53 protein-coding genes (1 of these 53 only partly in view) are annotated in these 56,524 nt (G+C 62.9%); 33 read left to right on the top strand and 20 right to left on the bottom strand.

Annotation, left to right across the window (positions count from 1 at the left end; all coding sequences use genetic code 11):
- Nucleotides 1-1,529, top strand: partial view of an ABC transporter permease gene (locus tag RPE78_RS01595; protein WP_406721048.1) — the 3' portion only. It extends 34 nt beyond the left edge of the window; only the last 1,529 of its 1,563 coding nucleotides appear in the window; its start codon lies beyond the left edge, outside the window; its stop codon occupies nt 1,527-1,529.
- 5 nt (nt 1,530-1,534) lie between these two features.
- Complete coding sequence (locus tag RPE78_RS01590) at nt 1,535-2,389, top strand: ABC transporter permease (RefSeq protein ID WP_339107774.1); 855 nt, start codon at nt 1,535-1,537, stop codon at nt 2,387-2,389.
- 56 nt (nt 2,390-2,445) lie between these two features.
- Here the strand turns inward: RPE78_RS01590 and RPE78_RS01585 are convergent, their stop codons facing one another.
- Nucleotides 2,446-2,856 (bottom strand): NADPH-dependent FMN reductase, encoded by a 411-nt coding sequence (locus RPE78_RS01585; protein WP_406721676.1) that lies wholly within the window; start codon nt 2,854-2,856, stop codon nt 2,446-2,448.
- Nucleotides 2,857-2,958: 102 nt separating this feature from the next.
- Here RPE78_RS01585 and map point away from each other — a divergent pair, with 102 nt between their 5' ends.
- The gene (gene map, locus RPE78_RS01580) at nt 2,959-3,708 is read left to right on the top strand and encodes a type I methionyl aminopeptidase (RefSeq protein ID WP_406721047.1); all 750 of its coding nucleotides are present in this window, start codon (nt 2,959-2,961) and stop codon (nt 3,706-3,708) included.
- A gap of 8 nt (nt 3,709-3,716) precedes the next feature.
- On the opposite strand, the gene RPE78_RS01575 is transcribed toward map, so the two are convergent.
- From RPE78_RS01575 to RPE78_RS01540, 8 genes are all read right to left on the bottom strand, one after another.
- The gene (locus RPE78_RS01575) at nt 3,717-4,664 is read right to left on the bottom strand and encodes an AEC family transporter (protein ID WP_406721046.1); all 948 of its coding nucleotides are present in this window, start codon (nt 4,662-4,664) and stop codon (nt 3,717-3,719) included.
- On the bottom strand, nt 4,661-5,470 hold the full coding sequence (locus RPE78_RS01570) for an MBL fold metallo-hydrolase (protein WP_406721045.1): 810 nt from the start codon (nt 5,468-5,470) through the stop codon (nt 4,661-4,663). The genes RPE78_RS01575 and RPE78_RS01570 overlap by 4 nt, the downstream gene beginning before the upstream one ends.
- On the bottom strand, nt 5,467-6,279 hold the full coding sequence (locus tag RPE78_RS01565; protein WP_406721044.1) for a TatD family hydrolase: 813 nt from the start codon (nt 6,277-6,279) through the stop codon (nt 5,467-5,469). The genes RPE78_RS01570 and RPE78_RS01565 overlap by 4 nt, the downstream gene beginning before the upstream one ends.
- A gap of 22 nt (nt 6,280-6,301) precedes the next feature.
- Nucleotides 6,302-7,429 (bottom strand): DNA polymerase III subunit delta', encoded by a 1,128-nt coding sequence (locus RPE78_RS01560; RefSeq protein ID WP_406721043.1) that lies wholly within the window; start codon nt 7,427-7,429, stop codon nt 6,302-6,304.
- On the bottom strand, nt 7,429-8,058 hold the full coding sequence (gene tmk, locus RPE78_RS01555; RefSeq protein ID WP_339107768.1) for a dTMP kinase: 630 nt from the start codon (nt 8,056-8,058) through the stop codon (nt 7,429-7,431). The genes RPE78_RS01560 and tmk overlap by 1 nt, the downstream gene beginning before the upstream one ends.
- 9 nt (nt 8,059-8,067) lie before the next feature.
- The gene (locus tag RPE78_RS01550; protein ID WP_339109527.1) at nt 8,068-9,246 is read right to left on the bottom strand and encodes a D-alanyl-D-alanine carboxypeptidase family protein; all 1,179 of its coding nucleotides are present in this window, start codon (nt 9,244-9,246) and stop codon (nt 8,068-8,070) included.
- Nucleotides 9,247-9,258: 12 nt separating this feature from the next.
- The gene (locus tag RPE78_RS01545) at nt 9,259-10,161 is read right to left on the bottom strand and encodes an SPOR domain-containing protein (RefSeq protein ID WP_406721042.1); all 903 of its coding nucleotides are present in this window, start codon (nt 10,159-10,161) and stop codon (nt 9,259-9,261) included.
- Nucleotides 10,162-10,454: 293 nt separating this feature from the next.
- Entirely contained in the window at nt 10,455-12,521 is a 2,067-nt protein-coding gene (locus RPE78_RS01540) for a PAS domain S-box protein (protein ID WP_406721041.1), read from the bottom strand.
- Between the two features lie 153 nt (nt 12,522-12,674).
- Here RPE78_RS01540 and RPE78_RS01535 point away from each other — a divergent pair, with 153 nt between their 5' ends.
- Genes RPE78_RS01535 through RPE78_RS01525 form a run of 3 tightly spaced genes read left to right on the top strand, consistent with a single transcriptional unit; the run spans nt 12,675 to nt 15,796 of the window.
- Entirely contained in the window at nt 12,675-13,676 is a 1,002-nt protein-coding gene (locus RPE78_RS01535; protein ID WP_406721040.1) for a ligase-associated DNA damage response exonuclease, read from the top strand.
- A complete protein-coding gene (locus RPE78_RS01530; protein WP_406721039.1) occupies nt 13,676-15,256 on the top strand; it encodes a cisplatin damage response ATP-dependent DNA ligase in 1,581 nt (526 codons plus the stop codon). The genes RPE78_RS01535 and RPE78_RS01530 overlap by 1 nt, the downstream gene beginning before the upstream one ends.
- A gap of 39 nt (nt 15,257-15,295) precedes the next feature.
- Nucleotides 15,296-15,796: a DinB family protein gene (locus RPE78_RS01525; protein ID WP_339107763.1), complete on the top strand. Its 501-nt coding sequence runs from the start codon at nt 15,296-15,298 to the stop codon at nt 15,794-15,796.
- 34 nt (nt 15,797-15,830) lie between these two features.
- On the opposite strand, the gene pdeM is transcribed toward RPE78_RS01525, so the two are convergent.
- The 4 genes from pdeM to RPE78_RS01505 form a co-directional block, all read right to left on the bottom strand.
- Nucleotides 15,831-16,622, bottom strand: coding sequence for a ligase-associated DNA damage response endonuclease PdeM (gene pdeM, locus RPE78_RS01520; RefSeq protein ID WP_406721038.1), 792 nt, complete (start codon nt 16,620-16,622; stop codon nt 15,831-15,833).
- An 8-nt stretch (nt 16,623-16,630) separates the two neighbouring features.
- Nucleotides 16,631-19,045, bottom strand: a complete 2,415-nt coding sequence (locus RPE78_RS01515; RefSeq protein ID WP_406721037.1) for a ligase-associated DNA damage response DEXH box helicase — start codon at nt 19,043-19,045, stop codon at nt 16,631-16,633.
- Nucleotides 19,046-19,148: 103 nt separating this feature from the next.
- Nucleotides 19,149-21,731 carry an HWE histidine kinase domain-containing protein gene (locus RPE78_RS01510; RefSeq protein ID WP_406721035.1) on the bottom strand — a complete coding sequence of 861 codons (2,583 nt, stop codon included), beginning with the start codon at nt 21,729-21,731 and terminating at the stop codon, nt 19,149-19,151.
- Nucleotides 21,728-22,390, bottom strand: coding sequence for a hypothetical protein (locus RPE78_RS01505; protein ID WP_406721034.1), 663 nt, complete (start codon nt 22,388-22,390; stop codon nt 21,728-21,730). The genes RPE78_RS01510 and RPE78_RS01505 overlap by 4 nt, the downstream gene beginning before the upstream one ends.
- A gap of 367 nt (nt 22,391-22,757) precedes the next feature.
- Here RPE78_RS01505 and RPE78_RS01500 point away from each other — a divergent pair, with 367 nt between their 5' ends.
- A complete protein-coding gene (locus RPE78_RS01500; RefSeq protein ID WP_406721033.1) occupies nt 22,758-23,774 on the top strand; it encodes a putative zinc-binding metallopeptidase in 1,017 nt (338 codons plus the stop codon).
- Nucleotides 23,775-23,785: 11 nt separating this feature from the next.
- Here the strand turns inward: RPE78_RS01500 and RPE78_RS01495 are convergent, their stop codons facing one another.
- Complete coding sequence (locus tag RPE78_RS01495) at nt 23,786-24,529, bottom strand: hypothetical protein (protein WP_406721032.1); 744 nt, start codon at nt 24,527-24,529, stop codon at nt 23,786-23,788.
- 6 nt (nt 24,530-24,535) lie between these two features.
- On the bottom strand, nt 24,536-25,861 hold the full coding sequence (locus RPE78_RS01490; protein WP_406721031.1) for a hypothetical protein: 1,326 nt from the start codon (nt 25,859-25,861) through the stop codon (nt 24,536-24,538).
- Between the two features lie 260 nt (nt 25,862-26,121).
- Between RPE78_RS01490 and msrB the strand changes: the two genes are divergently transcribed.
- From msrB to RPE78_RS01465, 5 genes are all read left to right on the top strand, one after another.
- Nucleotides 26,122-26,571 (top strand): peptide-methionine (R)-S-oxide reductase MsrB, encoded by a 450-nt coding sequence (gene msrB / locus RPE78_RS01485; protein WP_339107756.1) that lies wholly within the window; start codon nt 26,122-26,124, stop codon nt 26,569-26,571.
- A gap of 313 nt (nt 26,572-26,884) precedes the next feature.
- Complete coding sequence (locus RPE78_RS01480) at nt 26,885-27,928, top strand: aldo/keto reductase (protein WP_406721030.1); 1,044 nt, start codon at nt 26,885-26,887, stop codon at nt 27,926-27,928.
- Nucleotides 27,906-28,274 carry a hypothetical protein gene (locus RPE78_RS01475; protein WP_339107754.1) on the top strand — a complete coding sequence of 123 codons (369 nt, stop codon included), beginning with the start codon at nt 27,906-27,908 and terminating at the stop codon, nt 28,272-28,274. Before RPE78_RS01480 ends, RPE78_RS01475 begins: the two co-directional genes overlap by 23 nt.
- Nucleotides 28,262-28,786 (top strand): lipocalin, encoded by a 525-nt coding sequence (locus RPE78_RS01470; protein WP_406721029.1) that lies wholly within the window; start codon nt 28,262-28,264, stop codon nt 28,784-28,786. Before RPE78_RS01475 ends, RPE78_RS01470 begins: the two co-directional genes overlap by 13 nt.
- Nucleotides 28,787-28,854: 68 nt before the next feature.
- Nucleotides 28,855-29,745, top strand: coding sequence for a DMT family transporter (locus RPE78_RS01465; protein WP_406721028.1), 891 nt, complete (start codon nt 28,855-28,857; stop codon nt 29,743-29,745).
- Here the strand turns inward: RPE78_RS01465 and RPE78_RS01460 are convergent.
- Nucleotides 29,742-30,365: an NUDIX hydrolase gene (locus tag RPE78_RS01460; protein WP_339107751.1), complete on the bottom strand. Its 624-nt coding sequence runs from the start codon at nt 30,363-30,365 to the stop codon at nt 29,742-29,744. The two genes, RPE78_RS01465 and RPE78_RS01460, sit on opposite strands and share 4 nt — an antisense overlap.
- Before the next feature lie 215 nt (nt 30,366-30,580).
- On the opposite strand from RPE78_RS01460, the gene RPE78_RS01455 reads away from it, so the two are divergent.
- The 4 genes from RPE78_RS01455 (at nt 30,581) to RPE78_RS01440 (ending at nt 32,918) form a co-directional block, all read left to right on the top strand.
- Nucleotides 30,581-31,321: an EF-hand domain-containing protein gene (locus RPE78_RS01455; protein ID WP_339107750.1), complete on the top strand. Its 741-nt coding sequence runs from the start codon at nt 30,581-30,583 to the stop codon at nt 31,319-31,321.
- A 117-nt stretch (nt 31,322-31,438) separates the two neighbouring features.
- A complete protein-coding gene (locus RPE78_RS01450) occupies nt 31,439-32,017 on the top strand; it encodes an RNA polymerase sigma factor (protein WP_339107749.1) in 579 nt (192 codons plus the stop codon).
- 19 nt (nt 32,018-32,036) lie between these two features.
- A complete protein-coding gene (locus RPE78_RS01445; RefSeq protein WP_406721027.1) occupies nt 32,037-32,441 on the top strand; it encodes a hypothetical protein in 405 nt (134 codons plus the stop codon).
- A complete protein-coding gene (locus tag RPE78_RS01440) occupies nt 32,442-32,918 on the top strand; it encodes a periplasmic heavy metal sensor (RefSeq protein ID WP_406721026.1) in 477 nt (158 codons plus the stop codon).
- 130 nt (nt 32,919-33,048) lie between these two features.
- On the opposite strand, the gene RPE78_RS01435 is transcribed toward RPE78_RS01440, so the two are convergent.
- Nucleotides 33,049-34,446 carry a diguanylate cyclase domain-containing protein gene (locus tag RPE78_RS01435; protein WP_406721025.1) on the bottom strand — a complete coding sequence of 466 codons (1,398 nt, stop codon included), beginning with the start codon at nt 34,444-34,446 and terminating at the stop codon, nt 33,049-33,051.
- Between the two features lie 93 nt (nt 34,447-34,539).
- Here RPE78_RS01435 and RPE78_RS01430 point away from each other — a divergent pair, with 93 nt between their 5' ends.
- The 6 genes from RPE78_RS01430 (at nt 34,540) to dacB (ending at nt 39,533) form a co-directional block, all read left to right on the top strand.
- Nucleotides 34,540-34,818 carry a DUF3572 domain-containing protein gene (locus RPE78_RS01430; RefSeq protein WP_339107745.1) on the top strand — a complete coding sequence of 93 codons (279 nt, stop codon included), beginning with the start codon at nt 34,540-34,542 and terminating at the stop codon, nt 34,816-34,818.
- Nucleotides 34,819-34,827: 9 nt separating this feature from the next.
- Nucleotides 34,828-35,523, top strand: a complete 696-nt coding sequence (locus RPE78_RS01425) for an HAD family hydrolase (protein ID WP_406721024.1) — start codon at nt 34,828-34,830, stop codon at nt 35,521-35,523.
- 60 nt (nt 35,524-35,583) lie between these two features.
- Nucleotides 35,584-36,225 (top strand): heme NO-binding domain-containing protein, encoded by a 642-nt coding sequence (locus tag RPE78_RS01420; RefSeq protein ID WP_339107743.1) that lies wholly within the window; start codon nt 35,584-35,586, stop codon nt 36,223-36,225.
- Nucleotides 36,225-37,253 (top strand): GGDEF domain-containing protein, encoded by a 1,029-nt coding sequence (locus tag RPE78_RS01415; protein ID WP_406721023.1) that lies wholly within the window; start codon nt 36,225-36,227, stop codon nt 37,251-37,253. The genes RPE78_RS01420 and RPE78_RS01415 overlap by 1 nt, the downstream gene beginning before the upstream one ends.
- A gap of 172 nt (nt 37,254-37,425) precedes the next feature.
- Entirely contained in the window at nt 37,426-38,043 is a 618-nt protein-coding gene (locus RPE78_RS01410; protein ID WP_339107741.1) for a nicotinate-nucleotide adenylyltransferase, read from the top strand.
- A gap of 59 nt (nt 38,044-38,102) precedes the next feature.
- Complete coding sequence (gene dacB / locus RPE78_RS01405) at nt 38,103-39,533, top strand: D-alanyl-D-alanine carboxypeptidase/D-alanyl-D-alanine-endopeptidase (protein ID WP_406721022.1); 1,431 nt, start codon at nt 38,103-38,105, stop codon at nt 39,531-39,533.
- An 18-nt stretch (nt 39,534-39,551) separates the two neighbouring features.
- Here dacB and RPE78_RS01400 read toward each other — a convergent pair whose 3' ends face one another.
- On the bottom strand, nt 39,552-39,980 hold the full coding sequence (locus tag RPE78_RS01400; protein WP_339107739.1) for a tellurite resistance TerB family protein: 429 nt from the start codon (nt 39,978-39,980) through the stop codon (nt 39,552-39,554).
- Nucleotides 39,981-40,101: 121 nt separating this feature from the next.
- Here RPE78_RS01400 and RPE78_RS01395 point away from each other — a divergent pair, with 121 nt between their 5' ends.
- From RPE78_RS01395 to RPE78_RS01385, 3 genes are all read left to right on the top strand, one after another.
- Nucleotides 40,102-41,748 (top strand): lysine--tRNA ligase, encoded by a 1,647-nt coding sequence (locus RPE78_RS01395; protein WP_406721021.1) that lies wholly within the window; start codon nt 40,102-40,104, stop codon nt 41,746-41,748.
- A gap of 207 nt (nt 41,749-41,955) precedes the next feature.
- Nucleotides 41,956-42,495 carry a hypothetical protein gene (locus RPE78_RS01390; protein ID WP_406721020.1) on the top strand — a complete coding sequence of 180 codons (540 nt, stop codon included), beginning with the start codon at nt 41,956-41,958 and terminating at the stop codon, nt 42,493-42,495.
- A gap of 169 nt (nt 42,496-42,664) precedes the next feature.
- Nucleotides 42,665-44,953 (top strand): glycosyl hydrolase family 28-related protein, encoded by a 2,289-nt coding sequence (locus RPE78_RS01385; protein WP_406721019.1) that lies wholly within the window; start codon nt 42,665-42,667, stop codon nt 44,951-44,953.
- Nucleotides 44,954-45,007: 54 nt separating this feature from the next.
- Here RPE78_RS01385 and RPE78_RS01380 read toward each other — a convergent pair whose 3' ends face one another.
- Nucleotides 45,008-45,550 (bottom strand): HugZ family protein, encoded by a 543-nt coding sequence (locus tag RPE78_RS01380; protein ID WP_406721018.1) that lies wholly within the window; start codon nt 45,548-45,550, stop codon nt 45,008-45,010.
- 478 nt (nt 45,551-46,028) lie between these two features.
- On the opposite strand from RPE78_RS01380, the gene acs reads away from it, so the two are divergent.
- From acs to RPE78_RS01340, 8 genes are all read left to right on the top strand, one after another.
- Nucleotides 46,029-47,963, top strand: a complete 1,935-nt coding sequence (gene acs, locus RPE78_RS01375) for an acetate--CoA ligase (protein WP_339109525.1) — start codon at nt 46,029-46,031, stop codon at nt 47,961-47,963.
- Between the two features lie 4 nt (nt 47,964-47,967).
- Nucleotides 47,968-48,663 (top strand): adenylate kinase, encoded by a 696-nt coding sequence (locus RPE78_RS01370; RefSeq protein WP_339107734.1) that lies wholly within the window; start codon nt 47,968-47,970, stop codon nt 48,661-48,663.
- Between the two features lie 125 nt (nt 48,664-48,788).
- Nucleotides 48,789-49,046 carry a DUF4212 domain-containing protein gene (locus RPE78_RS01365; RefSeq protein WP_406721017.1) on the top strand — a complete coding sequence of 86 codons (258 nt, stop codon included), beginning with the start codon at nt 48,789-48,791 and terminating at the stop codon, nt 49,044-49,046.
- An 18-nt stretch (nt 49,047-49,064) separates the two neighbouring features.
- The gene (locus RPE78_RS01360) at nt 49,065-50,792 is read left to right on the top strand and encodes a sodium:solute symporter family protein (RefSeq protein ID WP_339107732.1); all 1,728 of its coding nucleotides are present in this window, start codon (nt 49,065-49,067) and stop codon (nt 50,790-50,792) included.
- Between the two features lie 121 nt (nt 50,793-50,913).
- A complete protein-coding gene (locus tag RPE78_RS01355; protein ID WP_339107731.1) occupies nt 50,914-52,746 on the top strand; it encodes a DUF294 nucleotidyltransferase-like domain-containing protein in 1,833 nt (610 codons plus the stop codon).
- A 46-nt stretch (nt 52,747-52,792) separates the two neighbouring features.
- Entirely contained in the window at nt 52,793-53,326 is a 534-nt protein-coding gene (locus tag RPE78_RS01350) for a hypothetical protein (RefSeq protein WP_339107730.1), read from the top strand.
- Nucleotides 53,319-53,705 carry a response regulator gene (locus RPE78_RS01345; protein WP_339107729.1) on the top strand — a complete coding sequence of 129 codons (387 nt, stop codon included), beginning with the start codon at nt 53,319-53,321 and terminating at the stop codon, nt 53,703-53,705. The genes RPE78_RS01350 and RPE78_RS01345 overlap by 8 nt, the downstream gene beginning before the upstream one ends.
- Nucleotides 53,705-55,753, top strand: coding sequence for an exonuclease domain-containing protein (locus tag RPE78_RS01340; RefSeq protein WP_406721016.1), 2,049 nt, complete (start codon nt 53,705-53,707; stop codon nt 55,751-55,753). Before RPE78_RS01345 ends, RPE78_RS01340 begins: the two co-directional genes overlap by 1 nt.
- Before the next feature lie 144 nt (nt 55,754-55,897).
- On the opposite strand, the gene RPE78_RS01335 is transcribed toward RPE78_RS01340, so the two are convergent.
- Entirely contained in the window at nt 55,898-56,524 is a 627-nt protein-coding gene (locus RPE78_RS01335; RefSeq protein WP_339107727.1) for a DnaJ domain-containing protein, read from the bottom strand.

Below are 56,524 nucleotides of genomic sequence, written 5' to 3'. Positions count from 1 at the left end.
CCGGCGAAGGCAGCCGCGAACTCAAGCGCAGTCTTGCGCGCGCGCTGCGGGCACAGAAGATGCGGGCGCTGGCAATGATCGCCCCGCTGCTGATTTTCATTCTCGTGACGTTTATCGCGCCGATTGCGGATATGCTGTTCCGTTCGGTCGAGAACGAGATCGTGTCCGACACGCTGCCACTGACGGTGAAGGCGCTTGACGATTGGGATTACAGCAGCGGCCAAGCCCCGTCCGAAAAGGTCTTTGCCGCTTTCTATTACGATATGTATGTCGCCTCCGAGCTGAAAGAACATACCCGTCTTGGCTCGCGGCTGAATTACGAGACCACGGGGATCTCTTCGCTGTTCCGCAAGTCGGGCCGCCGTGTGGACCGGTTCGATACGGATATCTACACCAAGCAGTTCACGGCGCTGGATCCGGCATGGGCGGCCCCCGCCACATGGGAGACGCTGGCCGGGGCTCTTGAAGAGACCCCCGATGCGCTGCCCGAAACCGCAGGCGCGCTGAAAGATTACGAACATATGCTGAAGGCGGATGGCAAGACGCTGGCCAAAACCAAGCCGGTCGATATGCTGTTCACCGCGCTTTACCGCGATCTGGCCGCCGGTGCGCCGGGGCCGGAGGGCACGCTTGCGCCGATCTTCGCGCAGGCCAAGGCGGCGGTGGGCAGCTTCGAGACCGTCTCGATCCGCGACCAGTTTTCGGCCATCGACAAGGGCTGGCTCGACCCCGAAGTATGGGGCACCATCAAGGCCTATGCGCCGAAATTCACTCCCGGCTATTTCCTGACCGCCATTGACTACAAACTGACCCCGCATGGCATCGAGAAACAGCCCGAAGACCAGCAGGTCTATCTGAAGCTGTTCTGGCGCACGCTGGTGATGTCGCTGGCGATTACGGTCAGCTGCATCCTGCTGGGCTATCCGGTGGCCTATCTGTTGGCCAATCTGCCGATGCGTACTTCTAACCTGCTGATGATCCTTGTGCTTCTGCCTTTCTGGACCTCGCTTCTGGTGCGGACCTCGGCGTGGAAAGTGCTGCTGCAGAACCAAGGTGTGATCAACGACCTGCTGGTCTGGGCGCATATCATCGGGGAAGACGGGCGGCTGGCGCTGATCAATAACCAGACCGGCACGATCATCGCGATGACCCATATCCTGCTGCCCTTCATGATCTTGCCACTGTATTCCGTGATGCAGACCATCCCGCCAACCTATGTGCGTGCGGCCAAATCCTTGGGCGCGACCGACTGGACGGCCTTCTGGCGGGTCTACTTCCCGCAATCGGTGCCGGGCATCGGGGCAGGATCCATTCTCGTGTTCATCCTTGCCATCGGCTACTACATCACGCCGGAACTGGTGGGGGGCACCTCGGGGATCTTCATCTCGAACCGCATCGCCTATCACATCTCCAGCTCGCTGAACTGGGGTCTCGCCGCCGCCCTTGGCAGCATCCTTCTGGCCGCCGTCATGCTGCTCTATTGGGCCTATGACAAAATCGTCGGCATCGATAACGTGAAACTGGGATAAGAGACATGAGCGCACTTCCCCCCTATGCCTCCACCGGCCAGCGGATCTGGTTCTATACGTTCCGTGTTCTGTGTGGCCTGATCTTCTTCTTCCTGATCGCACCGATCATCACGATCATTCCGCTTTCCTTCAACGCCGAGAACTTCTTTACCTTCACGCCGGGTATGCTGGCACTGGACCCCGATGCCTATTCGCTCAAGCATTATGTGGATTTCTTCACCAATCCCGACTGGCAGCAGGCGCTGAAAAACTCGGTCACGATCGCACCGGTGGCGACGCTGATCTCGGTGTCTTTGGGGACGCTGGCGGCCATCGGCCTCAGCCAGAGCCATGTGCCCTTCAAGCGTGCGATCATGGCGATCCTGATCTCGCCGATGATCGTGCCGCTGATCATCTCGGCGGCGGGGATGTATTTCTTCTACTCCCGCGTCGGCTTGCAGGGCACCTATATCGGTGTGGTGCTGGCCCATGCCGCTCTGGGCATCCCCTTCGTCATCATCACCGTGACGGCCACGCTGGTGGGCTTTGACCGCTCGCTGACCCGGGCTGCGGCGAATATGGGCGCAGGGCCGGTGCGCACCTTCTTCAAGGTGCAGATGCCGCTGATCCTGCCGGGCGTGATCTCGGGCGCGCTTTTCGCCTTTATCACCTCCTTCGATGAGGTGGTGGTGGTGCTGTTTGTGGGTTCGGCCTCGCAAAAGACCCTGCCGTGGCAGATGTTCATCGGCCTGCGCGAACAGATCTCGCCCACCATTCTGGCGGTGGCCACGATCCTTGTGGTGTTCTCTATCGCGCTGCTGGCAGCGGTAGAGCTGCTGCGCCGCCGGAATGAACGCCTGCGCGGTGTCACCCCGCGCTAAACGGGCAAGATGAAAGCTTAAATGAACCAGAAGGCCCGCGCGCTACGCGGGCCTTTTCATGTTTCAATAGCTGCGGAAAACCGGTTCAAGTCGTTTTCCATATCATGGCGCTGCTTATCTTGTGACAGGCGGGTTTCAATCTCCGGTTGCGGGATGTGCAGCAACTCAAGCTTCAAGAACACCTCGGGCAGAAATCCGGAACTGACCGTTGCCAGCACCAGCCGGAGCTGCGCCAGCATATCATCGCCACGATGGGAGGCATGCATTAAGGCGATATGCTTGTGAATAAGTTCCTCGCGCGAGACCAGCCAGTCGATGGCATTATTCAAGCCACCCGGAATAGAGCGCACATATTCGGGGCTCGCGATAATCAGCCCGTCGCTTTTTCTGATCATCCCGGCCAGAGTCACAATCGGTTCAGGGGGATCGCTCTCCTGATCTGGCGAAAACACCGGAAGATCCCCCAGCCGGTCACAGATAACGCCTGTCTGCGGTAGATTCTACGGCAAGGGTTTATTGTCCATCAGGTGGCGGTTTGATAAGCCAAGGCACGTTAGACGGAGCCCGATATGATTGTGACCAGTGAAGCCGAGCTAGACGGGCTGAAAGAGATCGGCCGGATCTGCGCCAATGTGCTGCAGGGGATGGCCCGCGCGGTCGAGCCGGGGATGACGACGCTGGAGCTGGATGACATCGGGCGTGCCATGCTGGAGGCGGCAGGCGCGGTCTCGGCCCCCGAGGCGGTCTACCAGTTTCCCGGCGCCACCTGCATTTCGGTCAATGAGGAAGTGGCGCATGGCATTCCGTCGGGTCGGGTGATCCGCGCGGGCGATCTGGTCAATATCGATGTTTCGGCCAGCAAAAATGGCTATTTCGCCGATAATGGTGCAAGTTTCGGGGTGGGGCAGATGCGCCCCGTGCTGGACCAGCTGTGCCGCGACGGGAAGAAGGCCATGCAGATCGGCGTGAAACAGGTCGCGGCGGGCAAGCCCCTGAACGGCATCGGCATGGCGATCGAGCGCTTTGCCAAGCCGCGCGGCTATACGCTGATCCGCAATCTGGCCAGCCACGGGGTGGGCAATTCGCTGCATGAATACCCGGAGGAAATCCCGACATGGACCGAGAAACGCGACAAGCGCGTGATCGAGAAGGGGCTGGTGCTGACGGTCGAGCCCTTCCTGTCGATGGGCGGCGAATGGGCCGATACCGAGGAAGACGGCTGGACGCTTTATGCCGAGCCCTCGGCCCCCACCGTGCAATATGAACATACCGTGGTGGCGACCGAGAAGGGCGTGATCATCGTCACGATTCCCGACTGAAGTCCCGATTAAGGCAGGAAAGCGATCCACGTCCATATGGTCAGGGTCGAAAGTGCCGTGCCCACCAGCACCGCCGAAGCCGCCACCCGTTTGCCCACGCCATAGATATTGGCGAAGAGATAGGCATTGACCCCCGGCGCCATCGCCGCTGTCATCGTGACCGAACGCAGCTGGTCCATGTTCAGGCCAAAGCCGAACCGCGCCAGCACATAGGCAAGTCCCGGATGCACAAGCAAGGACAGCACGCAGACCATCGTGATCGCGCGGCTGTCCCCTTCGGGGCGATAGCGCACCAGCACGCCGCCCAGCCCGAAAAGCGCCGCCGGAATCGCCGCCCCCGCCATCATATCCATCGCGGCCCAGATCGGATGCGGCAGCGGCTGGCCGGTGACGAACTGCCCCAGCTTGATCAGCAGCCCGCAAAGGATGCCGATCACCAGAGGCGTTCGCAGCACGCCTTTCAGCGCATTGATCCCCACCCGCGCAAGGCTGATGCCCTGACCTGCCGAGCGCGTGGCCTCCATCGCCAGAATGCCTACCGTATAGAGGAAGGGCGAATGGATCGAGATGATCGCGAAATTGCCCGCCAGCGCCTCGGTGCCATAGGCGCGCTCGGTGATCGGGATGCCCAGCAGCAGCGAGTTGGAGAACAGGCAGCAGAAACCGATGGCGATCGCCTCGTCGGGATGGCGGCCCATCAGGCGCGCGCCCAGAATGCCGATCCCAAAGGCCAGCAGAGCGCCCGCGTAAAAGCTGACCATCAACCTCCAGTCGAAGCTTGCGCCCAGATCCAGTTTCGCAATCGACCGCGCCAGCAGCACCGGCACCGCGAAATTCTGCGCAAAGCGCATCAGCCCGTCAACCGCTGTCTCCGAAAACAGGCCTTTCCAAGTGGCAAGATAGCCAAGACCGACGATCAGGAAGACAGGCAGGATGACGTCGATCAATGTGCTCATGCGTCGGGCAGCTCCAGCACCATGCCATCATAGGCGGGGACCACATGATCGGGGGTCTCGCGCATCACCGCGTCATAATCGAGGTCGATATGCATATTGGTGATTACGCCGTGGCGGTTGCCCGCGCGCTCCATCCATTCCAGCGCAAGCGCCAGATGGGCATGGGTCGGATGCGGCTTGCGGCGCAGCCCGTCCAGCACCCAGATATCGAGGTTTTGCAGATAGGGCCAAGCCAGAGGCGGAATATCCGACACATCGGGAAGATAGGCCAGACCGCCCTGCGGCCCGCCGATACGGAAGCCCAAAGCCTGGATATTGCCGTGATCCACCTCGAAAGGGGTGAACGGCAACTGCCCGCCCGCCCCATCAATCACAAACGGCCCGTCGATCTCGGTCAGCTCGCAGATCGGTTTGTAATTGCTGTCCTCGGGTTGGACAAAAGCATAGTCGAAGGCCTTGACCAGACGGCCAGCGGTCTCGGGGTCGGCAAAGACCGGCAGACGCTGGCCCATGTTGAACACGATCTGGCGCAGGTCATCGAGCCCGTGGATATGGTCGGCATGCGAATGTGTATAGACCACCGCATCCAATTCGCCCACGCCCGCATCCAGTAACTGTGCGCGCATATCGGGGCCGGTGTCGATCAGCACGCGGGTGGTGCCTGCCGCGCCCAGACGTTCGACCAGCATCGAACAGCGGCGGCGGGCGTTCTTGGGGTTTGCGGGGTCACATTCCCCCCAATGCCCGCCAAGCCGCGGCACGCCGCCCGAGGAACCACAGCCAAGGATCGTGAAGCGCAGGGTCATTTGGCCCTCCAGCTGGCGGCCTTGGCAAAGAGCGTGTCGAAGTTTTTCTGCGTCTGCGCTGCAAACTCGGCGTAGTCCATGCCGAAGACCTCGGCACCCACACGGGCGGTATGGGCGGTGTAGGCCGGTTCGTTGCGCTTGCCGCGATGGGGTTTGGGCGCAAGATAGGGGCTGTCGGTTTCCACCAGAATGCGGTCCACGGGGGCGGTGGCGAAAATATCGCGGATCTCCTGGCTTTTCGGGAAGGTCGCAATGCCCGACATCGACAGGTAGATCCCCATCTCCAGCGCGGCTTTGGCCAGTTCCGGCCCCGAGGAAAAACAATGCAGCACGCAAGGATAGGCTTTGCGGGCCATGCCCTCGCCAAGGATCCTCGCCATATCCTCATCGGCATTGCGGGCATGGATGATCAGCGGCAACTGGGTTTCCTGCGCCGCCTCGATATGGATCTTCAGGCTGACCTTCTGCACCTCGGCGCTATCGGCGGAATAGTGGTAATCCAGACCCGTCTCGCCAAGCCCCACGAATTTCGGGTGCTGGGCCAGCGCCACCAGTTCCTCGACCGAGGCCATCGGCTCTTCGGCGGCGCTCATCGGGTGGGTGCCTGCCGCATAGAAGACCTGATCATAGCGCTCGGCAATCGCGCGGACCTGCGGTTCATTTTTCAGCCGCGTGCAGATGGTCACCATCCGGCTGACGCCCGCCTCGACCGCGCGGGCAATGACCTGATCGCGGTCCTCGTCGAAACTGTCGAAATCCAGATGGCAGTGGCTGTCGGTAATTTGCGGAATATCGGTCTCGCGGGCCACTTTGCCTCTCTTTCCGGACGGCTCAGGCGGCCGCCGCTGTTAATTTAAGAACCATATCGACCACCAGCGCGGCAGGGTCAAGGTTCACCGCCCGCCCATGACGCGCGCGGGTGCCAAGTTCTTGGTGCAATGCTGCCCATTTCATCGCTGCCAGCTGGTCGGGCGACAATCGCGCCATCAGCTTGGCCTCGCCCTGCGCCCCTTCGGGATGGGGCGGGCCCATCACGCCCGCACGCGCCAGCCGCGCCATGAACAGATCCAAGAGCCCCAGCGCCAAATCAAACCGCTCGGCATTCTGGCGGCCGGTGAAACTTTCGGCCAAGGCCAGCGCCTTGGGGCGGTCGAGGCGGGGCAGGGTGGCCATAAGATCCACGATCTGGGCATAGGTCTCGAGCCCGCCCAGATTGATCAGCCGGATCGCCTCGCCCACCGACCCTGCCGACAGCGCCGAAAGCGCCATCATATCCACATCGGGGTCCATTGCCTCGGCCTGATCCAGCGCCTGTGCCATCGCCTCGGGGTCGAGCGCATGCAGACGTAGCTCGCGGCAGCGCGAGCGGATGGTCGGCAAAAGCCCCGCAGGCTGATGCGAGATCATCAGGAAGGTCACCCGCTCGGGCGGCTCTTCCAGAAGCTTCAGCAGCGCATTGGCGGCCTGCGTGTTCATTTCGTCGGCGCAATCGACGATCACCACACGGGGGCCGCCATCACTGGCCGACAGATGCAGAAAGCTGCGCATCTCGCGCACGCGGTCCACGCGGATATCCTGAGATAGCGCCGATCCGGTGGCATTCGGCCCGCGCTTGAGCTCGAACACACCGGGTTCGGACCCTGCCATGATCCGCCGCACCGCCGCATGGTCGGGGTCGGTATTCAGGGTCTCGGGCGGCTCGGGGACGAACATGCCGCCTGCCTCGGGCTGCGACATCAGGAATTTGGCGATGCGCCATGCAAACGTCGCCTTGCCGATGCCGCGCGGGCCGGTCAGCAGCCAGCCGTGATGCAGGCGCCCTGCACGGAAGGCCTCAAGAAACTCGGCCTCGGCCTTCGACTGGCCAAAGACCGCCTCGGCCATACGCGGATGGGGCGCACCCTCGATGCAGGAGGGATCGGGCAGGCCCGGCTCGGTTTTGGCGGCTCTCGGGGCCATCAGGGGGCCTTCTTCAGGTCGGCGGCCATGTCCTGCGTGTAGCGCAGCACATCGGCGGCCACCTCTTCGGGGGAGCGCCCGCCATTGATCGTGCGGAACCGGTCGGGGAAAAGGTGGCTCAGATCCACAAATCCCGCGCGCATCTTCTTTTGCAGGTCCAGCCCGAAATCCTCGAACCGTTCCTCGTGGCCCTGCCGTCCCTTGGCACGCGCGAGCCCCACTGCGGGGTCGATATCGATCAGGAAGGTCAGATCGGGTTCGCGTCCGATCATCATATCGTGCAGGCGGTCTACCAAAGCGCGGATATCGCCGCGCGAAAGGCCCTGATACATGCGGGTGCTGTCGGCGAAACGGTCGCAGATCACCACTTTGCCGGCGGTCAGTGCGGGCGTGATCACCCGCTCCATATGGTCGCGCCGCGCGGCGGTGAACAAAAGAAGTTCGGTATGGGGCGACCAGCGGTCCGGCTCGCCCTGCAAGACGAGCGCGCGGATTTCCTCGGCCCCGGTCGACCCGCCGGGTTCACGGGTCAGAACGACATCGAGGCCCTCCTTGCGGAGAGCCTCTGCCAGAAGACGGGCTTGGGTCGATTTGCCCGACCCGTCAATCCCCTCGAAACTGATGAACATCAGAATCCCTTAGCTGTTAGCGGCCTCAAGGGCCTTCGCGGTTAGCCGCGACAATGCCGTTTTTATCCGGATCATGAAACCCCCTTCGGCCACATCTTCGCCCGCGACCAGATCGACCATCTTCGGCTTGTCGATCCCCGGAATGGTCAGGGCCAGTTCTCCCAGCTTGGTTCCGGCCTTGACCGGCGCTTCGATGGGGGTGGTGTAATGCGCCTCGGCCTTGATCGCATCCTGCGCGGTGGCGGGCACCAGCAGTTCGAGATCTTCGGCAGGCACCAGCGAGACATCTTTCTGCGCGCCCAGCCAGACCGGCACGCGGGCCACCTGCGTGCCCTTGGTGACAACGGTTTTCATAACGAATTGGCGAAAGGCCCAGTTGGCAACCGCCTCGGCCTCCTGACGGCGGGCGGTTTCGCTATCCATACCGGCCAGCACGAAAACGATGCGGCGGTTGCCCAGATGGGCCGATCCCACGATACCATAGCCCGCTTCCTGGGTATGGCCGGTTTTCATGCCATCTGCGGTCCAGTCAGCGGCCTTGATCTCCAGCAGCGGGTTGCGGTTTTGCGCATTCGCGGGCGCGCGGTCCTTGTAATTGAATTCGGTCATCCCGAAGAACTTATAATATTCGGGGAATTCGGTGATGATGCGGGTCGCGAGGATGCCCAGATCATGGGTGGACATGCGCTGGCCGGGGTCGGGCCAGCCCGAGGCATTGGCAAACATCGAGTTCTTCATGCCCAGTTGGTGGGCGCGTTCGGTCATCTGCTCGGCAAAGGCGGATTCCGAGCCTGCCAGCCCTTCGGCCACGGTCACACAGGCATCATTGCCGGAATTGATGATGATCCCGTGGATCAGCTCTTCCACCGTCGGACGGTCCATCGTGTTGAGGAACATCGTCGAGCCGCCCATCGATTGCGCATGGTCGGAGACGGAGAAGGTCGTGTCCATCGTCACCCGCCCGTCGCGCAGCGCCTCGAACAGCAGATCCAGCGTCATCAGCTTCGACATCGAGGCGGGCGGCAGCGGAATATCGGCATTTTTTGCCATCAGGACGGTTTTGGTCGAGACATCATAGACCCACGCCGCCGAGGCCGAGGTGTCGAATGCTTTTGCCTTGGGCGCCGTGAACGGCAGGACAGTCACCACCGTGAGGCAAAGTGCGGCGAACCGGTGCGCGAAACGCATCATATTTCTTCCTTATTTCGAGACGGCAAAGGCGTCGGTAAAGCCCAGCCCCTTGATTTTCGTCAGCAACGTGTTGCGGTCGGATTGGGACGCGGCGGGACCAGCCACAACGCGCCAGAATTTCTTGCCCTGCCAGTTTTCCTCGATGGTCTGGGCCACAACGCCGGATTTACCAAGCTTGGCGGTTGCGCTTTCGGCATTGGCCTTGACCGAGAAGATCCCGATCTGCACCAGCAGACCGCCGGGTTTGGCGGCGGAGGGCTGGACGGCTGCGGCCTGCGCGGCGGGCGGTTTGGAGGCCGCTTCGGGGGCAGGCTTGGCCGCCGGTTTCGCGGCAGGCTTGCCCGAGCCCTGCGGGGCGGGGGGCGCCTTTGCGGGCGTCTGTGCGGGCAGGGCGCCGGTGGTGATGGTTTCGGGCGTCATCGCGTCGGAGGCGGCCACGACCTCGGCTTCGGGGGCAGGGTCCGCCCCTTCGGGCGCGGCTTCCTGACGGCGCAGCGCCACCACCGAAAGCTTGGCAGGCGCACCGGCCAGCATGCCAAGCGCATCTGCCGCATCCGAGGACACCTGCAATTTGGGGCCGGGATTCTCGCGTTCGCGGCGGAACAGCGCGCCAATCACGAATTTGCCGTTTTCGGTGTTGCGGATGATCACGCGCTCGGGGTCCTTGACGGTCGGATGGGCGACCCAGACACCGCCCAGCGACGGCCGGCCATCCCAAAGCCCCTGCTCCTCGACGGAAAAGACCTGAGGGGCCTCGACATCACGCTCGACCAGCCGTGCCGAGGTCTGCTCGGTCACGGTACCGTCTTCGGTCTTGCTTTTGCCGAAGGGCAGGCCCGTGGTCTGGCAGGCCGCAAGCGACAGGCCCGCGCCAAGCATGAGGATCACCGGAGATAGACGTCGTCTGTGCATTCTGCCCTTCCCATTGACGGGTCGCGATGGGAATATCCCTATCTGCCCTGAGCGCGCCCCGCGGGGCGGCGATTACATTGCCTCGGATGCCAGCCTCTTTCGGGCCGGTCGTGTCGCGCAACTGTAACTGGCAAATCGTCGCAAGGAAAGCACCTCTGGTGCCGTGAAAGGGGCCTGACAAGGTGTCTGGCCTCAGAAATGCGTGAGGGCGCGAAACCTTGCCGGTGCGCGCCCTGTGTGGCGGAGGTTTCCGCCTATGTGTCAGCCGGTGCGCTTACCGGTGTTCTGTGGCGCTAACCGGCCAGCCGCTCCTGCGGGACCTGCTGTGCCACAGGCGCGTCCAGAATGAACTTGCTGCTTTCTCTGGCCAGAGCCTCGGCCATATTCTGCAAGACGCGGGTGGTGGCCGACGCTTCCTCGAACATTGCGGCGTTCTGCTGGGTGACCTGATCAAGCTGGTTCACGGCCGTCTGGATCTCGTTCAGGCCGATCGATTGCTCGGCTGCCGAATTGGCGATATCGCGCACGGCTTGATCCAGCAACATGACCGCATCCTGAATTTCCTGCAAGGACACGCCCGACTGGTTGACGAGCGACACGCCCGAGGTCACCTGTTTCTCGGAGGTCGAGATCAGCTCGGCGATTTCCTGTGCCGCCCCCGATGACCGCTGGGCAAGCGCGCGGACCTCCGAGGCCACCACCGCAAAGCCGCGCCCTGTCTCGCCCGCCCGTGCCGCCTCGACACCGGCGTTCAGTGCCAGAAGATTGGTCTGGAAGGCGATGTCGTCAATCACCGAGGTGATGCGCGAAATGGCCTGACTGCTTTGGGCAATCGCATTCATCGCGACGATCGTATCCTGCACGATCTGCCGCCCGTTCTCGGCCCGCACACGCGCACCGCCCACCGACTTCTCGGCCTGACGCGCCCCATCGGCCGAACTTTTGACCGACGCCGCAAGCTGGTTGATGGCCGCCGCCGATTCCTCCAGCGAGGCCGCCTGTGCCTCGGTGCGCTGGCCCAGCTTGTCGCCGGCCTGAGTAAGGCTCAGTGTCTCGACATTCAGCGTCATCGCGCTTTCGACGATGCTGCTGATCAGGGACGAAATCTGCTCGAGCGAGTTGTTCATATCGTCACGCAGCTTTTCCAGCTCTGGCGGCACCTCGACATGCAGCCGCTGGCTCAGATCGCCGCGGTTCATTGCCTCGGCGATACGCTGGAAATCGGCAATCGCGTTTTTGCGCAGGGTCACGTCCGTGGCGAATTTGACCACTTTGACAACCTTGCCCTCGTCATCGAAAATCGGGTTATAGGTGGCCTGAATCCAGATTTCCTTGCCCGATTTGCAGATCCGGCGATATTCCGCGCGCTGGAACTTGCCCGCCCCCAGATCCTGCCAGAACTGCGCATAGGCGGGGCTGGTCCGTTCCGCCTCGGCCACGAAAATCCGGTGATGCTGGCCCGTGATCTCGTCAAGACGGTAGCCCAGAGCCTCTAGGAACAGGTCATTGGCGCGCAGCACCTTGCCCTCGGGGGTGAATTCGATCACCGCCTGAGACCGGCCCAAAGCCGCGATCTGCCCCTCGGCATCCGTCGTGCGGGCCTTGTCGGCGGTAATGTCCGTGGCGATCTTGACCACGCGCAGCACCCTGCCGCGATGATCGGTGACCGGATTGTAGCTGGCATTCAGCCAGATATCTCGCCCCGATTTGGTGCGGCGTTTGAACTCGCCCGACTGGAACTTGCCCGCTCGCAGCTCTTCCCAGAACTGCATATAGGCCGGACTGTCCGCCTTACCCACCGGCATGAAGCTTGCATGATGCAGGCCCACCAGCTCGGGGGCCGTATAGCCCATCGCCTTGCAGAAGGCGGCATTGGCAAAAATCACCTCGCCCTCGGGGGTGAATTCGATCACCGCATTCGACTTGTCCAGCGCATCCAGCTTGCCCGTCATCGCCAAGCGGGCCATTTCCTGCTTGGTGACATCGCTGGCCGTTTCGATGATACCGCTGACACGGCCTTCAGGGCCATAGAACGGCGTATAGCTGGCGCTGATATAAACGCACCCGCCCTCGCGTGTCTTGCGTGCGAAGACCTGCGTCTGCGCTTTGCCATTGCGCAGCGCCTCCCAGAAGGCAGAATATTCAGGCAGGTCTGCCTGTCCGTCGGGCATGAAAATACGATGATGCTGGCCGATCAGCGCCTCGGGCGTATAGCCCATCAGATCGCAGAAAATCTGGTTGGCCTGACGGATCGTGCCGTCGGGCGCAAAGCAGATGACCGCTTGCGACTGCAGGACAGCCCATTCGATGGGAAAGCTGTCAGAGGGTGCGGCGGCGCGGCGTTTTTTGAAGGTTAACACGGGAGGTGCTCCGTAATCATTACGGAACTCAAACTAGGTTGAATTACTTAATAATCTGCTTCGTAAGATAAGCATGTGATTGATATACATAGGAAATATAGACAGGATTTACGATCTTAACATGCAGAAAAATTGCAGGTTTACCTAGAGGAAATGGCTAAGTCCCTTATTTCTAAAACAGAATTCGGGATCTACTGCGCGGCGGGCGATTTCTATATCGACCCGCACCGTCCGGTGCCGCGTGCGGTGATCACTCACGGCCATGCCGATCACGCGCGAGCGGGCCACGGGGCGGTTCTCGCTACAGGTGAAACGCTTGATATCATGAGGATTCGCTATGGCGAAACCTTCGCGGGGGCGACGCAGAAGCTGACAGATCCGATTCGCCTTGGCGGGGTGGATCTGCGGCTTGTGCCGGCCGGTCATGTGCTGGGCTCGGCGCAGGTGGTGATCGAGAAAGGCGGGCGGCGCGAGGTGGTGTCGGGGGATTATTCCCGCGTGGCCAATCCGGCCTGTGCGCCCTTCGAGCCTGTGCCCTGCGACCTCTTCGTGACCGAGGCCACCTTTGCCCTGCCGGTCTTCCGTCACCCCGACCCGCTGAACGAGATCAACCGGCTTCTGGCCTCGGTGCGCCGGTTTCCCGAGCGGGCCCATATCGTCGGGGCCTATGCATTGGGCAAGGCGCAGCGGGTCATCATGTTGCTGCGGCAGGCAGGCTATAGCGAGCCGGTCTATATTCATGGTGCGCTTCAGGCGCTTTGTGACTACCATCTGTCACAAGGCATTGCCTTGGGGGATCTGCGCCCCGCGACAATAGAGACCGCGCAGGCGCGGGCGCTGCACGGGGCGATCATCATCGCGCCGCCCTCGGCTTTCGGTTCGGCCTGGGTGCAGCGTTTTGCCGATCCGGTGATCGCTTTTGCCAGTGGCTGGATGCAGATCCGCGCCCATGCGCGCAGGCGGGGGGTGGAATTGCCGCTGGTCATCTCCGATCATGTCGACTGGCCCGATGTGACCCGCACCATCCGGCAGGTCGACCCGCAGGAACTCTGGATCACGCATGGGCGCGAGGAGGCGCTGATGCGGTGGGCGGTGCTGGAGGGGCGGCATGCGCGCCCGCTGCATCTGCTGGGCTATGACGAGGAACCCGAGTGATGCGCGCCTTTGCCGAGCTTCTGGAACGTCTGGCCTTTACCGGTGGCCGCAATGCGAAACTGGCCTATCTGGCCGCATATTTCCATGCCACGCCGGACCCCGATCGGGGCTATGCGCTGGCCGCGCTGACCGGTGATCTGTCTTTGGGCCGTGTGCAGCCCGCGCTTTTGCGCGAGATGGTGGCGGAGCGCGTGGATGCCGAGCTGTTTGCGCTGTCTTACGATTTTGTCGGGGATCTGGCCGAGACAATCGCCCTGATCTGGCCCGACCCTGCCTCTTGCGAGGATCTGTCTCTGGCCGAGGTGGTCGGCACGTTGACGCCGCTGTCCAGGCCCCAGGCCGCGCGGCAGATCGCGCAATGGCTGGACCATCTGGCCGCCCCCGCACGGCTGGCCCTGCTGAAACTGGCCACGGGCGGGCTGCGCGTTGGCGTTTCGGCACGGCTGGCGCGGCTGGCACTGGCGCAGATGGGCGCGCAGGACGGGGGGCCATCTGTCGAGGAGATCGAGGAACTCTGGCATGGGCTGACCCCGCCCTATACCGCGCTGTTTGGCTGGATCGAGGGTGGGCCGCGTCCCGCCCATGCCGCGCTTGCGCCGTTCCGTCCGGTGATGCTGTCGACGCCCGTCACCGAGGAGGAGCTGTCGAAATTCGCGCCCGAAGACTATGTGGCCGAATGGAAATGGGACGGGATCCGCGTGCAGGCCGTGTCCGAAGGCGGCACCCGCAGGCTGTATTCGCGCACGGGCGACGATATCTCGGGCAGCTTTCCCGATCTGGTCGGGGCGATGGCTTTCGAGGGCGCACTGGATGGCGAGCTGCTGATCCGGCGCGGCGATCAGGTGGCCCCCTTTGCCGATCTCCAGAAACGTCTGGGGCGTAAGACGCCCGGCCAGAAGATGATGGCCGAGGCCCCCGCCGCGCTGCGTGCCTATGACATCCTGACATGGCAGGGCGAAGACCTGCGACCGCTTCCCTTCACCGCCCGTCGCGCACGGCTGGAGCAGGCCGTGGCAGGGCTTGGTCCGCGGCTGGATGTGTCGCCGCTTGTGCCTTTCGCGGACTGGCAGGCGCTGGCGGCATTGCGGGCCAACCCGCCCGAGGCGGTGATCGAGGGGGTCATGCTCAAGCGTCCGGACAGCGCCTATCTGGCCGGCCGCCCGCGCGGGCCGTGGTTCAAATGGAAGCGCGAGGCGCGGCTGGTGGATGCGGTGCTGCTTTACGCACAGCGCGGGCATGGCAAGCGGTCGGGGTTCTACTCGGATTTCACCTTCGCGCTTTGGGATGGCGAGGCGCCGGAGGCGCCGCTGGTGCCTGTCGGCAAAGCCTATTCCGGCTTCACCGATGAAGACCTCCGCCGTCTCGACCGTTTCGTGCGCACCCATACGCGTGAACGCTTCGGCCCCGTGCGCTCGCTTGTGCCGGAGCTGGTGGTCGAGGTGGCCTTCGAGGGGCTCAACCGCTCTGCGCGCCATAAATCCGGTGTGGCGATGCGGTTTCCGCGCATCAACCGCATCCGCTGGGACAAGCCCGCCCATGAGGCTGACCGCCTGCAATCGCTGCTGGATCAACTGCCCTGATGCCGATACCCTTCGGTCCGGTAGCAAAGGGGGAATGCAATGTCCGAGAAAACCAGTGCCCTGCGTATGGCGCGCTATAACAGCTGGCAGAACAACGCGATGATTTCGGCGGCCAACCAGTTGCCCATGCGCGAAAGACAGCGCGATTTCGGCACTTTCTTCAAATCGATCGAGGCGACATTCTCGCATCTCTATTGGGCCGACCAGACATGGCTGGCGCGCTTCGGGGTGGGGGCGCCCTTGGGGCTGGGCCTTCCCGAAAGCACCGGCCTGATCCACGATTGGGACCTCTTCCAGAGCGACCGTCAGGCACTTGACCAGCAGATTTTCGACTGGGTCGAGGGGCTGGACGAGACGTGGTTCTCTGGCACGCTGTCATGGTATTCCGGCGCATTGGGGCGCGATATGGTCAGACCGCATGCGCAGGTGCTGGCGCATATCTTCAACCATCAGACCCATCACCGTGGCCAGATCCATGCCATGTTGTCGATGGCAGGTGTCAATTCGGGCGTGACCGATCTGGCCTTCATGCCGGAGTAGGGCCTGTAGATAGAACGCGCCAAAGGGGCGCGCGTTAGGGCTGGCCTTCTGTCCGCTCGGCATCTGGCGCGGGGTCGGGGTCGGGCAGATGGGCGGTGGTGTCTGCCGCCGCCGCCGCAGGCACCTCATCCGCAGGTTCCGTATCCGCAGGCAGCGCAGGGATCGGCACCCGCAGGATTTTGCGCCCCATCGCATAGGCAATGCCGCCGCCGGTCAGGCGGGCCAGTTCGGGGTGGTCCATCTCCAACCCGCCGGTAAAGGTGCCGAAAGCGGGCAGGACCATGTGGGTTTCGCCCACCAGAAGTGCACGGGCGGCACGCCCCGCGATACGGGTCTTGGGGTGGAAATGCCCCGAGATATCCGGCCCCCGTCCGGCCTTGTGCCGGAAGGTCAGGTTGCCGAAGCGCAACTCGGGCATGATATCTCCGGGCAGGTCATGCTGGCCCGGATCATGGTTGCCGGTGATCCAGATCCAGTCAGAGACCTTGGCAATCGCCGCCAGCCGCGCCTTGACCGAACGCGCCAGAGACCGCCCCGCCTCATCATCGTCAAACGCATCCCCCAGCGAGACCACGCAGGCGGGTTTGGTGAAAAACAGCGTGGCATCAAGGCGGGCCAGAGTGTCGAGATCCCCGAAAGGGGGCAGCAGCGCGCCGCCCCGCCGCGCCACGCGCTCGGCCTTGCCGAAATGCAGATCCCCCAAAATCAGGGTGCGCCGTTCGGGCCAGTAAAGCGCCCCTGTGGACAGCACCATGAAACTATGGCCCGCAAAGCGCACGGGCGCCGTGACCAGCTTCTCGTCGAAATCGGGGAGTATGCTCGACATCCCGTCCGTCATGTCAGACCTGCCTCTTTCATCAACCGTTCGGCTTCCTGTTCCATCAGACGCATTTCGCCCGAACCGCCACGGATCGCAACCCGTCCGGCCTCCAGCAGAAGTGGCGCGGCCAGGGGGGACACATGCGCCAGCGGGTGATAGGCGATCCGCTCATGGGCCTGCAACATGTCCTCGATCCGGCCAAAATCCACAAGCCCCCGCTGCGCTTCGTCTTGGGTCATCCTTAACATGAGATGCTGCGGGTCGTGCCGACGCAGGGTGTCATACAGGATATCCGAGCTGAAAACCGCCTGTTTGCCAGAGCGCCGTCCGCCGGGCAGGGTGCGCTGGATCAGGCCCGCAATGGTGGCCACCGTGCGGAAGGCGCGCTTCATCACCGCATTCTGCCCCAGCCAGTCGGCAAAGCCCATGCGCAGTCCCGCAGGTTCCAGCAGGCTGGCGGGATGGTGCACCGGATCGACCGACCAGATCAGAACCGCATAATCGGTGGCGGTAAAGCCCAAAGGCCCCAGACCCAGATCCTCCATCCGTTTGGTGACCAGAAGGCCCAGCGTCTGATGGGCATTGCGCCCCGCAAAGCCGTAGATGCAGGTATAGTGGCGGTCCTTGCGGGGGAAGGTCTCGACCAGCAGGACGCGCGGCTGCGGCAGGCCGGAAAGGCGGCCCTGCCGGTCCAGCCAGTCGCGACAATGGGGGGGCAGGGCCTGCCAGCGGGCAGGGTCCGCGATCAGCGCCTCGACGCGGTGGGAAAGCTGGGTCGAGGTGGCCAGCTTGGTGCCGGAATAGACCGCGATCTTCGGGTCGCGCCCGCGGGCGGGGCTGACCTCGACCACCAGATCATGCAGCCCCTCATAGCGCACCACCTGACCGCCAATCAGGAAGGTATCTCCGGGCGAGAGGGTGGCGGCAAAGGCTTCCTCGACCTCGCCTAAAGGCGCGCCGCCCCGCCGCGCTTTCATCCGCACCTTCAGGGTCTCGCTATCGACGATGGTGCCGATATTCATCCGCAGATCCCGCGCCGCACGGGGGTCGCGCAGCTGCCACACCCCCTGCCGCTGCATCAGGCGCTGCCAGCGGTCATAGGCCCGCAGCGCGTAACCGCCCGTGGCGCAGTAGTCCAGACAGGCGTCGAAATCCTCTTGCGAGAGACCGGTATAGGGGCCCGCCCGCTGGATTTCGGTATAAAGCGCCTCGGCCGAAAACGGGCCTGCGCAGGCGGTCAGCAGGATATGCTGGCACAGCACATCCAGAGGGCCGGGGCCGCGCGGGTCGCCATCCAGATCATGCGCGCGCACGGCCTCGAGGGCTGCGGCACATTCGATCTCCTCAAAGCGGTTGGCGGCGACGATACGCGCGCGCGAGGGTGTGTCATAGCGGTGATTGGCCCGCCCGATCCGTTGCACCAGACGTTTGACATTCTTGGGCGCACCCACCTGAATGACCAGATCGACATCGCCCCAATCCAGCCCCAGATCCAGCGAGCCGGTGCAGACCACGGCGCGCAGGCGGCCTGCCACCATCGCCGCCTCGACCTTCTGGCGGGCCTCACGCGCCAGCGAGCCGTGATGCAGCCCGATCGGCTCGTTGGTGTCATTGACCTCCCAGAGCGCCTGAAAGAACAGCTCGGCCTGCGCGCGGGTGTTCAGAAACACCAGCGTCAGGCGGGCCTCGCGAATGGCGGCCATCACATCGCGCACCGCATAGCGCCCGCCGCCGCCCGACCACGGTGGCGGATCGGTGGTGGCCAGCATGGCAATATCGGGGGGCGGTCCGGGATCGGCCTGCAGGATATGCGCCCCGCCCATAAAGCGGGCCAGCCCCTCGGGGTCTTCCACCGTGGCCGACAAGCCGGTGACGGTCAGCGCGGGCGAAAGGACGCGCAGCCGCGCCAGCCCCAGCATAAGCTGGTCCCCACGGCGGCTTTCGGCCAAGGCGTGGATCTCGTCGAGGATCACCCGTTTCACACCGGCGAAAATTTTGGGGGCTTCGGGATAGGACAGCAGCAGCGCCAGCGATTCCGGTGTGGTCAACAGGATGTCGGGCGGGTCCACGCGCTGCCGCCTGCGGGTGGTGGCCTTGGTGTCGCCCGTGCGGTCCTCGATGCGGATCTGCAACCCCAATCCGGTCACAGGGGCGGTCAGCGCCCGCGCGATATCGGCACTCAGCGCCTTGAGCGGGGAGACATAAAGCGTATGAAGCCCGCCTTCGGTGCCCTTTAGCAGATCGGCAAGGCTGGGCAGAAAGCCCGCAAGCGTCTTGCCACCGCCCGTGGGCGCGATCAGCAGCGTGTCGCCTGGCTGGCGCAACATTTCCAACTGGTGGGGATGGGGCACCCAGCCCTGATCTGTAAACCAGCGTTGCAGCTTGGGGGGCAGGGCCGGTTCTGGCGGAGGGGGGATCTGGGCTGTCATGCCTAGCAGATAGGGTGGTCCGGCGCCCGCGCAATAGGGCGCCGAAGGGTTCTGTCACCGCCCCGCCGTTACATGCACGGGAGCGGCGGAGGCAAGGGCAGGGTCAGTTCCGCAAAAAGCCCATCTTGGTCAGCACATCCGACAGATCCCCTGTGGTATAGGGTTTGCGCATCAGCTCGGCCTCGGGATAGGCGTCAATGCCGGCTTCGTTAGCATCATAGCCGGAAGCCAGCACGATAGGGACCCCCTGCGCGGCGAGATGTTCGGCCACCGGCAACGAGGTTTCCTCGCCCAGATTGACATCCAGCACGGCAAGCTTCGGCACGAACCCGTCCTTCAGGATCGACAACGCCTCGGCTACGGAGGCCGCTGTGCGCACCTCGTCCGCGCCCATGTCCTCCAGCATCCCTGCCAGATCCAGCGCAACGATCATCGTATCTTCCAGCACAAGAGCCGGACCACCAACCCAAGGTTCGCCACTGGCAGGAGAGGTTTCGTCTTGCATATTGATCTCTGGATTTCCATCAAACGGGCGATGAGTGATAACAATATTGGCCGGTAATGAGAAGCGCGCCTCGACGCCAGCCGAGTTGTAACGCACCTCGGCGGCGCCTTTCAGCTCATGCGGGATGGTCTTCTCGATCACGGTCGAGCCGAAGCCGCGGCGCGTCGGTGCACGCACCACCGGTCCGCCCCGCTCGTGCCAGTCGATCGTCCATGTGCCATCGGGCTCTTCGGTAATGCCGATCTCGACCCGTCCGCTGGGCGCATGCAGGGCCCCGTATTTCACCGAATTGGTCACCAGTTCGTGGAAGACCAGCGCCAAGGGCGTGAACGCCTCTGCCGTGATGACGATATTCTGGCCCCTGAAATCCAGACGGCTCTTGTTGCCCAGCCCGAAGGCATTGGCCTCGACCTCGATCAGCTCGGCCAGCGGGATCGGCGCGAACTGGTCGCGGGTCAGCTGGTCATGGGCGCGCGCCAGCGCGTTGATGCGCCCGTCCAGTGCCACGGTGAATTCGCTCAATGTCTCGGCGCCGCTGCTGGACTGTTTCATGATCGAGCGGATGAGATTGAGGATATTGCGCACACGGTGGTTCAGCTCGGAAATCAGCAATGCCTGCCGTTCCTGCGCCTGTTTTCGCTCTTTCTCGGCCTGATCGGTCAGCTTGAGCACCACTTCCAGCAAGGTGCCGCGCAGGGCCTCGGCGGCCCGTAACTCGCCCGCCGCCCAAGGCGCACAGTGGCCATGCACCTCCTCGCGCCACGCCTCGAAAGATTTGCGCGGGCTCAGGCGGTCGCCATTGGGACCATGCTCGACCGGTTTCTCGGGGTTGCCCGCCCATGTCACCGATTTCGCGATCTCGCGGCGGAACAGCACCAGATAGTCGCGCGGACGGCGCGAGATCGGCAGCGCCAGCAGGCCGGCGCAGTCTTCCTGATAGGACGCGGCCTCGGGAAAGCCTTTGGACAGATGGTCGGTCGCATAGACCCGCGATCCCGAAGCGGTGTTGAGATAGCGTGCAAGGCGGTAGAACTGTTCTTCGGTCGGGGTGGTGCCCTGTGTCAGCAGCTTGCCGTCACTGTAAAGCGTGATCCCGTCGAACTGGATCAGATCCTCGATCTGGCGGGCGATATCGCTGAAATTCTCGGCCCACTCGCTGGTGGCCGAAACCAGCGCCATGATCCGGTTATGGGTCTCTTGCGCGCGCAGGGCCGATTCATTTTCGATCATCGTCTCGGCGCGGGCCAGCTCGTAGGCGAAAAGCTGGCCGAAAAGTTCGACCGAGGTGCGCTTTTCGTAATCCATGATCAGCGGTTCGGGATGGTGGCAGGCAATCAGCCCCCACAATTCCCCCTGATTGAGGATGGACACCGACATCGAGGCCTGAACGCCCATATTGCGCAGATATTCCAGATGGATCGGCGAAACCGAGCGCGATACGGAAAGCGACAGGTCCAGTGGCTCCCCCATCGGGTTTTGCGCCGGTAAGATCTCGGAGCCCGCATCATCGACATTGCCGATCAGCCGCAGAAGCGAGCGTTTATAAAGGGCGCGCGCCTGTTTGGGGATGTCGGACCCCGGAAAGCGCAGCCCCAGATAGCCACTCATGCCGGGGGCAAGCGCCTCGGCGATTACCTTGCCGGAGCCATCGGGCGAGAACTGGTAGACCATCACCCGCGCAAACCCCGTCAGGCGACGCAGGCTTTCGGCGGCAGAACTCGCCATCTGCGGCACATCGCGCATCGTCGACAGCTTCTGGATCAGCGGCTGCACCACGGCCAGATCACTGGCATGGTTGTGGCTTTTCTTGATTTCGAATTCCAGAATGAACCCATGCTTATAGGCATGGGCCGCTACGTCAAAAAGCACACCGCGCCGCCCGATTTCCAAGCCGAAAAGACGCACCGTTTGCTGGTCGAGGCTGAGCCGCGTCAGATGGGCACGGATCAGTTGCTTGGTCTGCACCGGCAGCAGATCGGCCAGCGGCAGCCCCAGCAGGTCTTCGGCAGCAAGGCCCAGCATGCGCGCGGCATTGGCCGAATGATGCTGCACGATCCAGTCATGGCTCAGCGCAATCAGGCAGGCCCAGCTTTGGACGCGCCCGAGCTGGTGGATCGGTTCGCGGTCGCAATTTGTAAGATCCGTTTGGGTCAAGGCGGAATAGTCCGGCATCTGGGTCATAAAGGTGCTTTCTCTGCCCGATGGGGATGCATCGGTGCAGCAGGGGACGAGAGATGCTGAGACAGGGCAAGGGCGAACCATTCGAAGCACTGTTCGGCATCTGCGATAATACTCTCGGTTTGAGGATTTTCTACCGAAATTTGAGACGTTTGATGAACGTAGTTTTGCCAAAGACGGGGGTCGAAAACATGCTCCAGATACTGGCTTGGCACCGCGTCGCGGCCCTGTTGCACAAGGGCCTCGCGACGGCGGCGGGCCAGCACCTGTGTGCCCAGCCGCGACCCGAACAGCACATAGTCTCGGGCCAGCGGATGCAGGCGCAGCGGGGCCGTGTTCTGGCTTTGAGGCGCGTCGCCACAAAGGGCATGACCCGTGAAAGGCGCCAGATCGGCCTCCAGCGCCGCCAGCAGCCTGCGGATCAGCGCCGAGCCTGCCATTTGCTCCGGTGCATGATCCGTATCGGTTGCGGCCTGCATCCGGCCTAGAGCCTGACGATGCGCGCGCAGGAAGACTGCATAATCGGCATCGATCCCGAGATCGAGCGCCGAGAACGCGCGGTCCAAGGCATCATGGGCAGGTGTCAGACGCTGCCGCAGGGCATCACGCAGGGTTTGTGCACCGGAACTGGCCGTCTCTGGCGCGGCGGGGGAATGGGTCAATGGCAACATGCTTTCGCAGTAAGAGTGAACTTGTTACGCGCGGGTATAGCGAAACTTATAAAGAATGAGAGGGCACAAATCATGCGCCTCGTCCCCCTTGGCACAGGTGCCGCATCCCAACTATGTCAAAAGACATAACTCAAAGATTTTTCCCTCGTTGTTCGTGGCCTATCGGCTGAAGATTTCGGTTCATGCATACCAATCGGGCTAACCTGTCATGGCCGTGAAGGTTCCCTCGGTGCAGAAATAAAGTTCTCGCGCGGCCAAGGTTGTCTTGGCGCTGGCTTGCGCCATTTGTGGGGAGAATATCACAGGCCCGCCCGCACAGGTTTCGCGTAGGTTTCGGGCGGTTGCGGAGGGTCTGCCCATGATGCGTTATCACTGCCCGTCCTGTCGCGCCGAAGTCTATTTCGGCAATGACACCTGTCTGTCCTGCGGGACGGAACTCGTGTTCGAGCCCGGACGCGGCTTTCTGGATTTGCGGGCGGAAGGCCTGCCGGCTTGTGAAAACCGTGCGCGTATCGGCTGTAACTGGGTGGCCGATGCGCAGGAGGGCGCGCAGGGAGGGCTGTGCCTGTCCTGTCGGCATACGACGGTGATCCCCGATCTTTCAGTGGAGGGCAATCTGCAGCGCTGGGCCGAGTTCGAAGCGGCCAAGCGCAATCTGATGCGGATGGCTGTCCTGCTGGATCTGCCCCTGACCGACAGCGCGGGGCCGCGCCCGCGTTTTCTGTTCAAAGCGCCGGATGCGGGCGAAGCGGTGGTGATGGGGCATGCCGATGGCGATATCACGCTCAATATCGCCGAGGCCGATGATGAGTATCGCGCCGCGACCCGTGCGGAAATGGGCGAGCCCTATCGCACCCTGATCGGGCATTTGCGCCACGAATCGGGGCATGCGTTCTGGGAGGTGCTGGTGAAGCCCTTTCCCGACCGTCTGGCGGCGTGCCGTGCGTTGTTCGGTGATGAGCGCGAAGATTACGGGCAGGCGCTGGAGCGCCATTACGCGCATCCCGCGCCCGCAGGGTGGGAGCAGGCCTTCGTGTCCGAATATGCCACCGCCCATCCCTATGAGGATTTCGCCGAAAGCTGGGCAAACCTGCTGCATATCCTCGACGGGCTGGAAACCGCGCTGTGTTACGGGCTGATGCCTGCAGGGCACGAACTGGCCGCGCCCGAGGCCCCGCGCGATATCCTGTTCTGGCTGCTGGGGATCGCGATGGAGGATCTGGTCTCGGCCTGGATCGCGCTGTCACTGGCGCTGAACGCGCTGAATGACAGTCTGGGCCATCCCAGCTTCTATCCCTTCATCCTCACCCCGAAGGTCTCTGAAAAGCTGGATTGGGTGCGGCAGGTCATCCGGCAGGGATGTCTGGCGGAATAGGGGGCGGCGGATCAGGGGGGCGCAAGGAAGCCATACTGCTGCAACTCGGCTTTCGAGAGCAGATAGATCCGGTCGGGGGCGGTTCGCATGGCAGGCTCCATCACCGCAGGGTCGATGCCCATCCTGATCAGATAGGCCATCACCGCCGCTTGCCCGCGCTGCACAGATTCCACCGCCATGAAGGCGGGTAGGATGGCGCTGGTGCCGAAGCTGTGCTGATGCACGCCAAGCTTGCCATTGGGCGCAACCTGCCGCGTGCGGCCTCCGGCAAAGAGATAGGGGCAGGCGGACAGGCAGATCGCCCCGTCCTTGACCGAGGTCGCAATGCCGCTGTCGCGCAGAACCTCGCCGATCTCCAGCGCATCCGAGACCGAACCGCCAGTTGAATCCAGACTGACCATGCGGATGGTCTGCCCCGTTTCGGCGCGGCGGCGCAGTTCCTCGGTGATGCGGGCCGCATCGCCGACGGCGATCTGGCCGGTCAGGGTCAGATCCGCCCCTTCGCCGCCAAGCTCCAGCCGCTCGGGCATCGGGCCTTGCGGGGCGGGCACGCCCGGAGCGGTGCCGGGCCTGCGATCGGGCGTATAGGGGCGGGTCGAGGGGCCGGAGGGCAGGGGCGCGGTCAGCGGGTCCTTGCCGCCCCAGCTACCGATCAGGTCAATCCCCATCAGCGCCACGCCAATGGCCACCTGCGCGCCGATCAGCGCAACGATGACGCGCCGGATCTGGTTGGGCGGTTGGGATATGTCGCGCATCGCCGCTTACTCCACCGGACGGAGGGAGGCGGCAGGCGCGGGCGTTCCGTGCCGCATCTCGGACGGGGGGACCGTGGGGGGCGGCGTCAGGTCAGGCCCGATATTCAGATCCCGCGCAGCCGCCAGCGCCGCGCGCAGCTCGGCCACGGTCATATGTTCTTCGGGGGCATGGGCGCCCTGCGCCTGACGGATTGCCGACTGCACCACCATCAGGATGAAGACCAGAACGGCAGGCAGGAGGTCGATGGCGATCGCCCCCGCCCAGGACGGGACGAAATTGCCCGCATAGCGGATCACCGCATCGGCGGCCGAAAGCGCGGTATATTCGATTTCGGCGGGGTCGGGCAGGGCCTGCACCTCGGCGGCGGCGCTTTCCAGCGTGCTGGCGCGGTCGGCCAGAAGGGTCATGACCGAGGCAATCGTGCTTTCTTGCGAGCTGCGTCCCGCATCGGTGCTGGCATCAAGGTCGGGCAGCACCACCGAATCCCGCAGGTCTGCCGCCGCCCGCATCACCAAAGGCGCGACATTCAACTGGCGCAGCTCGGCAATAATCGCCGACAGCCGCACCGCCTCTTCGGAAAACCGCACCGAGCGGCCCTCGACCGCGCCCGGCTCGACCGAAAGCGCCCGCATCCGCGACAGGATCGCATTGCCATTGGCAAAGGCTTCCTCCACCGCCTTGTCCTGTGCGGCAATCTGCGCCCCAAGGCCCTGTAGCTCGTTGGATTTCTGGGTCAGGACGCGGAAGACCGCACCACGCCCTGCAAGCCCCGACAGATCGCCCGTGGCTTCCTGCTGGGACAGCCCGTCGAATGTGTCGCGCACGCGGGCCACATCGCGGGCCAGCGCCTGACCGGCAATGGTCTTGGCATGGGTGCGTTCCAGCGCGGTCTGATACTCCTGTACGGTATGGGCCAGATGCTGTTCTACCGCCGCCGCCCCCGCCAGCGCTGCGGCATTCAGCCAGCTCGACATGGCGACAATCGCCAGCGATCCCAGCGCCATGCTCAGCAGCAACCCCAGCCGCGAGGCCGCCGTGCGCATCGCGGGCAAAAGCCGCATCATATAGGACCAGAACACGAAGATCCCCACCGAGACCGCCAGCGAATAGCTGAGCGCGGCAAAGGTGGTCCATGCCCCGCTATCATCCAAGAGCGAGCGCACGCCCAGATAGGTATAGATCCCCGACGCCGCCGCTAGCACGCCAAGCGCCGCGCCGGTAAAACTGTCGAGCCAGCGCAGATGGCGCGACAGCTCGTGGGCGTAACGATGGGCCTCGCTTTCGGGGGGGATGGAGGTCTGCGAAACGGGCGGAAGAGGCGTATCGGCCAAGGGCGGCTCCTTTAAAGGGGCAGGGCTGGGAAGAACGTCTGGTGGTGGTGGGGGCGGTGCATCACCGGCACGGCCCCGTTATAAATCGCGATGGGAGGCGCGTATTTCAAGGGCGCGCGCCTGCCAGCCCCCGCCTCAGCAAAGGGGGAAGACGGGCCGCCGGATTTCGCGCCGTTGGGGCTTTCGCGGCTTTGGGGCCGTTTTGCCCCTTTGCTTTTGCCGCGCGCTCCATATCTTGAGAGCCAGCAAAGGAGATATCCATGAGCACCGAAAAGACCTATGCCAAGTCGCGCGACGCGATCGAACGCCTGACGCCCGAGCAGTTCCGCGTGACCCAGCAATCGGGCACCGAACGCCCCGGCACGGGCGCGTATCTGCACGAGAAGCGCCGCGGCCTCTATGTGGATGTGGTCTCGGGCGAGCCGCTTTTCGCATCCTCGTCCAAGTATGAATCGGGGTGCGGCTGGCCCAGCTTTACCCGCCCGCTCCTTGCGGACCACATCACCGAGATCCATGATACCAGCCACGGCATGATCCGTACCGAGGTTCGCTCGACCTATGGGGACAGCCATCTGGGCCATGTCTTTCCCGACGGCCCGCGCGAGCAGGGGGGCTTGCGCTATTGCATCAACTCGGCCTCGCTGCGGTTTGTCCCGCTCGAGGAGATGGAGGCCGAAGGCTATGGCGATCTGATTGCCCGCATCGACTGACAGCAAGGGGGGGCGGAGCGCTGGCGCGTCGCCCCGTTTTGTGGCCCGTTTTGTGTCCTGCTTCGTGGCCTGCCTGTCCCGCGCGGTGTCTCCGGTTCTGTTCCGGTTTGGCTCGGGGGCAGAAAGATATGTGGATCTGCGCACAAAAGGTCCGGCCTCGGGGCCTTTCGAATGGCGGGGCGCTGTGGCAGGCTCGCCCCCGATAGGCCCGACTGATGCGCGCGTCCCGCCGGACAGGGCGCGTCTTTGTGGCTTATGTCCATCCCGCGCGTCGGACCCGCAGTTGACCCCGCACTCTGAGAGGAATGAGTATATGCGTAAAGTAAAGCTTGGCCGGACCGATATCGAGGTGAGCGAGATCTGCCTCGGGTCGATGACATGGGGCTCGCAGGACAGCGAGGAAAACGGTCATGCCCAGCTCGATTATGCTTTGGAGCGCGGCGTGGATTTCATTGACACCGCCGAGATGTATCCGGTCAATCCTGTGTCGAAGGACACGGTGGGCCGCACCGAAGAGATCATCGGGAACTGGCTGGCCCGAACCGGCAAGCGGCAGGATGTCATTCTGGCGACCAAGATCACCGGCGAGGGCGGTGCCGCACGCGAGGGGGCGGCGATCACCGGACCGGCCATCCGCGCCTGTGTCGAGGACAGCCTGCGCCGCCTGCAAAGCGATTATATCGACCTCTACCAGTTCCACTGGCCCAATCGCGGCAGCTACCATTTCCGCAAGACATGGAGCTTTGCACCCGACCGGCAGCCCGCGAAATCGGAGATCCGCGCCAATATGGTCGAGTGTCTCGAAACGCTGGGGGCGTTGGTCAGGGAGGGCAAGCTGCGCGCGTTCGGTCTGTCCAATGAAAGCGCATGGGGCACGGCGCAGTTTCTGGAACTGGCCGAGGCGGGGCACGGCCCGCGCGTGGCCTCGATCCAGAACGAATATTCGCTGATGTGCCGCTATTACGATCTCGATCTGGCCGAACTGGGTGTGCAGGAGGATGTCACGCTTCTGGCCTATTCGCCGCTCGCCGCCGGTATCCTGTCGGGGCAGTATTCGGGCGGGGCTGTGCCTGCGGGGTCGCGGATGGCGGCCAATGGCAATCTGGGCGGACGGGCCAATCCGCGCGCCTTCGAGATTGCCGATCTGTATGTGAGGATTGCCCGCGATCACGGGCTGGACCCGATCACGATGGCCATCGCCTTCACGCTGGATCGCCCCTTCCCCTGCCTGCCGATCATTGGCGGGCGCTCGGTGGCGCAGATCGGGGCGTCGATCGATGCGGCGGGGCTGGTGCTGTCGGCTGACGTCAAAGAGGCGATCGCCAAGGTGCATCATGATCACCCGATGCCCTTTTAAGGTCATCCTGCTGGGGGCTGCGCTGATGGGCGTGGCCTCCTGTCGGCCCGGTTTCCTCCCATTCGGCACGCCCGGGGCGGCACAGACCCTGCCGCCCGTGGGCAAGGCGCGCGACAGCCTGTTGCAGCAGTCCTGCACAAAGCGCGGGGGCACGTGGAATCAGCGGGCGGATGGTGCAATCTGCGTGACGCGGCCGAAAGATGCGGGTAAGTCCTGTCGCAAGGCGTCCGATTGCGAGGGTGAATGTCTTGCCCGGTCGAACACCTGTGCGCCGGTGCGCCCCCTGATGGGCTGCAACGACATCCGCACCGAAAACGGTATGAGTGTGACCCAATGCCTTGGCTGAGCCGGAACCTGGCCCTTGCAACCGCGATTGCTGCTGTGACTTTGGCCAGCTGTGGCCGCGCACCGCAGCAAAAGCTGGTGCGTGATCCGAAATCGGGGATTTCCTCCGCGGCACTTTTCGACCCCGAACGCTTTGCCGGCGAGTGGCTGGTGGTGGCCTCCAGCACGCCGCGCTGCGCGGGGGGCAAGCAGAACTGGGCCCTCTCCGGCAAGACCGGCTATAGCCTCTCGGGCACCGATTGCAGCGATGGCACGGCACCGCGCATGCTTGGCGGGACGGCGGTTGTAACCGGACCGGGCGGGCGGATCTCGACCTCGGACAGCTTTGGCCGCGAACCGGTCTGGGTGCTGTGGGTCGATCAGGATTACCGCATCGTCGCATTGGGCACCCCGTCGGGCCGCTGGGGCCAGATCATGGTGCGCCCCTCGGTCGGGCCGCGCTCGGACCTGTTGACGGCGGCGCGCGAAGTCATGGCCTTTAACGGCTATTACCTGAACCTTATCACCAACTGATCCCGCCTGCGGGATCGTCACCATTGATCCTGCGCGAGCTTCTCGCGCGGGACGGAAAGCGTTGTATAATGTGGATTCTCCTGACCCTTTGCGCCGCAGCCCTGCAGACAGGGCGTTTCGTGCTGCAAAAGAAGCTGGCCGGGTCGGGTCTGTCGGCCGCAGGGGCCACGTTTTCGCGCTTTGTGTTCGGGGCACCGCTGGCGATTGCGGGCGCATTGATCCTGCTGCCCGAGATGGGCCGTCCTGCGGATCTGTTCGGCCAGATGGGGGCGGGGTTCTGGGCCTATGTGGTGATCGGCGGCGCGGCGCAGGCCTCGGCGACGCTGCTTCTGGTGCGGTTGTTTGCCTTGCGTAATTTCGCGGTGGGGATTGCCTTTACCAAAACCGAAGTGGTGCAGGTCGCGCTGATGTCGCTTGTCTTTCTGGGGGACCGGATTGCCGTGCTGGGCTGGGTCGGGATCGTGCTGGGGCTTGTGGGGGTGTTGTGCCTTTCGCGCCCGCCCGAAGGGGGCATCGCGGGCAGAGCGGCGGTATACGGGATTGTGGCAGGCGGGCTGTTCGGGCTGTCGGCCATCGCCTATCGCGGGGCGACGCTGGAGCTCATGCCCTTGCCCTTCATGGGGCGTGCCTTTGTCACGCTGGCCTGTGTGACATCGGTGCAGACATTGGGGATGGGGCTGTGCCTGCGCCTGTTCCAACCCGGTGAACTGACGCGCGTGCTGCGGGCATGGTCGCGCACGATCTGGGTCGGTATTCTTGGCGCGGCAGGCTCTGCGGGCTGGTTCATGGCCTTCGCCCTCCAGAATGCCGCCTATGTGCGGGCATTGGGGCAGGTGGAGATGGTCTTTACCCTCTGCGCGTCGGTGCTGATTTTCCACGAGCGGCTGCACCGCCGCGAGGCGGTGGGCATCGCGCTGGTGCTGGCCTCGGTGATTGTGGTGGTGCTGGCCGCCGCCTAGCAGATCCGCGAAAAGACAGGACGCGGGCCGCGATTGTCAAAAAACGGGACCCCCTCAGCGGGGGCCATATCTTGCAGTCTATGGGCCGCAGCCAGCAAGGCACCCGCCTCGGCCAGCACCAGTTCGGTGACAAAGGGCAGATCCAGCGCGCGCGCCTCGTGCAGGGGAACCCATGTCAGATGGCGCAATTCCCCATCATTGGGCAGAGGGGCGTCGGGATTGGCAAGGTCGCGGGCATCGGCCATCAGGAAACGCGCATCGAATCGTCTGGGGCGCTGGCGCGGCGTGATGGCCCGGAAGATGAAGTGCAATCCGGCGCCCTGACGCAGCGTTAGTCCTGTTTCCTCCTGCAATTCGCGCAATCCGCAACTGATCAGCGCATCGGCCAGCGCCCCGAGTCGCCGATGGCAGCGCGGCGAGAGGCCCGAATTCTGCGGGCTTGAGGTGTCCTGCGGGTCCAGCCCGCCGCCCGGAAATACGAATTTATTCGGCATGAACTGGGCCTTCGCCCCGCGCTGCCCCATCAGAACGGCGGGCCCCTGCGTGGTTTGGCGCCATAAAATAAGGCTGCAGGCATCGCGGATCGGTGGCGGGGTCTGGGGGGGGAGCGGCGCGGACATGGGGTCTCCGTTTTTCGTGATGCGGATGTGATCGGGGCTTAAGTTTGCTTCAGGCTCACTTCAGGGTCGGGCGACAAAAAGAACAGGTCGAAGGCGCACACGCCCCTTCGGAGGAATTGGAAACGCAATGATACCGCGCCGATCTGGCAACGGAAAGACAGGCGGCGCACGTAGCAAATAGGACAGGTCCTGAACGGATCGGTGAGGAGTTCGAGATGAAAACGACGATCAAGAAATCCATCGGAGCAGTTCTTCTGGCCACGACCGGCCTCGCCATGGTGGCAGGCGGCGTTTCGGCCCAGCAAGCCCAGCCCGCCCCCGCGCAGTCAGAGGCCCCGATGCCTCCGCGCGATGGGAAAGCTGGCGCTGCAATGGATTTCTCGCGCTTTGATACCGATAAAGACGGTGTTGTAACCCTGAAAGAACTGCAGGCCCCGCGGGCGGAAAAAGCCGCCAAGCTTGATGCGAACGGGGATGGCTATATCACCGAAGAAGAGATGGTTGCCGCAGAGATGGCGGATGCTCAGGCCCGCATCGAGAAGCGCGTGAAGGCCTATTTCGAGATGATGGACAGCAATGGCGACGGCAAGCTGAGCGCAGCCGAGCTGGCCGCCAAGCCCGATCCGGAGATCCGGTTCTTCATGATGGCCGATACCAATGGCGACGGCAAACTTGATGCCGACGAGCTGGCAGCGGCCAAGCAGAAGATGGCGGCGGGCCATGACCGTTTTGACGGCAAGGGTGGTCCGCGTGGCGAGCGTGGCATGCGCGGGGATCAGGGCGCAAAAGGCGATCATGGTGCCCGTGGGGACCAAGGGGGCCGTGGGGATCACGGTGCGCGCGGTGACGGGCATGGCCCGAAAGGGGATCGTGGTCCGCGCGGTGACGCGAATGGCCGCCCGCCCATGCCGCCCGCAGATGCGCCCGAGGCTCCCGCAGCCGATAATGCAAACTGAGTTTGGTCTTCCATAAGTGATTGGCCGGTCCGTTTTTTCGGGCCGGCTTCGTTATGTGTCTGGCGCTCTGTCTTGCGGAAATTCCGGTATCTGCTAGGGGGAGAACAGGCGAAAGGAATGGCAGTCGAAATGGGGGCAGAAACATCCGACGAGGCATTGCTTCTGGCCTATGGTCAGGGCGACCGTGCTGCAGCGCAGGCGCTGACAGTGCGCCTTGCGCCATTGAGCTATCGTCTGGCCTGCCGCATGCTGCGCGATGAGGCCGAAGCCGAGGATGTGGCGCAGGAAGCCATGTTGCGGCTGTGGAAAATTGCCCCGCAATGGCGTGTGGGGGAAGCCAAAGTTTCCACATGGCTGTATCGTGTGACCTCGAATCTGGCGACGGACCGTTTGCGCAAACGGCGCGCCACATCTTTGGACGAAGCGGGCGATCCCGCCGATGAAACTTTGTCTGTTGATGAACAAATGCTGGAAAATCAGCGCGCTGAGGCGTTACAATGGGCACTGGACCAGTTGCCGATCCGCCAGAAACAGGCGGTGATTTTACGCCATCTTGAAGGTTTATCCAATCCGGAGATCGCGGAAGCGATGGAAACCGGCGTGGAGGCCGTAGAAAGTCTGACAGCACGGGGGAAACGTGCATTGGCCGCCCTGTTACGCCAACGTAAGGATAGTCTTGGCTATGACAGGGATTAAGGCCGTGAAGGAGGGTGTGATGATGGTTGACGAACATAAGCTTGAGCCATTCTGGCAAGCCGCGCGGGACCAGCAGCCCGAGCCGTCGCCCGAATTTCTGGCGCGCGTGCTGGCGGATGGTCTACAGATGCAGGCACAGCACTTGCGTCCCGGCGCTCCGGGGGCGGCGGATGTGGCCTGGACCGGCGGTCTATTCGGTCTGATATCCGTGCTGCGCGATGCCGCACGCAACTGGTTGCCGATGGGCGGCATGGTGGCGGCAACCTGCATGGGCGTCATTATTGGTTTGTCGAGCGGCAATCCTTTGTCCTATGTTGGGCTGAAGACGATTTCCACCGCCGAGGCAACAACTGTTGAGCTGTTGCCGACCGGTGATCTGTTCTCCGTTGCCGCGCAGGTCGCAAGCGAGTCTGGAGATTATTAAATGAACGAGACAAGGCGCAAAGGGGATCGTAAGACCCGCTGGGCACTTATGATTTCCGTCACGCTCAATCTCTTGGTGGCAGGCGTTATTATTGGCGGTGCCTTCGGTCCCGCCAATCGCGGCCCCCAGCCGCCGCAGGTCGGGCTGGGGCCTTTTGACCGTGGGTTGACCGATGCGGACCGCCAGACCCTGACCAGGATGGCCAAGGCCGAAGGGTTCGAGTTCAACAATTATCCCGGTGCTATAGATGTCTGGCTGGAGAGGATTCTGACGGCGATCGAGCAGACCCCCTATGACGAGGTCGCCGTGCGCGATGCGCTGAATGCGCACCGGATGCATATCGTGTCCCGTATCCAGACCGGCGAGGATATTATGGTGAAGTGGCTCGGGACACTCACCCCCGAGGACCGCAAGACCTTTGTCGAGCGGATTCGCACCCATGAAGAAGAAGGGGGGGGCCCGCCACCGCAGCATTAGCCTGCCGCGTGAGCGGTTGCAGGACGCGCTGTTCGAACGCCCCGCTGGAAAAACCGGCGGGGCGTTTTGTTGTTCCTATCGCTGTTGCGGGGGCTTCGGGCCTTGGGGGCAGAGGCGGGGGCGGGGGCGTTCAGGCGGCCGAGGGGCAGGGAAAGACCTGCACCTGATTGCGCCCGTTATGTTTGGACAGCAGCATCGCGTGATCTGCCGCCTCGAACAGATGATCGATGGACCGGAGGCGCTCGTCGCCCAGCACCAGCCCGATCGAGATCGTCACGTTCAGATCCGGCCCGTTGGCGCGGTGGAAGGGGCGTTCGTTGATCACCCGACAAAGCAGGTCCGCCGCCAGTCGCGCCTCTTCGGGCGGGCAGTCGGGCAGAGCGATCAGGAACTCCTCGCCGCCGATGCGGGCAAGGAGGTCATTGCCGTCCAGCACGGTGCTCAGACGATGGGCAACCTCGGTCAGCACGCTGTCTCCGACGGCATGGCCATAGGTGTCGTTGATGTCCTTGAAACGGTCCAGATCCAGCAGCATCACGGCAAAATCCTTGCCGGTGCGGCGGGCATGATCGGCGATCCGCTCCAGCTGCGGCATGGCATAACGGCGGTTATACAGCCCCGTCAGCGGGTCGATCGTGGCAAGGCGCAGCCCTTCGGTCAGGTTCTTCCGGCTTTGGTCAAGGCGGCGTTTGCGGGCCAGATGGCGGCGCAGGCGTAAGGCGATATCCTCGGTGGTTTCGCGGGCGGTCATATCGGCGGGCAGCACATCATCGGCCCCCAGATCCAGAGCCATCACCGCCGTTTCGCGGGCCTCGGCCTCGGCGGCAATGCAGATCACCGCCGCTTTCGATCCGGCACGGGCACGCAGCTCGGCCATCAGGCGCAACCCCTCGTCGCGGCGCGACAGATCCGCAGCCAGAATAAGCGCGTCGAAAGCGCTTTGGGCTTCGGTGGCCACGCTCAGCGCCTCGGAGCGTTCGAGAATGGTCAGGTAATTGGCGGGGAGATGCCGCGCCAAGGCCTGTTTCCATGCGGCGGCCTGCACGCGGGTCGGGGCGATCAGCCCGATCCGTGCTGGTGCGGCGAAGGTGGCCGGCCCTTCGGCAAAGCCCAGATCGCGGAAGGTGCTTTCGCGCAGGCGCATTTCGGCATCGGTGGAACGGGTCCGCAGCAGGCTGCGCAGACGCGCCAGCAGCAGCACCTCGTCATAGGGTTTGGGCAGGCAGACATCGGCCCCCGCCCGCAATGCGGCCAGACGGTTGGCGATATCTTCCGGCTGATGCAGGAAAATCACGGGAATTTCGCTGGTCAGCGGGTCGGTTTTCAGATGGTGCGCAAGCTCCACCCCGCTCATATCCGGTTGCGCCTGATCGATCAGGATCAGCTCGGGGCGCTCGCGGATGGCAAGGTTCAGTGCCATCTGCCCGTTACTGGCCAAGACGACATCGTAGCGTGCTCCGGCAAGCTTTGCCTTGAGCATGATGCGATTGGTCGCGATCTGGTCTGCAATCAGGATCTTGCCTGCCATGACGCCTTGTTCTCCCTCGGCGTTAATTCACTTGTGCATATTGCTTGGTATTAGGTTAATAAAATGTTTCGACTTGTCGGAAAGGAAATTCAAATGCGGCAAGAAACTGCCGAAGAGATCGCGCTTGGTGCATTGGGCTGGCTGGCCGGTCGGGAAAACCTGCTGGAGGCCTTTCTCAACGTCAGCGGCGCCGAGGCCAGCCAGATCCGTTCCATCGCGCGCGAGACCGGTTTCCAGACGGCGCTGCTGGATTTTATCCTGACGCAGGACGCATGGGTGATCGACTGTGCGCAGGATCTGGGCTATCGCCCCGACGAACTTGTTGCCGCGCGGGCCGTTCTGGGCGGCGGCGACCAGATGCATTGGACCTGAGGAGCTTTCATGCAGATTGCGGCGCTGCTGTTTGACAAAGACGGAACCCTGTTCGATTTCCATGCGACATGGAGCGCATGGGCCCGCGATCTGCTGCAGCTTCTGTCGGACGGCGATCCGGCCTTGGCAACGGTGCTGGCGGAGGCCATAGACTATGACCTTCGGGCGGGGCGGTTCCGGCCCAGCTCGGTGGCGATTGCGGGAACAATGGACGAGATCGTTGCCGCGCTGGCCGCGCATCTGCCGCAATGGTCCCGCGCGGATCTGGCGCAGGAGATGCACCGCATGGCGCAGGGCGCACCGCAGGTGGCCGCAGCACCGCTGGCGGATTTGCTGCCGCGCTTGCGTGCGCGGGGGCTGAAACTGGGGGTGATGACCAATGATGCCGAGGCGTCGGCGCGGGTCCATCTGCACCGCGAGGCAGCGCTGGATTATTTCGACTATGTGATGGGCGCCGATAGCGGTTTCGGGGCCAAACCCGATCCGGCACCGCTGCTGGCACTGGCGCAGAAGCTGGGGGTCGCGGCGGAGGCTTGCGTGATGCTGGGCGACAGCCTGCATGACCTTCAGGCGGCAAAAGCGGCGGGTATGATGCCGGTCGGGGTGCTGACCGGTCCGGCCACCGCCGAGGTGCTGGCCCCTTTCGCGCAGGCTATTCTGTCCGATATTGGTGAATTGCCCGAATGGCTTGCCAGTCAGGGTTGAGGCTGATGTCTTATGACGGGTTGAGGGTATTTTAACAGTCAGGATCTAGGCTGGGCGCATATGTCGCTTAACCCGGGTCCGATTGTCATGCATGGCCTTATAAATACCTCGATTCAGACCTTTTTGATTGGAAATTACGGCACGGCTGTCTGGCTGGATGTCGCGACTGAAATCGGCATTCCTCCCGAAGGCTATGAGGCGATGCTGACCTATGACCATTCCCATACGGACGCCTTGTTGGCGGCGGCTTCGACACGGCTGAACAAGCCGCGGCTGGGCTTTCTGGAAGACCTCGGGGCCTATGTCGCCATGATCGAGCCGGTGCGCAGGCTCTTGCGGTTCAGCGGCCCCGACTATCCGGAATTTCTGTTATCTCTGAACGAGATGCAGGGCAGGGCGCAGATGGCTCTGCCCGATCTCGAAATGCCGGAACTTACCTGCTCTCTCGAGCATGTGGGGGTTTACCGGCTGTCCGTCCATAGCAAGATGCTGGGCTGGGGGGCGGCGATGACCGGTCTGGTCCGCGCGATGGCCGATGATTACGGGGCTCTGGCCTTTATCGAATATCTCGATCAGGTGCAGGATCGGGGCGGCGTCTGTGACGACCAGATGGTGCAGGAAGACGTTTTGGTCACCCTGCTTGAAGAAAGTTTTGCCGAAGGTCGCAGCTTCGACCTCGCGGCACCGGCGGGGAGAGTGTGATGTTGATCAGCCAGATGGAGACCGCCCCCGTGCCGCGCGCGCCCACCTTGTCGGTCGAGGCTCTGGGCCAGTTGATGCCGATGTTTCTGTGGCTGGACGGGGATGGCACGATTTTGGGCATGGGGCCGACCCTGATGAAAGTGGTGGGCGGTGCCTCCGCGCTCGGGCATTCGGTGACGGATTGCTTCCAGATGGGGCGGGGCCGGACACGGCAGGCCACGTTCGATATTTCCCCGTCGCGGCGGATCCATCTGACCCCGCGCAGCTGGCCCGACGTGTCTTTGCGTGGTGTGGTGGTGCCGATCGTCCAGCGGGGGGTGATGCTCAACCTGACATTCGGGGTGCATCTTAACAAGGCAATCCGGGCCTTCCGCCTGACCGAAGCCGATTTCTCCACCTCCGACCTCACGATGGAGCTGCTCTATCTGCAAGAGGCCAAGACGGCCGTTCTGGGAGAGTTGCGTGCGCTCAATCACCGGCTGGAGCGCGCCCGCCGCAGCGCGGAAGATGCAGCGCGCACAGATCCGCTGACCGGCCTGTCCAACCGCCGCGCCTTCGATATCGCACTGGAGGCCAGCCTTGAGGCCGGTCGTCGCGGGGGGGCGCCCTTCGCGCTGGCCCAGCTTGATCTGGACCATTTCAAGGCGGTGAATGACACGCTTGGCCATGCGGCGGGCGATCATGTTCTGGCGGTGGTGGCCAAAATCCTGCGCGAGGAAACGCGCGAGATGGATGTCGTCTCGCGGGTGGGGGGCGATGAATTCGTGATGCTGCTGCGCGATTCGGTCGATCCGGAGCGGCTGCGGATGATGGGCGCGCGCATCATTGCCCGTCTGGAAGAGCCGATCCCCTTCGAGGGGCATGAATGCCGGATTTCAGGCTCGATCGGGGTGGCGATGTCGCAAGATTACGACGATCCGGTGGCGGAAGAAATGATGGCCGATGCCGATGCCGCGCTTTACACCTCGAAGCGGGAAGGACGCGCCCGTTGCACCCTGTCGGTGCCGGGGTCGGGGGGAGCATCCTAGGCAGGCCCTTTCACGGGCCGCCGTGCAGGAAAACGCGCAAACATGCGGCTTTGCGCTGCGGAGCACAGCCTTTTGTGCGGTGTCCTGCCCACGGGCAGTTTCCGCACGCGGCAGTGGCATAATGTCGCATTTGGGCTTCCCATCCGCAGGTGCTTTGGCTAGGTCTTCGCGCATGAGCCAGAATTTTCCTATAGCCCGTCCGGGAATGCGCATCGGCCTCTTGGGGGGATCTTTCGATCCGGCCCATCAGGGGCATGCCCATATCAGTCGTGTGGCACTACGGCGGTTCGGGCTGGATCAGGTCTGGTGGCTGCTCAGTCCGGGCAATCCGCTCAAGGCCAAGGGGCCTGCGCCGCTGGCTGCGCGGATGCGGCGCGCGCGCGAGGTCATGCCCGATCCCCGGATCAAGATCACCGATCTGGAACAGCGGCTGGGCACATGTTTTACCGCCGATACGCTGCGTGCGCTGCAGGCCCATTATCGGCAGGTGGATTTTGTCTGGCTGATGGGGGCGGACAACCTGATCCAGATCGACCGCTGGGATCACTGGCAGGATATTTTCGACCGGATGCCGGTCGGGGTTCTGGCGCGCCCCGGGGTGCGGTTGCGGGCACGCTGTTCGAAAGCGGCGCGGGTTTTCGCCCATGCCAAACTGCCCGGATGGCGTTCGCAGGAACTGGCGGCGGGGCCTGCGCCGCGCTGGTGCTTTATCAACATGCCGATGTCTTCGGAATCCTCGACCCGTATCCGCGATGCCGGAGACTGGAAAAGCCCTGCGCGCGAAGCTTGAACCAGAGCCTCGCGCGGGTTATTCTGGCCAGACATTCCAGAAAAAGGCGGTTTGGCACGATGCAGGTTTCTCGGCGCGGTTTCGTTACGGGTCTGGCGGCTTCTACTCTTGGGCTGGCGGCAACGCCGACATTGGCGCAGGCCCAGGTGGCCTCGGGCGAGGGGTATGTGCAGGCGGCGCGGCTGGGGGGCGATGTCGGCTATGTGGTGATGGATGCGCGCAGCGGGCAGGTGCTGGAGGCGCGCAACCCGACGATGGGTCTGCCGCCCGCCTCGACGGCAAAAACCATCACGACGCTTTATGCCCTTGAAACCCTTGGAACAAACTACCGTTTCGGCACGTGGCTGATTGCGACGGGGCCGGTGGTGAATGGCGTGATTCAGGGCGATCTGGTCCTGTCGGGCGGGGCGGACCCGACGCTTTCGACCGATCATCTGGGGGCAATGGCGGCAGAGCTTGCGCGGATCGGGGTGCGGGGCGTGACGGGGCGGTTTCTTGTCTGGGGCGGGGCGCTGCCCTATGCCGAGGAAATCGCGAAGGACCAGCCCGTTTATGTCAGCTATAACCCCTCTATCTCTGGGCTGATCCTGAACTATAACCGCGTCTATTTTGCGTGGAAACGTGCCGGAAACGGCTATCAACTGACGATGGATGCCCGCGGCGACAGCTACACGCCGACGGCCTATACCGCGTCGATGCAGGTGGCAGCGCGCCAGTCGCCGCTTTTCGCCTATTCGGATCGCGGGGGGAAAGAGCAATGGACGGTGGCGGCCCCTGCCTTGGGGCGCTCTGGGTCGCGCTGGCTGCCAGTGCGGCATCCGACGGCCTATGCGGGGGATGTGTTCCAGACGCTGGCGCGCGGGCAGGGCTGCCCCCTGCCCAGCCCGCAAGAGGCCAAGACGGCTCCTGTCGGCACGGTTCTGGTGACCCATGCCTCGCAGCTTCTGCCGACTATCCTGCAGGATATGCTGAAATATTCCACCAACCTGACGGCCGAGGCGGTGGGGATGACCTCCTCGACGGTGCGTGGTTTGCCGGCCGCGCGCGGGCGCTCGGGGACCGCGATGAGCCGGTGGATTGCAGCGAAGGCAGGCACACAGGCGATCGATCTGGTCGACCATTCGGGGCTGGGCGGCGCGTCGCGTGTGACTGCGATGGATATGGTGCGGGTGATTGCCGCAGGCCAGCCGATGGGTCTGCGCAACCTTGTCAAACCTTTCAAGCTGCGTGATGCGGCAGGGCGCAACCTGCAAAGCCAGCCTTTTGCGGTAGATGCGAAGACCGGCACGCTGAATTTCGTGTCCTCGCTGGCGGGCTATATGACGGCACCGAACGGGCGCGAGCTGATGTTTGCCATCCTGACCGGCGATGTGGACCGCCGCCGCCGCACGCAGGACGAAGATCGTCCGGCGGGGTCGGTGGAATGGGTGAAGCGTTCGAAAATACTTCAGTCGCAACTGCTTATGCGATGGGGCGCTGTTTACGGCTAACCCCTGCGCAGTCGGTGTTCAGGCCGGTAGCACCATATGACGGGCGCGGGCTCCACGCTCGATTGCGGCGGCGTGTAGGCGGTCAAGCCCCAGTTCGATCCGCGTTTCTTCCAGCATGCGCAACTCGGGCTGGTTGAGAAGCCCGTCGGCTGCGGCCACATCGCAGGCCAACGCATAGGCGGTTTCGGACATCGCTTGCGGCAGGCTGTCGCGCACAAGCCCGAATAGCGCCTCGATACCGTCTTCCTCCTCGAACAGCGCAAAGACGGTGCGGGCGATTGTGCCGATCCGGTCCGCATCGTAATCGGCAAAGACCGGCAGGTGGTTCACGATGCGCTCGATCGCCACCAGTTCCGAGGTGCGGATCTCTTCATCCGAGGCGGAAACCGCCACCATGACCGCCACAAGGGCATCTTGCGGCGAAAGCGAGGGAAGGGCATCCGGCATGGTCTTTGGTCCTTTGCAAACAGGGTTATGAGGCTTGAGTTATTGACGACCCTGCCCGCGTTCAATAGGGGAAGGGCAACGGGGCGGTTTTTCGCCCAATTCCACCGTTATGAGGTATAGCATGAGCACTCTGCGCGACGCCGCACTGAAGTCCAAAGCATGGCCCTTTGAAGAAGCGCGCAGCATCCTCAAACGGTACGAGAAACAGCCGCCCGAAAAGGGCTATGTGCTGTTCGAGACGGGCTATGGTCCCTCGGGGCTGCCGCATATCGGCACCTTTGGCGAGGTGGCGCGCACGACGATGATCCGCCGCGCGTTTGAAGCGATCTCGGATATCCCGACCCGCCTGATCTGTTTCTCGGATGACATGGACGGGATGCGCAAGATCCCGTCGAATGTGCCCAATCAGGAGATGCTTCACGAGAATGCGCAAAAGCCGCTGACCTCGGTGCCGGACCCGTTCGAGGAATATGAGAGCTTCGGCCATCATAACAACGCGATGCTGCGTCGTTTCCTTGATACGTTCGGCTTTGAATACGAGTTTTATTCGGCAACCGAATTCTACAAATCGGGCCAGTTCGACGAGGTGCTGAAACGCGCGGTCGAGCGCTATGATGACATCATGAAGGTGATGCTGAAATCGCTGCGCGACGAGCGGGCCTCGACCTATTCGATCTTCCTGCCGATCCATCCCGAGACGGGCCGTGTTCTTTATGTGCCGATGAAATCGGTGAATGTGGCGGATTACACGATCACCTTTGACGACGAGGATGACCGCGAATGGACGCTGCCGGTGACGGGCGGCAATGTGAAGCTGCAATGGAAGCCGGATTTCGGCGCGCGTTGGGCGGCTTTGGGCGTCGATTTCGAGATGTATGGCAAGGACCACTCGACCAACACCCCGATCTACGACCGCATCTGCGAGATCTTGGGCGGCAAGAAGCCCGAGCATTTCACCTATGAGCTGTTCCTTGATGCCAATGGCGAGAAAATCTCGAAGTCCAAGGGCAATGGCCTGTCGATCGACGAATGGCTGACCTATGCCTCGACCGAGAGCTTGGGCTATTTCATGTTCCTCAAGCCCAAGACCGCGAAACGGCTGCATTTCGATGTCATCCCGAAGATGATGGACGAATATCACCAGCAGCTGCGCGCCTTCCCCGATCAGACCTTGGAACAGCAGGTGGCCAACCCTGTCTGGCACATCCACGGCGGTCAGCCGCCGGAAAGCAAGATGGTGGTGCCGTTCTCGATGCTGCTGAACCTTGCGTCGGTGGCAGGGGCTGCGGATAAGGACGGGCTATGGGGCTTTATCCGCCGCTATGCGCCGGAAGCGACCCCCGAGAGCCATCCCGATCTGGATCAGGCGGCGGGCTTCGCGCTGCGTTACTTCGATGATTTCGTGAAGCCCACGCTGCAATTCCGCCTGCCGTCGGATCAGGAGCGTGCGGCGCTGGAAGATCTGCTGGCCTGCCTGCAAGATCCGGCCCGCGCTGTGGCCGAGATTGCCAAGAAAAACGACGCCGAGGGCAAAGGCGAGGCCGCTCCGGAAGCCGATATGACCTCGGATGATTTCCTGCAGACCTTGGTGTTCGCGATTGGCAAGAACCACGGGTTCGACAACCTGCGCGCGTGGTTCCAGGCGCTGTACGAGGTGCTGTTGGGGCAATCCCAAGGGCCGCGTTTCGGCGGGTTTATCGCACTTTACGGGGCGGATGAGACCGTGGCGCTGATCACGCGCGCGCTGAAGGGCGAACTGGTCGCCTGAGCCAGATCCAAGACTTGTGAAACCGCTCCGGATTTTTGCTTCGGGGCGGTTTTGTTAACTATAGATTGAGCTATCCGCGCGACACTTGGCCTATCTCCTGCCAGAGGTGCTGCCATGCTTGTCCGTCTCAGTCTATGCTGTCTGCTTGCCGGTGTGTCTTCCGGTTATGCATTTGATATTGATCGTTATTTCTTTATAGATACCGGCATGTCCAGCCTTGGGGCCTATCTGGCGCCCGAGGTGGCACTGGGGCCGAATCTGTCACTGCGGCTGCCGGTTTATGCGGCGGAGCTGGGATCTGTATCTGTTAACCAGAGAGGCACGGCCTTTCACGGCGGGCTCGACTCGTTTCAGGGCGGGGTGGTGCTGGATTACAGGCCGTGGGAAAATGGTGTGTTTGTCTCGGGGGGTGTGCTTTGGGGCGGATATGATTTTTCGGGACAGTTGCGTGAGATTGACACCGGGAGCGGCCCTGTATCGGGGGCCTTCGGTTTCGAGGTGGCACAATCGCAGGATGTGGCGCCGGTGGTGTCGGTGGGCTATCGTTATTTCTCGGGCTCGGCGTTTTATGCAGGGGTCGAGCTGGGCGGGAAAATTGCCACCCATACTCTGCATCTGACGGGGCTCGAGGCGCTTGATTCTGTGGACAAGCGCGCGGTCGAGGTGGAGCAGGCCCGCATTAATGCCGATCTGGAGGAGGTCTCGGTGGTGCCGTTTATGACGGTTTCTGCCGGTTTTGCTTTCTGAAATCCTCGCCCTGTTGCGCGGGCTGTTGCAAGCGGACGCTGCGGTCGGAAGATGTTCATACCTGAGGACCAGCCTGTGATCAGGCGGCAGAAGATCTTTGCAGATGGCGTTGGCCGGAGCTTTCCGGAGCACGCCTTGCGGGTGATGCCGATGATCACAGGAGGATGCTATGAATGTCGCGATAACCGAGGGGCTGGCCATCATGCCGCCCGCATTTTCGGACGGGCTGGATGTCTGGTCTTCGGCCAACGGAACCAGCGGGTCTGCGACATATGCGGGTTCGGCCTCGGCGGCTTATGTGCCCTCGGATGCCGATTTTGGGGGCTGTCTGGAACTGCAGAAGACCCAGTCCACGCAGAAACTGCGCTGGATGGGTCAGGTGCCAATCCGGCCCGGTCTCTATCTGCAGATCACCGCACGGGTGAAGGCGGTCAGCGGGAACCTTCCCAGCGTGCGGATTGCGGGCTATGCGATGGGCGCGTCGGCGCATGTGTCGGGGCTGACCGAGGTGGGGGCGGCCACAGCGCTATCGGCCTATGGCGAGGTGGTCACGGTGCGGGCCATCGTTTCGGTTGCCGCTCGCGAAGGCGTGGATATGGCTTGGGGAATGGACCCTGTTTACGGCCATTTCGGCATTGATCTGACCGGACAGACGGGCGGAGTGGTGCGCATCGACGATCTGGAGATCGAGGATGTCAGCGAGTATTTCTTCCGCGATCTGATCGGCATGGTGGATGTGCGCGATTACGGGGCCAAGGGCGATGGCAGCACCGATGATGCGGCAGCCTTTGCGGCAGCCGATAGTGATGCGGGCGGGCGCACGGTTCTGGTGCCGGAGGGCAGCTACTACATTGCGTCCTCGATCTCGTTGCAATCGCCCATGCGGTTTATCGGGACGCTGGTGATGCCTGCGGCGGCACGGCTGGCGCTGATGACGAGCTATGATTTCCCGACCTATGCCGCGGCCTTTGGCGATGAGGAGCTTGGCCTGCGCAAGGCGTTGCAGGCGCTATTCGGCTATGTGGATCATAACGTTCTGGACCTGAAAGGCCGTCGGGTGGAAATCACCAAGCCGCTGCGGGTCGAGGAATACGCCCCCGATCTGTCCAGCTTTTCCAACCGTCGTGTGCTGCAGAACGGCCAGTTGAATGTGATCGAGGGGACGGCATGGAATGATGTGACGGTGACGAGCACGGCCACCTATAATATCGCGCAGCCGACGACCCTGACGGGAGTTGCCAATGTGGCGAATATTCCCGTGGGCGCGCATATCACCGGCACAGGGGTCGGGCGCGAGGTCTATGTGCGGGCCAAGAATGTGGGCGCGCAGACCATCACCCTGAGCCAGCCGCTTTATGGCGGGTCGGGCACGCGGAGCTATACCTTTACCCGCTATCAGTATGTGCTGGATTTCTCGGGGATGGACAAACTGGACCGTTTCAATATCGCCAATGTCGAGATCCTGTGTAACGGCGTGTCCAGCGCGTGGATGTTTGCGCCGGACGGGCAGATGAACCAGATCCGCGACAGCTATGTGGTGCGGCCCAAGGATCGGGTCTTCACCTCGATCGGGCGGGGGTGTCAGGATTTCCTGATCGACGGTTGCCAGTTCCTCTCGGACGAGCAATCCACCCCCGCCCAGGACCGCAAATCGGTGGTGCTCAATGTCAACGCCAATGACGTGAAGATCCGCGACTCGCGCTTCGTGCGCTTTGGCACCACCTTCGTGCTGAACGGCTCGGGGCATCTGATCGTGGGTAACCACTGGTTTCAGGGCGACAACGAGACATCGGCCACGCGGGTGGCGGGGCTGGTCTTTACCCAGACCAATGTGCAATCGGCAGTCACCGGCAATTACATCGATAACAACATTATCGAGTGGACCAACGAACATGACGCCACCCCCGATTTCGGCAATGAATACAGCTTTGGCGGGCTGACGGTGACCGGCAATACCTGTGTGTGCATCAACACGGCCGCCTGGTTCACATGGTTCTCGATCAAGCCCTATGGCACGGGGCATTTCATTCAGGGGCTGAATATCTCGAACAATGTGTTCAAGTCGCTCAATGGCACCATCGACAAGATCGAGAAGGTCGATACCACCTTTGCCGATCTGGATTATTCCCGCATCCGGAATGTGATGATTGAAGGGAATATGTTCAACGGGGTCACCAAATTCACCTGTTCGCCGGTGACGTTGGAGATGAACCAGTCCACCGCGCAGCAGGTCTGGGTGCTGGATGCGGCCGAGTACATGCCGTTCGGGGGATGGGCGCGCAATGTCGAAGGGATCGTGGCCGAGGGGATGGTGCGTGATGGCAGCGCGGCACGGGTGACCGAAATGCCCTATGTGCAGGTCGAACAGGGCACGGCGAAGCAACAGGTCTGGCTGAACTGGTCAAAGGCCACGCGCGGGCGGTTGCAGGTCAGGCTGCGGATGGACACACCTGTTTGACCGAGCCATGCGGGTTTCGGGCCGATACACGCCGCTTCCTTCGGGGGGCGGCTTTCAGCTTTGCAGCAGGTCGGCCGCGGTCAGGCGATAGCTACGGGCAAAACCGCCATTGAGCTGGGCTGCGAGGATATGGAACTCGATGAAGTAGAAATCGCCCAGATCGATATAGAGCTTGGATTTGGGGTGGTCGGCCAGCCAGCGGTCGCGCAGGCTGGGATGACGCGGGTCCATCCGGTCCAGCGGGCGGGCCTCGACTTGAAGGCTGAGGCGGGGATGGGTCAGCGGGTCCCCCTTGCTGCCCGGAATGCCGATCAGCATACCTGCCCGCGGGTCCGCAGCCAGTGCGCGGGCATGGACCGAAAGCCCTGAGACCAGCGACCATAATCCACCCGCCGGACCGGGCCCGATGGCGATGCGCGAGACATGCGGAAAGCCGGTGGCCGGATCAATGGTGCCGATGGCGGCGAACAGCGACTCTGCCAGCAATCTGCGCGCAAGATCGCGCGACTCCTGATCGGCGTCCTGCACTGGATCGGCCCGTTGCACAGCCCCCGAAAGCGGCAGCGGGTCTTTTGGTATGTCGATCGGTGCGGGCATCGGATGTCCCTCTCTGGGGTGGTTTTACAAAGGGTAGGATTGCGGGCGGAGCTTGGCAAGTTTGTGGATAAATCACGCCGTCTCCGGGGCAGCCTTTAGGGCGGATCGAATCAGGTCATTTTCGTCTTCGGGCCATGCTGCACACGCATAAAGTGTTTCTGCGATGCGGCGAAGCCCCTTGGCCTAAAGTTGTAGATGCTGATTTTGCGCTACAGGCAACAGTTTGACGAAACGTCATAAAATCGGCGTAATTTTTCAAAAATTTACAAATACGTAAATATAGACGTGAATAAATTAACAGGAAAAATGAACGAAAAAAGGGGGTTATCAAAAATCGTATCTCGTGTTTACACTCGTCTCTGGGGAAAGGTGCATCTGATGGAGGTCGGAGGCACCGCGCGGCTCAAAAGGGCCGCAGGATATAGCTGAGGGAGGAAAGCTTATGGCTGCTCAGGAACAGGTGCTGGCTGCGCCGGATATGCGCGAAGTACCGAGCCATTTCGGGCCGGCACATGCCGATGCCGCTAAATATCGCGAGATGTATAACGAGTCGGTCGAGAATCCGGAGGCCTTCTGGGGCCGTGAAGGCAAACGGCTGGACTGGATCACCCCCTACACCAAGGTCAAGGACACCGATTTCACCTTTGGTAATGTGTCGATCAAGTGGTTCCATGACGGGGTGCTCAATGCCTCGGTCAACTGCATCGACCGCCATCTGGCCACGCGCGGCGATCAGACCGCGATCATTTTCGAGCCCGACGAGCCGAGCGATCCGGCGCAATACATCACCTATCGCGAACTGAGCGAGAAGGTGAACCGTATGGCCAACGTCCTGCTGTCGCAGGGCGTCATGCGTGGCGACCGTGTGGTGATCTATCTGCCGATGATCCCCGAGGCCGCCTATGCGATGCTGGCCTGCGCGCGGATCGGCGCGATCCATTCGATCGTCTTCGCGGGCTTCTCGCCGGATGCGCTGGCCAACCGGATCAATGACTGTGGCGCGAAGCTGGTAATCACCGCCGACACCGCGCCGCGCGGGGGGCGTCGCACGCCGCTGAAGTCGAATACCGATGCCGCGCTTCTGCACTGCTCGGACAAGGTGCGCTGCCTTGTGGTCAAGCATACCGGCGACCAGACCACGTGGATTCAGGGCCGCGATGTGGATGTGAAGGCGATGATGGAAGACGTCTCGCCCGAGTGCCCGCCGCGTCCGATGAATGCCGAAGACCCGCTGTTCATCCTCTATACCTCCGGCTCGACCGGCAAGCCCAAGGGCGTGGTGCATTGCACCGGTGGCTATCTCGTCTATGCGGCGATGACCCATGAATATGTCTTCGATTATCATCAGGGGGATGTCTACTGGTGTTCGGCGGATGTGGGCTGGGTCACCGGCCATAGCTATATCGTCTATGGTCCGCTGGCCAATGGCGGCACCTCGCTGATGTTCGAAGGCACCCCGACCTATCCGGATGCGGGCCGCTTCTGGGAAGTCTGCGAAAAGCACAAGGTCAATCAGTTCTACACCGCGCCGACTGCGATCCGCGCGCTGATGGGGCAGGGGCCGGAATATGTCGAGAAATACGATCTGTCCGCGCTGAAAACGCTGGGGTCGGTGGGCGAGCCGATCAACCCCGAAGCCTGGGCCTGGTATGACAAATACGTGGGCAAAGGCAAATGCCCCATCGTCGATACCTGGTGGCAGACCGAGACCGGCGGCCATATGATCACGCCGCTTCCGGGCGCGATCCCGACCAAACCCGGATCTGCCACGCGTCCGTTCTTCGGTGTGAAGCCGGTGATCCTTGATCCGACCACGGCGGTCAAACAGGATGAGACCGCCACCGAAGGCGTGCTGTGTATCGCCGATAGCTGGCCGGGTCAGATGCGCACTGTCTGGGGCGATCACGAGCGCTTCCAGGAGACCTATTTCAGCCAGTACAAGGGCTATTACTTCACCGGCGACGGCTGCCGCCGTGACAGCGATGGCTATTACTGGATCACGGGTCGCGTGGATGATGTGATCAACGTCTCGGGGCACCGGATGGGCACGGCCGAGGTGGAATCGGCGCTGGTGGCGCATCAGGCTGTGGCCGAGGCCGCCGTGGTGGGCTTCCCGCATGAACTCAAGGGGCAGGGCATCTACGCCTATGTCACCTTGATGAACGATGTCGAGCCCTCCGACGATCTGCGCAAGGATCTGGAAAAATGGGTGCGCACCGAGATTGGCCCGATTGCCAAGCCCGATGTCATCCAATGGGCGCCCGGTCTGCCGAAGACCCGTTCGGGCAAGATCATGCGCCGTATCCTGCGCAAGATCGCCGAGAACGACACCGGTGCCTTGGGCGATATCTCGACGCTGGCCGATCCGTCGGTGGTTGATGATCTGATTGCCAACCGTGCAAACAAGGGGTGAGCTCATGGCCGATACCGTCAAGACAACACCTGCTGTTCTGATCCTGCTTGGGCCTCCGGGCGCAGGCAAGGGCACTCAGGCCCGGATGCTGGAGGAGAAATTCGGGCTGGTGCAGCTTTCGACCGGTGACATGCTGCGCGAGGCCGTGGCTCAGGGCACGCCTGCCGGTCTGGCCGCGAAATCGGTGATGGAGGCCGGTGGCCTTGTCAGTGACGAGATTGTTCTGGCGATCCTGCGGGACCGCCTTGGCAATCCCGATACCCGTTCTGGTGTTATTCTTGACGGCTTCCCCCGCACGGCGGGGCAAGCGGCGGCGCTGGATGATCTGCTGCATTACACCGATCAGCAGGTGACGGCGGCGATCTCTCTGGCGGTCGATGACGAGGCGATGATCGCCCGTGTTGCTGGCCGCTATACCTGCGCCAAATGCGGCGAAGGATACCACGACACGTTCAAACAGCCCGCCGTGGCGGGCACGTGCGACAAATGTGGCGGCACCGAATTCAAACGTCGGGCCGACGATAATGCCGAAACTGCGCGGACAAGGTTGGAGGCCTATCACGCGCAGACGGCACCGCTCATCGCGCATTACCGCGCGTTGGGCAAGCTGGAAGAGGTGGATGCGATGGGCAGCATCGATACCGTCGCTTCCGAGCTTCGCATGGTCATGGAGGAGAAGGGCGTGACCACGCGCGACTAAGGATCGAAGGACCGGCCCTTGCGGGGGCCGGTCGCCCGATCCGGTTTAAGGGAGGGGCCTGTTTCGGGCAGCCTGAGGGCTGTGCGCGGCTGGTCTATGGAGAAAATCCAAGGGAGACAAACACAATGGCTGATCAACCATCATCCAATGCTTATTGGAAAGCGAATATACGCACGATCCGGCTTTACCTTGTAATTTGGTTCATCTGTTCCTTCGGCTTCGGCATTCTGCTGCGACCGATGCTTGCGGGCATTCCGGTCGGTGGCACAGACCTCGGCTTCTGGTTCGCCCAGCAGGGCTCTATCCTCGTGTTCCTCGTGCTGATCTTTGCCTATGCGGCCAAGATGAACAAGCTCGACCGTGAACATGGCGTCGAAGAGTAACGGAGGCAAGTAAGACTTATGGATCAGTTTACCCTGAATCTGCTGGTAGTCGGCGCGACCTTCGCCCTCTATATCGGCATCGCGATCTGGGCCCGTGCCGGATCGACCTCGGAATTCTATGCGGCAGGGCGCGGTGTCCACCCCGTGCTCAACGGCATGGCCACCGGCGCGGACTGGATGTCGGCGGCGTCCTTCATCTCGATGGCCGGTATCATCGCCTTCGGCGGTTTCAATACCTCGGCCTATCTGATGGGCTGGACCGGCGGCTATGTGCTGCTGGCGATGCTGCTGGCGCCTTACCTGCGCAAATTCGGCAAATTCACCGTGCCGGAATTCATCGGCGACCGCTTCTACAGCCAGACCGCGCGCACCGTGGCCGTGATCTGCCTGATCATCGCATCGGTCACCTATGTGATCGGCCAGATGACCGGCGTGGGCGTTGCTTTCTCGCGCTTCCTCGAAGTGGATAACGCGACCGGCCTCTATATCGGTGCGGCGATCGTCTTCATGTATGCCGTGCTTGGCGGGATGAAGGGCATCACCTACACGCAGGTTGCGCAATATGTCGTGCTGATCATCGCCTATACCATTCCGGCGGTGTTCATCTCGCTGCAACTGACCGGCAATCCGATCCCGGGTCTGGGTCTGTTCTCTGACAGCACCGCCACCGGCAAGCCGATTCTGCAGGAACTCAATGGTCTGCTGGGCGATCTGGGCTTCTCCAGCTATACCGAGCAGTCGGACACCATGCTGAACATGTTCCTGTTCACCATGTCGCTGATGATCGGCACCGCCGGTCTGCCCCACGTTATCGTGCGCTTCTTCACCGTGCCGAAAGTGTCGGATGCCCGTACCTCGGCCGGCTGGGCGCTGGTGTTCATCGCACTGCTCTATCTGACCGCGCCTGCGGTTGGGGCGATGGCCCGTCTGAACCTGATCAACACCGTCTATCCCGAAGGCACCCAATCGGCACCGCTGGCCTATGATGCGCGTCCCGACTGGATGAAGAACTGGGAACAGACCGGTCTTCTGAAATTCGAAGACAAGAACGGTGACGGCCTGATCAACTATGTCGCAGATCCGGCGGCCAACGAGTTCGATGTCAACCGCGACATCATCGTGCTGGCCAACCCCGAAATCGCCAATCTTCCGGGCTGGGTGATCGCATTGATCGCAGCCGGTGGTCTGGCAGCGGCTCTGTCCACGGCGGCAGGTCTGTTGATGGCGATCTCTTCGGCGGTCAGCCACGACCTGATCAAGGGTCAGATCAATCCGGGCATCTCCGAGAAGAACGAGCTGCTGTCGGCACGGATCTCGATGGCGGTGGCGATTGCGGTGGCCACGTGGCTGGGCCTCAATCCTCCGGGCTTTGCAGCGCAAACCGTGGCACTGGCCTTCGGTCTGGCAGCCGCCTCGATCTTCCCCGCACTGATGATGGGCATCTTCTCGAAGCGCATCAACAACAAGGGGGCCGTGGCCGGCATGCTGACCGGTCTGATCGTGACCATCATCTATATCTTCCTGCATAAGGGCTGGTTCTTCATCCCCGGCACGGCAAGCTTCGATGATGCGGACCCGCTGCTTCTGTCGGTGAAATCCACCTCCTTCGGGGCGATTGGCGCAGTGATCAACTTCGTGGTGGCCTATATCGTGTCCTCCGCGACCGAAGAACCGCCGGAAGAAATTCAGGATCTGATCGAATCGATCCGTATCCCGAAAGGCGCAGGCCAGGCCGTGGATCACTGATCCACCAAGACTGGCGATGACTGCAGGCGGGGCCTTCGCCTGTAGTGCTCCGGGGGGCGGGCCCACGTCACCCCCGGAGCATTTTCCCCCCAACCTGATTGCTGGCGAACGGATAGAGATCATGCGTGACGATCTTGCCTCTGTTATGACATTTCTCGAAGGGGTCCACCCCTACGACACCCTGCCGCGTAACGATCTGGCCCGCGTGGCCCGATCCTTTGACCGCAGGACGCTGGAGGCCGGTGCCGAGATCTACCGTTTGGGCAGCGTGCTGGACGGGCTGTATCTGGTGCAATCCGGTGCCGTCGAGGTGAGTGATGCCAACGGGGCGCTGGTCTCGGTGCTGGGGCCGCGCAACAGTTTTGGCGAACGCGGCCTGATGCGCGACGGTCAGGCCGCCACCACCGCGCGGATGCGCGAGGCGGGCGTTCTGCTGCTTTTGCCTGCCGCCGAATTTACCCGTCTGTGCCAGAGCGTTGACAGTTTCCGCCGGTTTTTTGACCGGATGCCGGTGCGCAAAGCCCGTGCAGGGGCCGATCTGGCGACGATGCGGGTGGCCGATCTGCTGTCGGGCAAGGCGGTGGCCTGCCGTCCCGAGACCAATGTGGTCGAGGCGGCACGGATGATGCGCGACCGTCATGTATCGTCCTTGGGGGTGACGGACCCGCAGGGCCGTCTGCTGGGCATCGTGACGCAGCGCGATATGTCGAACAAGGTTCTGGCAGGCAATTTCCCGATGTCGGCAGAGGTGGGGCGGGTGATGACCCCCGATCCGGTGACCCTGCCGCCCGATGCGCTGGGGTCGGATATCCTGCACCGGATGCTGGAAAAAGGGATCGGGCATCTGCCGGTGACCGAGCACGGGCGTTTCATCGGCATGATCACCCAGACCGATCTCACCCGCTTTCAGGCAGTCAGTTCCGCGAGCCTGATCCACGAGATCGCGCGCGCGCAGGATGTCGCCGGTATGGCCGCGATAACCGCGCGTATCCCGCAGCTTCTGGTGCAGCTGGTGGGGGCCCATCACGCGCATGAGGTCACCACGCGGCTGATCACCGATATCGCCGATGCGGTGACCCGCCGTCTGCTGGCGATGGCCGAGGCACAGCTTGGCCCCGCGCCTGCGCCTTGGGTCTGGGCGGCCTGTGGCTCTCAGGGGCGGCAGGAGCAGACCGGCGTCTCCGATCAGGATAACTGCCTGATCGTCGGGGACACGGCCACCGAAGCCGATATGGAGTATTTCCGCCGCTTCGCGCAGATCGTCTCGGACGGTCTGCACGCGTGCGGTTACGTCTACTGTCCGGGCGATATGATGGCGACCAATCCGCGCTGGTGCCAGCGTGCCGAGGTCTGGGCGCGCTATTTCCGCGGCTGGATCGCGACGCCCAATCCCGAGGCGCAGATGCTGGCCTCTGTCATGTTCGACCTGCGGGTGATCGGCGGCACAGCCCCTGCGCTGTTCGAGGCATTGCAGGCCGAAACCCTTGCCAATGCGGCAAAAAATTCGATTTTCGTGGCGCATATGATTGCCAATAGCCTCAAACACCACCCGCCGCTGGGGCTGATCCGCGGCTTTGCCACCATCCGTTCGGGCGAACACCGCCACCAGATCGACCTCAAGCATAATGGTGTGGTGCCGGTGGCCGATCTGGGGCGGGTCCATGCGCTGCGGGGGCAGCTTGCGGTGGCCAATACGCGCGCGCGCCTGCTGGCGGCCTGCGAGGCGGGCACGATATCGGTGGCGGGCGGGCAGGACCTGATTGCCGCCTATGACCTGATCGCGATGACGCGGCTGGAAAATCAGGCACGCCAGATCCGCAAAGGCGCGGCCCCCGACAACTATCTGGCCCCCTCGGCGCTGCCCGATTTCGAACGTTCCCATCTGCGCGACGCTTTCGTGGTGGTGCGCAGCCTGCAATCGGCTCTGGGTCATGGTAAGGCCAGTGTCAGCTAGGGCGGGTGCCCGTGCAACTGTGACGGTTTAACGAAGGAGACCCCTTATGATCGTGGATTTTATCGCAATGCTTTCCGCCGCGGCTCTGGCGGTTCTGGTGGTCTTCGCGTTCCGGCACGGCTTGCGCAAATGGGGCGGGGTCGTGCTGCCCAAATGGGTGATGCCCGCAATGGCGGGGCTGGCGATGCTGGGCTATACCATCCATGCCGAATACCGCTGGTATCCCGATCTGAAGGCGGGGCTGAATGGCGATATGAGCGTGGTAATGACGGTCGAGGACCGTAACTGGTGGCGCCCGTGGACCTATGCCGCCCCGGTGACCACCCGCTTCATGGCGGTCGATCTGGCGCAGGTCACCGATCCGGCACCGGGGGTGCGGGCGGGCAAGCTGCTGCTGGTCTCGCGCTGGCAACCGATGCAGCAGGTGCCCGTGGCCTATGATTGCGCAGGCCATCGGCGCGCGGATCTGATTGGTGGCGCGCATCTGCAGGACGGCACCCTGACCGGCGGCGAATGGTTGACTGTCTCGCCGCAAGATCCGGCGCTTGCCGCCCTTTGCGGGAGCGCGCGTCATGGCTGAGGATGCCCCGCGCCGCGTGCTGATTGTCGAGGACGAAGACAATATCGCCTTGGCGCTTGATTTTCTGATGGGCCGCGAAGGGTTTGATCATGCCCGGATTTCCACAGGTGCAGGGGCGCTGGACCTGATCCGCGAAATGCGCCCCGATCTGGTCTTGCTGGATATCATGCTGCCCGAGGTTTCGGGATATGAAATCTGCGAGGCCATGCGCACCGACCCCGATCTGCGCGGCGTGAAGATCCTGCTGATGACGGCGCGCGGCTCTTCGGTGGAACGGCGCAAGGGGCTGGCGCTCGGGGCGGACGGGTTTATCGCCAAACCTTTCGAACTGAAGGAACTGCGCGCCGAGCTGCACCGCCTGCTGGACGAGGCCGCCTGATGTCCGACTGGATTGCCACGCTGGGTCTGCGTCTGCGGGTCTTCCTGCTGTTTGCGGGGCTCGCCTTCGGACTTGTGCTGGCGCTGCTGGCGGGGGTGTGGCTGGGCGGACGGCAAGGGGCCGGACATGAGGCGCTGATCGTCATGGCGCTGGTGTCCGGTCTTCTGGGGGTGACGCTGATTGCGGGACTATGGCTGCTGTTCGACGAGCATGTCGCCCGCCCGATCGAGGCGCTGTCGGGAGCCATGCGCATGGGAGGCTGGGGCGACAGGGCCGCGTTCGACGCCCCCTATCTGGGCGATCTCGCCTCGGCGGGGGCGGCGCTCGGTGCGGCGATGTCGGCCCAGAAGGACCGGCTTGCCGCCGATGTCGAACAGGCGCTGGGGCAGGCGGCAACCAGTCAGGCGCGGCTGGAGCTGCTGCTGGCGGATCTGCCGGTGGGCGTGGTGCTTCTGTCAGCCGACCAGCGGCTGGTCTTCTATAATCCGCAAGCGGCAGAGCTGCTTGGCCACGGTGCCAATCGTCCGGGGCTGGGCCGTAAACTGGAAGATTTCCTCTCGATCGCGCCGATCCTGCATGCGGTGGAACGTCTGGCCAAAAGCGCCGACCCCGAGGCGCGCTCGGATGTGCTTTGTGTCACCGGTGCAGGCCAGACCCTGACCGGCCATCTGCGCGCCGTACCGGCGGGGGAAGGGGGGCATGTGCTGACCTTGCAGGACATGTCGGCAATGATGGCGCAGAACCGCGCGCAGATCGCCCTGACGGCAGAGCTGCTTGCCCGCACCCGACCGGGCGTCGCTGCGCTGCAATCGCTGATGGAAACGCTCAGCGATCCCGATGGCCCCGTTGGCGAGACCCGCGACCGCATCCGTCAGGCGGCCCGCCACGAGGCGCAGACGCTGGCGCAGGACCTGCACCGGATGGCACAGGCTTTCGAAACCCTGCCCGATTGCACCCTGACCGCGCTGCGTGCCTCCGATCTGGCCGAGGCGCTGAGGGCGCGCGTCGAGACGCAGGGAACGGCACTGACCTTGGCCACAGCCCCGCTGATGCTGCGCTGCGATGCGGGCGGGGTGCTGGCGCTCTGGTCGGCGCTGGCGGCGCTGGTCGCGGAGGATCGGCGCAGCGACTTCCGGTTCGAGATCACGCAGGAAGGGGCGGGGGCACTCCTGTCCCTCGAATGGCAGGGCCCGTCCTTGGGGCTCGGCGCTCTGGAAGCCTTCCTGCACCAACCGGACCTGTCGCTGGGGCAATCACCACGCCAGATCCTCGACCATCACCACAGCGATCTCTGGCCCGAACCCCTGCATGACGGACGCGCGCGCCTGTGTATGCCCTTGCGGGAACTGGCGGGCCGCAACGATCCGCCCGCCGCCCTGCCGCGCCGCGTCACCTATGATTTCGACCTGCTCGACCGTCAGCCGCTGGGCGATATCCGTGCCAGCACGCTCGACAGGCTGACCTATGTGGTCTTCGATACCGAAACCACGGGGCTCGATCCCCAACGGGACGCCATCGTGCAGATCGCCGGACAACGTATCGTCAACGGGCGGGTGTCGGAAACCTTCGATATGCTGGTCAACCCCGCCCGTCCGATCCCTACCTCCGCGACCGCCATCCACGGCATTTCCGATGAAATGGTGGCGCAGGCCCCCTCGGTGGCAGATGCCCTTTCGGCCTTCCACCATTTTGCCAAGGATGCGGTGCTTGTGGCACATAATGCGCCCTTCGATATCGGCCTGCTTCAGGCGGCAGAGCAGACCCACCGGCTGGGATACCAATTCGACCATCCGGTACTCGATACGGTGCTGCTCTCGGCCATTCTGTTCGGCCAGTCGCAGACCCATACGCTGGATGCGCTCTGTGACCGTCTGGGCATCATCATCGCGCCGGAATTGCGCCATAGCGCGATGGGCGATGCCGATGCTACAGCCTCCGCCTTCCTGCGCATGTTGCCCGCACTGAAATCCAAGGGCTTGCAGACGCTGTCCGAGGTGATCATCGCCGCGCGCAAACACGGGCGCCTGATCCGCGACCTCAATCTGTGAACCAGACCGGCTGCGGTAAAACGGGCTGCGAAAAAACGGGCTACGGTAAAAACGGGCACCCCGAAAGCGCCCGTCCCGCAGTCCAGCTGCATGAAATATCCCGGGGTGAATTGGGGCCTCAGGCCCCAAGAGGGGCAGCGCCCCTTACTTGAAGAAGCGGCTGTCCTTCAACTGGTCCCACGCCCAGACAACCTCCTGCAGCATCTCCTCCTGCGACCGGTCGCCCCCATTCATATCGGGGTGCAGCACCTTGATCAGCGCCTTATAGGCCTTGCGCACCTCGGCCTTGGTCTCGGCATTGGTCACCTCGAGGATCTCGGCGGCCTTGCGTTCGGTTGGCGGCAGCTTGCGTCCCACAGAACGGCGGCCCGGATTCTGCGTCGCATTCTCGCCCAGAATCTCATGCGGGTCGGTCACCCCATGACGGGCAAGGCCCAGTTTCTCGTCATTGGCGCGGTTGAACGGCTTGGTCGGGCGCTCCCAGACGGTGGCATTGTCCAGAAAGGCCTGAAACTCTTCTTCGGACTGGCCCTGGAAATAGTTCCAGTTCAGGTTGTATTCGCGGATATGTTCCTTGCAGAACCAGAAATATTCGTCCAGCACCTTCGGGCTTTTGGGGGCGCGGTATTTCGCGGGCTCGTTGCAGCCCGCCTTGTCACAGACACGGGTCGAGGTCTCGAAAGCCCCCGACATGCCACGGCGGCCCTTCTGGCGGCGCTTCTTGTCTGCCGCAGCCGAGATGTTAAATCCAAACGGGTCGTTCTTTTCCAT

Origin of the sequence: Thioclava litoralis, from assembly GCF_045278885.1 — a bacterium.
GTDB lineage: Bacteria > Pseudomonadota > Alphaproteobacteria > Rhodobacterales > Rhodobacteraceae > Thioclava > Thioclava litoralis.
This window is presented reverse-complemented; position numbering and strand designations above follow the sequence as displayed.

Bases quoted from the DNA above. Each gene is read 5' to 3' on its own strand.
- RPE78_RS01410 (WP_339107741.1), top strand. From the start codon at position 37,426: ATGAGCCAGAATTTTCCTATAGCCCGTCCGGGAATGCGCATCGGCCTC.
- RPE78_RS01445 (WP_406721027.1), top strand. From the start codon at position 32,037: ATGATGGTTGACGAACATAAGCTTGAGCCATTCTGGCAAGCCGCGCGG.
- RPE78_RS01450 (WP_339107749.1), top strand. From the start codon at position 31,439: ATGGCAGTCGAAATGGGGGCAGAAACATCCGACGAGGCATTGCTTCTG.
- RPE78_RS01570 (WP_406721045.1), bottom strand. From the start codon at position 5,470: ATGACCCTGCGCTTCACGATCCTTGGCTGTGGTTCCTCGGGCGGCGTG.
- RPE78_RS01415 (WP_406721023.1), top strand. From the start codon at position 36,225: ATGTTGATCAGCCAGATGGAGACCGCCCCCGTGCCGCGCGCGCCCACC.
- RPE78_RS01500 (WP_406721033.1), top strand. From the start codon at position 22,758: ATGATGCGTTATCACTGCCCGTCCTGTCGCGCCGAAGTCTATTTCGGC.
- RPE78_RS01355 (WP_339107731.1), top strand. From the start codon at position 50,914: ATGCGTGACGATCTTGCCTCTGTTATGACATTTCTCGAAGGGGTCCAC.
- RPE78_RS01530 (WP_406721039.1), top strand. From the start codon at position 13,676: ATGCGCGCCTTTGCCGAGCTTCTGGAACGTCTGGCCTTTACCGGTGGC.
- RPE78_RS01535 (WP_406721040.1), top strand. From the start codon at position 12,675: ATGGCTAAGTCCCTTATTTCTAAAACAGAATTCGGGATCTACTGCGCG.
- RPE78_RS01385 (WP_406721019.1), top strand. From the start codon at position 42,665: ATGAATGTCGCGATAACCGAGGGGCTGGCCATCATGCCGCCCGCATTT.
- dacB (WP_406721022.1), top strand. From the start codon at position 38,103: ATGCAGGTTTCTCGGCGCGGTTTCGTTACGGGTCTGGCGGCTTCTACT.
- RPE78_RS01525 (WP_339107763.1), top strand. From the start codon at position 15,296: ATGTCCGAGAAAACCAGTGCCCTGCGTATGGCGCGCTATAACAGCTGG.
- RPE78_RS01560 (WP_406721043.1), bottom strand. From the start codon at position 7,429: ATGGCCCCGAGAGCCGCCAAAACCGAGCCGGGCCTGCCCGATCCCTCC.
- RPE78_RS01590 (WP_339107774.1), top strand. From the start codon at position 1,535: ATGAGCGCACTTCCCCCCTATGCCTCCACCGGCCAGCGGATCTGGTTC.
- acs (WP_339109525.1), top strand. From the start codon at position 46,029: ATGCGCGAAGTACCGAGCCATTTCGGGCCGGCACATGCCGATGCCGCT.
- RPE78_RS01550 (WP_339109527.1), bottom strand. From the start codon at position 9,246: ATGCGTTTCGCGCACCGGTTCGCCGCACTTTGCCTCACGGTGGTGACT.
- RPE78_RS01340 (WP_406721016.1), top strand. From the start codon at position 53,705: ATGTCCGACTGGATTGCCACGCTGGGTCTGCGTCTGCGGGTCTTCCTG.
- RPE78_RS01400 (WP_339107739.1), bottom strand. From the start codon at position 39,980: ATGCCGGATGCCCTTCCCTCGCTTTCGCCGCAAGATGCCCTTGTGGCG.
- RPE78_RS01440 (WP_406721026.1), top strand. From the start codon at position 32,442: ATGAACGAGACAAGGCGCAAAGGGGATCGTAAGACCCGCTGGGCACTT.
- RPE78_RS01475 (WP_339107754.1), top strand. From the start codon at position 27,906: ATGATCACCCGATGCCCTTTTAAGGTCATCCTGCTGGGGGCTGCGCTG.
- RPE78_RS01370 (WP_339107734.1), top strand. From the start codon at position 47,968: ATGGCCGATACCGTCAAGACAACACCTGCTGTTCTGATCCTGCTTGGG.
- RPE78_RS01350 (WP_339107730.1), top strand. From the start codon at position 52,793: ATGATCGTGGATTTTATCGCAATGCTTTCCGCCGCGGCTCTGGCGGTT.
- RPE78_RS01360 (WP_339107732.1), top strand. From the start codon at position 49,065: ATGGATCAGTTTACCCTGAATCTGCTGGTAGTCGGCGCGACCTTCGCC.
- RPE78_RS01515 (WP_406721037.1), bottom strand. From the start codon at position 19,045: ATGACAGCCCAGATCCCCCCTCCGCCAGAACCGGCCCTGCCCCCCAAG.
- RPE78_RS01545 (WP_406721042.1), bottom strand. From the start codon at position 10,161: ATGCACAGACGACGTCTATCTCCGGTGATCCTCATGCTTGGCGCGGGC.
- RPE78_RS01335 (WP_339107727.1), bottom strand. From the start codon at position 56,524: ATGGAAAAGAACGACCCGTTTGGATTTAACATCTCGGCTGCGGCAGAC.
- RPE78_RS01575 (WP_406721046.1), bottom strand. From the start codon at position 4,664: ATGAGCACATTGATCGACGTCATCCTGCCTGTCTTCCTGATCGTCGGT.
- RPE78_RS01390 (WP_406721020.1), top strand. From the start codon at position 41,956: ATGTCCAGCCTTGGGGCCTATCTGGCGCCCGAGGTGGCACTGGGGCCG.
- RPE78_RS01380 (WP_406721018.1), bottom strand. From the start codon at position 45,550: ATGCCCGCACCGATCGACATACCAAAAGACCCGCTGCCGCTTTCGGGG.
- RPE78_RS01470 (WP_406721029.1), top strand. From the start codon at position 28,262: ATGCCTTGGCTGAGCCGGAACCTGGCCCTTGCAACCGCGATTGCTGCT.
- RPE78_RS01460 (WP_339107751.1), bottom strand. From the start codon at position 30,365: ATGTCCGCGCCGCTCCCCCCCCAGACCCCGCCACCGATCCGCGATGCC.
- RPE78_RS01365 (WP_406721017.1), top strand. From the start codon at position 48,789: ATGGCTGATCAACCATCATCCAATGCTTATTGGAAAGCGAATATACGC.
- tmk (WP_339107768.1), bottom strand. From the start codon at position 8,058: ATGTTCATCAGTTTCGAGGGGATTGACGGGTCGGGCAAATCGACCCAA.
- RPE78_RS01455 (WP_339107750.1), top strand. From the start codon at position 30,581: ATGAAAACGACGATCAAGAAATCCATCGGAGCAGTTCTTCTGGCCACG.
- msrB (WP_339107756.1), top strand. From the start codon at position 26,122: ATGAGCACCGAAAAGACCTATGCCAAGTCGCGCGACGCGATCGAACGC.
- RPE78_RS01420 (WP_339107743.1), top strand. From the start codon at position 35,584: ATGTCGCTTAACCCGGGTCCGATTGTCATGCATGGCCTTATAAATACC.
- RPE78_RS01510 (WP_406721035.1), bottom strand. From the start codon at position 21,731: ATGACCCAGATGCCGGACTATTCCGCCTTGACCCAAACGGATCTTACA.
- RPE78_RS01425 (WP_406721024.1), top strand. From the start codon at position 34,828: ATGCAGATTGCGGCGCTGCTGTTTGACAAAGACGGAACCCTGTTCGAT.
- RPE78_RS01395 (WP_406721021.1), top strand. From the start codon at position 40,102: ATGAGCACTCTGCGCGACGCCGCACTGAAGTCCAAAGCATGGCCCTTT.
- RPE78_RS01435 (WP_406721025.1), bottom strand. From the start codon at position 34,446: ATGGCAGGCAAGATCCTGATTGCAGACCAGATCGCGACCAATCGCATC.
- RPE78_RS01495 (WP_406721032.1), bottom strand. From the start codon at position 24,529: ATGCGCGACATATCCCAACCGCCCAACCAGATCCGGCGCGTCATCGTT.
- map (WP_406721047.1), top strand. From the start codon at position 2,959: ATGATTGTGACCAGTGAAGCCGAGCTAGACGGGCTGAAAGAGATCGGC.
- RPE78_RS01480 (WP_406721030.1), top strand. From the start codon at position 26,885: ATGCGTAAAGTAAAGCTTGGCCGGACCGATATCGAGGTGAGCGAGATC.
- RPE78_RS01345 (WP_339107729.1), top strand. From the start codon at position 53,319: ATGGCTGAGGATGCCCCGCGCCGCGTGCTGATTGTCGAGGACGAAGAC.
- RPE78_RS01430 (WP_339107745.1), top strand. From the start codon at position 34,540: ATGCGGCAAGAAACTGCCGAAGAGATCGCGCTTGGTGCATTGGGCTGG.
- pdeM (WP_406721038.1), bottom strand. From the start codon at position 16,622: ATGTCGAGCATACTCCCCGATTTCGACGAGAAGCTGGTCACGGCGCCC.
- RPE78_RS01465 (WP_406721028.1), top strand. From the start codon at position 28,855: ATGTGGATTCTCCTGACCCTTTGCGCCGCAGCCCTGCAGACAGGGCGT.